Raw genomic sequence first — 49,626 nt, 5'->3', positions numbered from 1 at the left:
GCGAGTACTAGGCTCCATCATCGTCCGATGAACCCAGCACCCCGCCAGGATCCGAAGACCCACTCAGCCAGCCGACCCGCCGGAGCAGGCGGGTGATAGCGCATCATTCCAGGACAATGGCGAGATCGGTCAGCTGGGCGGGGTTGCCGATGACCTCGATGCGGCTGATCCTGTCGTCGGGAAGGTGGATGGCGTAGACCGCCCACGGCATGCCATCGGGTGCGTAGGCGGCACCAGGGAGGCCGTCGACAAGAGCGATCTGGGTTTGCTCGGCGCGGCCGGCGAACACGCGGGCGACGGCGTCGGCCCCGCGGACGTGGGCCTGCAACAGCGGTGCACCGTGATCGACAGCGGGAGCCGCGGTGGCGACCACATCGGCGTCGGCGTGCAGCTCGACCTCGGGATCGAGGAGCTGGAGCAGGGAGCCGAAGTCACCCTCGCGGGAGGCTTTCAGGAACGCCCGGACGGCTTCGCGCTTGCGGTCGCGTTCGGCGGGAACATCAACGTGCCGGATGCGGCGCCTGGCACGCGAGGCGAGTTGGCGGGCAGCGGCCGGAGAGCGTTCGACGATCGGGGCTATGTCGTCGAACGACAGGCCGAAGACGTCGTGCAGGACGAGAGCGAGCCGTTCGAGTGGGCCGAGCGTGTCCAAGACCACGAGCATCGCCGTTCCCACCTCATCGGCGCGGAGGGCGGACGTCTCCGGTCCCAACGTCGAAGGAAGCGGTTCGTTGTCCGGGAGGTCTGCCTCGATGTCCTCGTGACGGGAAGCTCTGCTACGCAATAGGTCGACGCTGACGCGCGAGATGACCACCGTGAGCCAGGCTTCGAGGTTGTCGATCTCGTCGGTCTTTGCTCGCTGGAGTCGCAGCCATGCTTCTTGGACGGCGTCATCGGCGTCCCAGTACGAGCCGAGCATCCGGTAGGCGATGCCCCGCAGCTGGGGTCGCTGCGCTGCGAACGCGGTGGCGAGGTCGCGCTCGGATGCTGCGGCCTGGGGTGGTGGCATCGTCGGTAGTTCCTTCGTTTGTCGCCGTCTTCGACCGATCCTGTCACGTTTTCGCCGGCCGAACCGACGTAGTAGATGAAGCACGCAAACGGTTCGAGACGAGACTGCGTGCGCAAACGGTCTGCTCGCTACGCCGCGTCTCCACCCTCGTGCCCGGTCAGTTCAGTCTATCTCGCAACGAAGGAGCACCTCATGACTCTGAACTCCACACTCTCTGTCTCAGCGGACCTGCCCGAAGGACTTCGGGCGGCCGTGCGCGGCCGGGTCTGGTCGCCTGGTGACGCAGATTTCGACAGCGTCCGGCGGCCTTGGAACCTGGCCGTCGAGCAGCCGGCCCTCGCGGTGGTGGAGGCGGCCGACGAAGCCGATGTCGCGGCCCTGGTCCGATACGCATCCGCCGCGAAGGTGGGCATCTCGACTCAGCCCAACGGCCATGGCGCCACGGGCAGAACCGAAGGCACCATCCTGCTCCGTACCGGCCGCCTCGATCGGATCGAGATCGACGCGGCCGCCCGGCGGGCCCGTATCGGCGCCGGGGTGCGCTCGGGCAGCCTGCAGGACGCCGCCGCCAAGCACGGGCTGACAGGATTGCCAGGAAGCTCGCCCGTGGTCAGCGTGACTGGAGTCGTCCTCGGAGGTGGGCTGAGCTGGTTCGGCAGAGCCCACGGCTGGGTCGCCGACAGCGTCACCGCCTTCGACCTCGTCGACGCTGTCGGCCGCCCACAGCGAGTGACCGCCGGGTCGGACCCGGAGCTGTTCTGGGCCCTGCGCGGAGGCGGCGGGGACTATGCCATCGTCACCGGACTCGAACTCGCGTTGCACGATGCGCCGGCCCTGTTCGGCGGCCGGATGCTGTGGAACGGGACTCACGGCAGGGCTGTCGTTGACGCGTACCGGGCGATCACCCAGCACGCACCGGTCGAGCTCACGGCCTGGCTAGAGCTACTGCACTTCCCGGGTGCGGACCCGATGATCGCGATCGACTCCACCTACCTCGGCGACGAGGACGCGGCCCGGAAGCTGCTCGCCGACCTCGACCGGCTCCCCGCGCCGCTGTCGGATACCCGTCGGCCCATGTCCGTTGCGGAGCTGGGCAGCATCACCGCCGAGCCCACCGACCCTGGCCCCGGCCAGTCGCATTCCGAGCTGCTCACCGGATTGGATGACGACACGATTGCCACACTGCTTGCTGAGCCCATCTCCCCGCTGATGATGCTGCAGATCCGGCACCTCGGCGGCGCGTTAACGCAGCCCAGTGACAGCCCGTACGGCCCGCTGACCGAGCCGTACATGGCCTACATGTTCGGCGTGCCAACAGAACCAGCCACCGCCGAGGCGATCACCGTCAAGCAGCGGTCCCTCGCTGGCGCGTTACCGGTCAGCGGCCGCAGGCCGGTGACCTTCCTCGACCCGGCTGAGACTCTCGCCGACGCCCTGCCGCCGGACTCGATCGAGCGGCTCCGCCGCATCAAGGCCGAGCGCGACCCAGCGAACCTGTTCCGAAGCAACTTCGGCGTGGCGGTCTGAGGTGACCTGCACGTGGAGACACGACACCGGCACCGGCGGCACCTGAACCGCTCGCTGCTGAGTGGGGTGACGTCGACGGGACGGCGGCGTCGGCGGTCGGCATGACCCAGCGGAGCGCGTCTCGCGTACGTTGAACTACCGCGGGTCGCTCCAGGTCTCGAGGGCTGGTGCGGCGTCAAGGGTTTGTATGAGGTGCCGGCTCCCGCTCACCTTGGTGCCACTGAGATCGTAGTCCGTCCAGACGAACCATGAGCGATCGTGTGGCCAGATGTTGGTCGGCGTGAAGCTGTAGGGACCGCCGTGGTGTTCGAGAAGGTCACCTGTGGCTCCGAGCGGTCCCCGCCAGACATGGGGATTCTCGAAGTCGCCGGCCGGCAGGGAGGCGTAGAGGAAGATGCACTCCGTCCGGGCACCCTGCGGAGAGTGCCCGGCGAGTGACTCGACGAGCGTTTCAAGGCTCTCGCCATCGAGCGAGCCCTCGGGCGGCGGGGCGATGCTCACGGGCCAGGTGCGGTGTGGAAACCACCGAAAGCACGGCGGGTACTGCCGATCGGGTTCGACGTTCACCGCGGTGAAGTAGTCATGCCACGGCAAGCGACGCCACGATTCCCCTGGTCGGGCGGCAAACCCCAAGGGAGCGCCGGTCACCGTTGTGATCTCGTCGAGATCGAGACCTCCGACGATCAGCGGCGTGGCCGTCCCGGAGCGTAGCTCCCTTTGATGGAGCTCGTCGTACGTACCCAGATCGTCGAACGCCGGGTTGTGATACATCGCGTGGAGGATCCACGTCGACGATTCCCAACCCTGCGCGTCGTAACCAGTCGCGGCTTCGTGCTCAGGTCGGGAGCTCAACCACTCCAGATCGGCGTCCGGCCGGGGCGCTCGGTATATGCGCATGATCCGAGTGTTGTGTCTCCCGCAGCGCGGGCCAAGTCCGGCCCATGCCGCGATACACCCGAGGCCCGCGCCGCGGGAGCCCTGAGGTCAGGCGTTGGTGGTGACCTTCCACAGGTAGCCGTCGGGGTCGCTGAAGTAGCCGTAGTACCCGCCCCACTGGGCGGCGGCCGCCTCCCGGACCACGGTGCCGCCGGCGGCCGCTGCGGCCTGCATCACCTCATCGACCTCCTCACGGGAGTCGCCGATGAAGTGGAACGAGCAGCCACGGAAACCAGAACCCTCCGGGGAGACGCCAGCGTCCTGCGCTGCCGCGTTCCATTCGTAGAGCGCCAGTTGTGACGACCCTTCGCCCAAGTCGCACATGACGAACGCGCCGAAGTCCTTCTCGATCTTGCACCCCAGGCCCTCGACATAGAACCTCTTGGCACGGTCCACGTCCTCGACGCCGAGCATGATTGCGCTGACTTTCAACTTGATGTTCATGGCGGTGACATTAACTGAGGGTGGGAGGTGGGCGCTTCTTGATTCCTGATTGATCTGGTCCTCAATCGGTTCGATCGGGCGAGGTATATCCGACTTGTTGGGTCTGCGGAACGTCCAGAGCCGGCTAAGCCCTCTTGGACGTTCCGCAGACCCAACAAGTGCATTCGGATCGACGGTCTACCTGTGGGGCCAGGGAAACCCCGAGGTAACGGCCGCCTGCCGGACGGTCGCGTGGAAGAGCTCATCGCGAGCATCTTCCGGGAGGAAGTCGAAGTGGCCGTAGGTTTCCAGGATGACGAAGCCGTGCAGTGACGACCAGCACTGCAGACATGCCTGGAAGGTCTCCGGTGGCAGCGGCGGGCCGTGGGGCACCGTGGCCGGATGTTCGACCTGTGCACAGGCAGCCAGCGCGTCGTCGACGTCGTCGATCAGCGGTTTGCCGAGAAGGCCGCGCTCGGAAGCATCGGAGAACAGCGCCTTGAGCTGTCCCATTGCTCGTTTGGCCGCCTCGGTGGTGGGGCCCTCTTCGGGAGCGACATAGCCCGGTACGGGTATCCCGAAGATGAGCGCGAACTGCTGTGGCTCGCGCTTGGCCCATGACCGGTAAGCCGCGGCGACGGCGAGGAACCGTCCCGGCAGGTCGTCGACCGGGAGCTCCTCCCGGGCCTCGGCCACCGTGGTTCCCAAATCGTCGTACGCATCGACGATAAGCGCGGTGAGGAGCTCGTCCCGGTCGGCGAAGTATCGGTAGAGCGCCGGGGCCGTCATCCCCATCTCCCGCGCGATGTCGGAGAAGCGCAGGTCGGTATTGCCGTGCTCGTGCATGAGACGCAGCGCGGTCTCCTTGATCTCGTCGATGGTTGCCGCGCGAGCGCGCTCCCGCCGGGACGGACGTGCTGGCGGGAGCGTCTGGTCGGGATCCTGCTGCGTGACCACGCGGTGGTTCAACTCCTTACATGAATTTCTCGTTAATCATCGTCACAGGCGTGAAGCTCCTTGACAAGACGAACCCGCCTGGCGAATAGTTATGAAGCATAACTCAAGTGACTCTTGATTATTTGAGTCACGAACCATTCCATTGCTGAAGGGTTGTTCCATGACCGAGCTTCCACCTGGGGTCGAGCGGCCGGGCGCTGAGGTTCCCCCTCGCCCCGGGATCCTCGGCTCCCTCGCCGGTGTTGCCTTTCGCTACCGTGGCCGCGTCGTCATCGCCTGGCTCATCGCCATCGCCGCGGCTGTCGGCTTGTCCTCGGCATTCGCCGGTGACTTCGCCGCCGACTACTCCGCGCCCGGATCGGATTCGCAACAGGCGCAAGAGCTGCTAAACGAACGATTTCCGGAGTTCGCTGGGGACACCGTGGATGTTGTCGTCCGGGCCGACGACGTGACCGCGCCGGACGTCCGCGCCGACGTCGGTGTCCTTCTCGACGAGCTGAGCGGTGCTCCCCACGTTGCGCGCGTCAGCGACCCCTACGACGAGCCCGGAGCCATCGCACCAGATGGCCAGACGCTGATCGCTCAGCTAGGCCTCACCTCGGACAACGGTGCCGATGTGCCGGAGGAACACAGTGAACGGCTGCTCGCCGCGGCCGAGGACGCCGAGCGCCCTGGCCTGGAGATCGCTCTCGGCGGAGAGTCGATCATGTGGGCGGAGCAAGGTGAGGTCGGTTCGGAAGGTATCGCCCTCATCGCTGCGGCGATCATCTTGCTCATCACCTTCGGCTCGGTCGTGGCCGCCGGATTGCCGCTGCTGGTAGCGCTCGGTGGTCTCGGAGTGAGCGCCATGCTCACCGGTGTCATCGCTGCGGTGATCGAGGTGCCTGAATGGTCGACCGCCCTCGCCACGATGCTGGGCATCGCCCTCGGCATCGATTACGTCTTGCTCATGGTGACCCGGTTTCGCGAATGGCGAGTGGCCGGGCTCAACACCGAGCGGGCTACCGTCGCGACCCTCGATACTGCAGGCCGGGCCGTCATCGTGGCTGGTAGCACCGTGGTGATCAGCATGCTGGGTCTGTTCGCTATGGGCCTGTCGTTCATGCGCGGCGCCGCCGTCGTGACGATCGTGGCGGTTCTGGTGGTGATGGCTGCCGCGACGACGCTGTTCCCGGCCGTCCTCGGGTATCTCGGTCACCGTATCGAGCGGCTGCGCCTCCCGCTGGGCCGTCGACGGCTCGCCAGGACCGCCGAGGGTGGTCACGTCGAGCCGTCGCGGACCTGGCTGCGCTGGGGCCAGCTGATCGAGCGGCACGGGCTTCTCGGCACGATCGCTGGCGTGGGATTGCTCCTCGCGCTCGCCGCACCGTTCCTCGGCGCGCGCTTCGGCTTCCCCGATGCGGGCAACGAGATCGAGGAGAAATCGGTGCGCCAGGCCTACGACATGACCACCGAGGCGTTCGGCGCCGGGGCGAACGGGCCGTTGTTGCTGGCCGTCGATCTGACCGGCATGCGGGACGAGCGAGGATTGTCCGCCCTCGTCGAGTCGATCGGTGAGACGCCGGGTGTGGCGGCCGTCAACCCGCCCACGCTCAACGACGCCGGGGACGCAGCAGTCGTGACCGTCATCCCGACGACGGGGCCGCAGGATGCCGAGACCGAACAGGTGGTGCAGACCCTGCGGGACGACGTGATTCCCACCGCCACCTCGGATACCGGGGTCACGGCCTATGTCGGTGGCGTGACGGCCACCGCGATCGACTCGACGGACAACATCGTCGACCGGATCCCCATCCTGATCGGCGGCGTGGTTCTCCTGTCCATGATGTTGCTGCTGGTGGCCTTCCGCAGTGTGGTCATACCGGTCACCGCGGCGGTGATGAACCTGCTCTCGGTGGCCGCCGCATACGGCGTCGTCGCGCTGGCCCTCGAAGGCGGGTGGTTCGGCCAGCTGATCGGGATCGACACCCAGACCCCGATGCCGGCGTTCATCCCCGTGCTCATCTTTGCCGTGCTCTTCGGCCTGTCCATGGATTACGAGGTTTTCCTGATCAGCCGGATGCGCGAGTCGTGGGTACGGACAGGGAACAACGGCCGGGCCATCATCGACGGGCTGGCCGGGACGGGCCGCGTGATCACCGCTGCTGCGGCGATCATGGTGGCGGTGTTCGCCGCTTTCGTCCCGAGCGACGAAGTGTTCCTCAAGGTGATCGGCGTCGGGATGGCGGCGGCCATCTTCATCGACGCGACCGTGGTGCGCATGCTTCTCGTTCCGGCCGTAATGCACCTGTTCGGCCGGGCCAACTGGTGGCTACCGGGAACGTGGGAGCGCCGCATTCCCCAGCTACACGTGGAGGGCCGCCCGGAGGTGCACCTTCCGGCACCGAAGAAGGATCTGGAGCCCGTCGGCTGAAGACCCGGAGGGAACGGGTCATTGCCGTGTCCCGGTCTGAACCGGTTCGCCTGGTCGCCAGAGCTGAATAACCAGTGCGTTCTTCTCGTCGTTCAGGCCCGTGAGCACGACGTCGTCGATCTCCAGCAGGAACATGTGAAACGACCCCGGTGCATCCACGGGCCGGTCGAGGTACTCGTCCATCCGTTCGGGCGGTACCTCGACGGCCCGGCCGGAGATCTTGGCATCGCCGCCGTCCATGGAGCCGTCACCGGGGTTGGTGTGCAGCGCGTAGCGCGGATCTCGTTGCAGGTCACGAGCCTTGACCGCGTCCAGCATCGAACCGAGTGTGAGGTGGTCGCCATGGAAGTCGACCTCGGTGCCACTGACCCTCGGCGCTCCGGATCCCCGCAGTGTCGCCAGGACGTGATGCTTGGTGAACTCGAGCCGTGCCTGGACAGCCGCGGCGAGCTTCGGTGCTTCTTCGGAGAACTGTTTCCACGTAGCCATGTGTCCAGTGTCGTCGCCGATCCCTGACATCTCCTGTCAGGTTCCGAGGTTCCGTTCGAGTTATCGAATACATTTGCACCGTGCGTGCCAGCCGATTGGTCAGTGTCATGTTCGTGCTGCAACGCAGACGTGGTGCCACGGCAACCGAGCTGGCAGACGAGCTCGGCGTGTCGGTTCGGACCATCTATCGCGACGTGTCGGCACTGCAATCCGCGGGTGTACCGATCTGGACCGAGTCCGGACCGGGCGGAGGCATCCGCCTGGTTGAGGGGTGGCGGACCCGTCTCGACGGCTTGACCGGCGACGAAGCGGCAGCCCTGTTCCTCGCAGGTGCGCCGTCGGCGGTGGCGGACCTGGGTCTCGGAGCGATCCTGACCGCTGCGGAGAGCAAGGTGATCGCGACCTTGCCCCCTGAATTGCGCGGACGTGCCTCGCGGCTGCGCGAACGGTTCCACCTCGACGCGCCCGGCTGGTTTCGGGACGGCGATGTACCGGCGCACCTGGCGACGGTGGCCGACGCCGTCTGGTCTGGGCACCGCCTGGACATCAGCTACCGCCGTTCTGACAGATCGGTGCAGCGCCGGCTCGATCCCCTCGGCCTGGTGCTGAAGGCCGGGGTCTGGTATCTGGTTGCGGCGCATCGCCAGGCCGTGCGGACATATCGGGTCGGGCGGATCGCCGAGGCAAAACGCGTTGACGAGCCGGCGAGCCGCCCACCCGGGTTCGACTTGGCTAGCTGGTGGGCCGCCTCCGCTGCGGAGTTCGACCGTTCGCTGCTGCGGTATCAATGCCGGCTCCGGCTCTCACCCCGGGCATTGCGACACCTCAAGCACCATGTCGGGCCCGCGTCAGCGGAGGACGCGCTGGCCTCTGCGGGACCGCCCGACGACGATGGCTGGCGGGAGGTGGTGTTGCCGACCGAGGGCGAGGACGTCGCGGCCGACCAGCTGACGGCACTGGCGCCAGGAGTCGAGGTGATCGATCCGCCCTCGTTGCGCGTCACCCTGCACGATGTAGGAGTGGCCCTCGCCGCCACGAACGCCCCATCCGAATGATCATGAACATCTATGTGTCCATTGGACCGAGAAAGTGTTCATGATCAGTGGATTTGTTGAGACAGGTGGATTCGATGTTCCTGCCCGTTGCATGAGGAGCGCGGCCACGGGTACATCAGGGAACGTGACCGAGAAGGAACTGAGCGACCTACGCGAGTTGGCAATGCAGCTCCGGGTCGAGTCGGTGCGTTGTACGGAGGTAGCGGGCTCGGGACACCCGACGTCATCGCTCTCCGCGGCGGACCTCATGGCAGTCCTGCTGGTCCGCTACTTGCAGTATGACTTCACCGACCCCGGCAACCCGGAGAACGATCACCTGATCTTTTCCAAGGGCCACGCCTCCCCGTTGCTCTATGCGATGCTGGAGGCTGCGGGCGCCATCAGTGATGACGAGCTGGCGACCTATCGCGCACTTGGCAGCCGTCTGGAGGGGCATCCCACTCCGTGGCTGCCCGGCGTCGACGTGGCGACGGGCTCTCTCGGGCAGGGCCTTCCGATCGGCGTCGGGCTGGCCCTGACCGGCAAGCTGCTCGACCGCTTGCCCTATCGGACCTGGGTCCTGTGCGGCGACAGCGAGCTCGCCGAGGGCTCGATGTGGGAGGCCTTCGAGCACGCCGGCTATGAAGGTCTCGACAAGTTAACCGCGATCGTCGACGTCAATCGGCTAGGCCAGCGTGGGCCGACGAGGTATGGCTGGAACACCGAGGAGTTCGTGGCGCGGATCGCGGCGCACGGATGGCACACCATCGAGATCGACGGACATGATCTCGAGCAGATCGATCACGCCTATGCAGAGGCGACCGCGGCGGACAAACCGGCCGCGATCCTGGCCCGCACCATCAAGGGTGCCGGTGTCTCCGAGGTGGCTGATCAGGAAGGCAAACACGGCAAGCCGCTGAAGGACACCGAGCGGGCGATCGCCGAGCTCGGTGGTGACGGCAAGGTGACGATCGAGGTCCGCAAGCCTTCCTACCTCGCGCCACCCCACCAGTTCGGAGAGCTTCAGACATACACGCCGCCGGAATACTCGAAGGGCGACGACGTGGCCACGAGGACGGCATTCGGAGAGGCGCTCGTGGAATTGGCCCGCGCGCGTCCGCACGTCGTCGGGCTCGATGCCGAGCTCGGCGATTCGACCCGAATGCAGTACTTCGGCAAGGAGCACCCCGCTCGCTTCTTCCAGTTCTACATCGCGGAACAGCAGATGGTGGCCGCGGCGGTCGGCATGCAGGTCCGTGGCTGGCTCCCGTACCTGGCGACGTTCGCGTCGTTCTTCAGCCGCGCATACGACTTCATCCGGATGGCGGCGATCGGCCGGGCCAACATGTGCCTCGTGGGCTCGCATGCCGGCGTGTCCATCGGCGCGGACGGGCCGTCGCAGATGGGATTGGAAGATCTCGCCGCGCTCCGGGCCGTGCACGGCAGCACCGTGTTGCATCCATGTGATGCGAACCAGACGGCGGCCCTGCTCGGCGAGATGGCCGATCGGGAAGGAATTCAATATCTCCGTACGCTCAGGGGCGAATCCCCCGTGATCTATGAATCGGGTGACGAATTCGTGATCGGGGGCAGTCGGGTGCTCCGGGCGTCGGATGACGACCAGGTCACGCTCCTTGCGGCGGGCGTAACCGTTCACGAGGCGTTGGCCGCTGCCGACGCTCTGGAGAACGACGGCATAGCCACCCGTGTCGTCGATCTGTACTCGATCAAACCGATGGACGCGTTCACGGTACGCCAGGCGGCACAGGACACCGGCTGCCTGGTCACCATCGAGGATCATTGGCCCGAGGGTGGTCTGGGTGACGCCGTGCTCGACATAGTCGCCCGGGACATGCCGGCTATGGTGCTCAAGCTGGCCGTTCGTGACATGCCCGGTTCGGCGACGCCTGCCGAGCAGCTCCAATCTGCGGGAATCGACCGGACGAGCATCGCCGCGGCGGTTCGCTCGTACATGAGCGAACGCGCCGTCTCGGGCTAGCTCCGTGCGGAGCGGTTTCGGGTTAGCTCCCGGCGGACGTGCCGTGTTCGCGTCCTCTCCCTCCGCCGGCTCCGCGTCAGTGTACGTTCTCGACGTCGGTGTCGGCGGTGTCTTCGAGTTCATAGGGGAGTGCGGCCACGCATCGTTCGTACTTGTCGATCAGCTCGTCTTCGGTCTCCGCGCCGATGTAGAGATCGGCTAGCTGGTAGCTGTAGCTGTCCTGGCGGGGGAGGGCGGACAGCAGCTGATCCTGCTGGGCGACGGGATGGATCATCGTGCCCGGCACGTCCGCCTCGACTCGGGCCACCTCCTCGGCTGTGGGTGCCCGCCGTACCCGGGCATCGCTGAACCGCCGCAGGAACCATTTCGTGGCGATCCGGTATCTCCCGTTGCCGCGGGGCAGGGCCGGATCGCGTCCGAGGGCGAGGCTCACCATCGCGTGGTGATTGGGCACGCCGTCGACCATCTGGAACAGGCGGGCGTGCGATTGTGAGTGGCGCGGGTTGATCTCCAGCAGCGTCAACGTGTCGTTCTCTTCGTTCCAGAAGAATTCGATGTTGAACGTCGAGTGGTCCAGGCCGATGTGTCCGATGACGCGGGTGGTGACCTGGGTGAGCCGTTCGGTGACGTTCGCCGGCAGGGCAGCCGGATATTGGAAACGCAGAAAGCTCTCACGTCCCGGATAGCCGACCGAACCGACGACCCCGTAGACGTGGACCGCGCCGTGTTGGACGTAGCCTTCGACGGTAACCTGAGTGCCCGAGACGGCCTCCTCGACGAGACATCCCTGGCCGCTGGCGGCGATCCCCGCGGGGGCGTGCAGATGGTCGAGGATGTACTGGAACGGCTCTCCCAGCCAGCCGACACCGTCCCGCAGCAACCGCATGGCGCGTTGGAACTCGTGCTGGTCGTGGACGTGATAGGCGAGCGTTGAACCGGCCGACTTCACCGGTTTCACCCACAGAGGGTACTCAAGGTGGGGCGGTGGAGTGGTCGCCTTCTGGGGATCGACGAGACCGAAGCCGGGGCATTCGTCGATCACTTGCCGCTGTTCGAGCCGGCTCCAGTACTTGTGTTCGCATTTCACCACTGCTTCGAGGCCGGGTCCTATGGTCCCGAACCGCTGGCACAGGATGGGAACGAGCGAACTCACCGGGAAATCCCAGTATCCGATGATCGCATCGATTGTCCCCTCGAACCGGTAGAGCTGGCGCTCGGCGGCAGCCAGCAGGTGTCGTAGCTGGATGTCCTGCGTGCGTAGCTCGTCAGGAGTGAGCAGTTGATGAAACCGGTACTCCTCGGCGTGCGGCAAGGCGTTGAGGGTCTCCGCGTTGAGTTCGTCGAGACCCAGGACGAACACGTTCTTGATGTCCACATGTTTTCCAGTACCCCATCGCGTGGGGATCGACGCGGGGCCTGGCGGGGTGAGCATGCTGCCCTAGGAGCCGGACGTGAACTGCCAGGATTCCCGGATCGGCTCGAGCGCGCGCTCCGTCTCGACGAGCAGCGCCCCGCAGTCGGTGAGGGTGCGCGAGTCTCGCGGCTGGAGCTGGTGTACGTACCGGGTCAGCTGGTCGTGAAGCCGCTGCGCGGATTCCATCGCCGCGGCGAGGTCGAGTGACGGTGGCTGATCCTCGGAGCGACGTTGGCCGAAGGCGTAGGCGACGTCGGCGACCTTCTCCAGCAGGTCCGCGTATCGCGGAAGGAAGTCGGCAAGCAGATCGTGGTCGATCTCGGGTTCGTCGTAGCGGTCGGCATAGTCGAGCGCCCGGATCATCGACTGAAGGTTTCCGGTGGTTCGCCCCAGCGCCTCCACGGCCCTGCGGTAGTCCACGAACAGGTGCCGTCCCTTGCCCAGACGTCTCGGATTGAGCCGCACGTTCTCTTCACCGAACGAGAGCTCGGAGCGGGCCCGCTCGACGGTGTTCGAGAGCCGGTCCGCGTGATCGCGCCAGTGGTCGAGGTGGCCGAAGGGGTTGTCGGAGCGCAGCCCGGCGGCTATGTCGTTCAGGAGGTCGCCGATCGACCTCGCGAGATCGTCGACGGCGCCGGCGGCGTCGTTGAACCGGATGGGCGGCGCGAGTACGACATTGACAGCAGCCCCCATCATGGCGCCACACAGGACTGTGACGAGGAGACTCGCGAGATAGTTGGGATCGTCGCCGCCGCCCACTCCGAACGTGAAGACCCCCACGATGGCCACTTGCGAGCCGAAGTCACCCAGCCTGGGCCATTGGCCGATCACGAGGGTCAGGAAGACGAGCAGAGCTAGCGCCCCCAGGCCGTGCCCGAGAGTCTGGCCAATCGCACCGGCGCACACGAGGCCGACGACGACGGCCCCGACGTACCGGACGGCGTGTAGCACGGACCGGTACACCGAGACCTGGACGACCAGCAATGCCGCGAACGGAGCGAAGCTGGGAATCTGCGAATCCAGGACATGCAGGGCCAGCGTGTACGACGCCAGGGTGGCGCTCAGTCCCTTGACGACCTGGACCAGCGAATTGCGTTCATGTCCGCGTCGCTGCCACGCGCGCTCGGCTCTCGGCCAGATCGTTCTCATGCACGCGGGGTCATGCCGGCTGTTCGGCGTTGTCGGTGGCTTCGGGGACGCCGGAGACGCGTGCGCAGTGAGCACAGCAGTACACGAACCCGCGGGCCTGGATGCCGTGACCGATGACCCGGCAGGCGCAGTGGGCACACTGGGGCGCGCAGCGGTGAATGGCGCATTCGAAACTGTCGAAGGTGAATTCCCGCCCGTCAGCGGCCCTCAGTGTGAAGGCTTGATCGTAATCGTTGCCACATACGTCGCAGACACTCATGTCGACCTCCGATATAGCTGTGTTGCGTGGTTCGCTGGCGATATTCGTCCTGATACCCACGTCCGCCGTCTCTACGCGCGGTTTGCTCGCTGCCACGGCGGGTAACGGCACGACGATGGCTAACCAGGAGCGCGTCCCCCGTGTACTGATTCTCGGAGCCGGCTATGCGGGCCTGTATGCGGCTTGCCGGTTGCAGTCGAAGCTACGGTCCGATGAGGCATCGGTGACCGTGGTCGACCCGCGGCCGTACATGACGTACCAGTCCCTCTTGCCGGAGGCGGGTGCGGGAACCGTGGAACCGCGGCATGTCGTCGCTCCGTTGCGCGCCTTGCTCCCGAAATGCCAGGTCCTCAGTGGCCATGTCATCGACATCGACCCGGAGGGTCGCTCGGTGACGGTTCGCATGCCGGACGAGAACATCGAGCACCTGGGATACGATCTCCTCGTTCTCAGCGTGGGCTCGGTGAGCAAGGTTTTCCCGGTACCGGGGCTGGCCGATCAGGCCGTGGGTTTCAGCACGCTGGAAGAGGCTGTCTATCTGCGCAATCACGTGCTCTCCCGGCTGGATCAGGCGGCGAGCACGCTGGATCCGGAGCGCCGCGCGAAGTTTCTCACCTTCATGTTCGTCGGTGGCGGGTTCGCCGGGATCGAGGCTCTGGGGGAGATCGAGGATATGGCCCGGTTCGCGGTTCGCCGCTACTATCCGGCGATCGATCCCTCGGAGATGCGGTGGGTGCTGGTCGAAGCCGCCGACCGGATCATGCCGGAAGTGAGCAGGTCGCTCGCCGATTACGCCGTCGAGGTGCTCCGCCAGCGGGGCATCGACATCCGGATGGAGACGATGGTCGACAGCCTGGAAGACGGCCATGTAGCCCTGTCGGATGGCACGGAGTTCGACGCGGGCACGGTCGTGTGGACGACGGGCGTCGAACCCGAGCCCGTCGTGTCCACGTCGGTGCTGCCACAGGACTCTCTCGGCCGCGTTGCCTGCCTGCCGTCCTTGCAGGTCGAGGGATGGCCGGCGATATTCGCCGCCGGCGACTGCGCGGCCATACCCGATCCGGCCGGCGACGAGCCGGACGCGACATGTCCTCCGACGGCCCAACATGCCGTGCGCCAGGGAAAGCTGGTGGCGGACAACATTCGTGCCGTGCTTCGGGGCAAGCGGATCCGCCGATTCACGTATCGCAGCCCGGGGTCGGTCGCGACCCTCGGCCTCCACCAGGGCGTCGCCGAAGTCTACGGCTGGCGGCTCAAGGGCTGGCCGGCGTGGGCACTGCACCGCGCCTATCACCTCTCCCAGTTGCCCACCGCGAACCGCAAGGCGCGGGTCCTGGCGGATTGGTTGCTCGATGCCGGCTTCCCCCGGCAGGCCGTGGCTTTGGGAGAACTGCACGCTCCCCGTCGTGAGTTCGTCGAGCAGGCTCGCCGCTAGGCGGTTGACTCGTTCCAGCGCAGCAGTGCTGCGACCCCGTCGGCAGAGAGCGAACGAGGCGCCATGACGGCGTCGGCGCCGGTCATCGCGGCCGCACACAAGACGGCGAGATCGGCGCGCAGCTCGTCCTCGTCCCGTGCGCTGCCGGGTAGCGGCAGCCCGGGGTAATCTCCGGGTGCGAGTTGGCGGCTCGCCGCGCGTGTCGGGGCGAGCAAGAGCGTGCCGACCTGCCCTCGAATGAGCGCCGCCGCTACGTCGTCGAGACCGATCGCGGCCGCGCCGGCGCGGCCGGCTTCTTCTTCGAGTTCGCGGATGATCCGCAGATGGTCGGTGAGAACGACGTCCTGTACGGCTTCATCGATCGCGTCGTCGAGTGACTCGCGGGAATCACCGGGATGTCGTCCGCCGGCCTGAATCTCCACGAGTAGCTCACGGGTGCTCTCGGACAACGCGTCGTGAATCTCCTTCTGCGCGCGTACGTCACCGGTGATGACGATAAGCCGTACGCCAGCGGCCACCCGCTTCTCGATTTCGGGTGCGACATGTTCGGCGTTCCGGCGCCACCGAAGCTCCGAACGCCGCAGGTATCGCTTGTGCGACCACCCACCTACCTGGACCTTGTTGATGTGCTCGGTGCCGCCTTCGACGGTTTCTTGCTCGTCTACGCGGTCCGGCCAGGTCTCGTGAAGTTCGAGATCGGCTCCTTCCCGGTCGGCCAGGACGACCAGGACCGGGCGCATCATGGCGCGATCGGTGAGCCAGGAGGTGACATCCGGTAGCTGGCCCCAGGTCAGCACCTCATCGCTGCGTGGACGCCGTACGATGTCGTCGACCAGGATGTCGTCCTCCGCCGCAACGATCATTCGGGCGACGTTGCCGCCGTGGGCAGGAGCGGAGAGGACGCGGTGGCCCACGGCGTCGAGGAGGTCTGACGGTGCCCCTCGGGCATGCAACTGCTCTCGTGCCGAGCGCCACCGGACGTCGAGTTGATGGTCGGCGTCGGTCTCGTTACGACTGACGTCAAGGTAGACGCTCAAGAACGGGCCGGACCGGGTGCACAGCTCGGCTACAGTGTGAATATCTACCATGTTGTTCCTGGTCATGGCGTCACTGTTACCCCTCGGGTCGATTTGATACACAGGGCGGCGAGTAGTTCTGTGTAAAGACTTTGGAGCAGGGGTTTATCTTTTCGTTACATAGGCGCACGATGGGTATCAAGGGGGGCACGCACAACCGCATTGCTTACGGAATGCGGAGACGCCACGCGTGTCTGACTGGGAGGTAGACGTGAATTCCCCAGAGGCTGTTGAATTCGCCGAGATGGCCCGTGATCTGACGGGCGAAGCCGGCGTCAACGAGACGTTGTCCAAGGTGATCGAGTACGCCAAGGAATTCACCGGTTCCGAGGATGGTGGGGTGGCGCTCCTCGGGGCCGAACGCAAGCTCGAAGCGGCGCGATCATCGGATGAACGCGCCGGACGAGCGGACACCTTGCAGGATGCACTGCGTGAGGGGCCAGTGGTGAACGCGGCCCGGACGCACAAGACATACCTCGTTCGCGATATTGCCAGTGATGGTCGCTGGCCGCGGTGGGGGCCGCTCGTCGTCGATCTCGGTTTGCACAGCGTGGTCAGTACGTGCCTCTACACCGAACGGCACACCATCGGCACGCTCAACGTCTACTCCTCCGAGCCGGGCGCGCTCAGCGAGGAAGACGCGGAGAACATTCAGGTTTTCGCTAGCCACGCCGCCGTAGCGATCGAGTCGGCCCAGGAGGGCGACGGCCTGCGCCGGGCGATCGAGACGCGAAACGTTATCGGTCAGGCGCAAGGCTTGCTCATGGAGAGATACGGGCTGGACGCGCGCCGCGCGTTCGACGTCCTGCGCCGCTACTCGCAGGAGACCAACACCAAGCTGCGTACCGTGGCGGAGCGGTTGGTGTACGAACGCAGGCTTCCGGACGGCGAGTGAGCCAATAGATATGCCGGCGCACCGTGGTGCGCCGGCATATCTGCGTGCCTTCCTTGTACGTTCAGCGGCACGGCACCTGCTGCCGGGGTACCCGGGGCCGTTGAGCGTGCGGCTGCGACGGGTGGGAATGCTGATTACGAGTCCGGGACAGCCCGGGCGAGGACGGTTCCATGCTGCCCATCTCGGTGCGCAGCCGGTCGAGGATGCGGCCGAGCAGCCGTGATACCTGCATCTGCGTGACGCCGAGCTCCTGGGCGATCTCTTGCTGCGTCCAGCCACAGAAGAAACGAAGGAACAGGATCCGCTGATCTCTGTGGGGAAGCTCGCGGCACAGCGGGCCGAGCGCGGTGGTCGCTTCCGAACGGGAGAAGTTGCCGTCACTCTCTCCAAGGAGATCCGATAGGGGAGCGCCTTCCTCATTCCGCGTTGGCGTGTCGATGGACACCGGTGTGTAGCAGCTTCGGCAGCCGAGCGCCTCGTTCACGCTGTCGACGTCTTCGCCCAGATGGTCGGCGAGTTCGTGCGGGGTCGGCGTGCGCCCGAGCGTCTGGGAAAGCTCCGAGGTGGCCGCCGTGGTCTGCCGGTGCAGATCCTGGATGCGACGCGGCGGGCGTATCGTCCACCCCTGGTCGCGGAAGAAGCGCTTGATCTCCCCGGTGATCGTTGGCATGGCGAACGAGATGAAGTCGACACCCTTGTCCGGGTCGTATCGACGCACGGCATTGACCAGGCCGACGTAGGCGACCTGCAGGATGTCCGCGTATTCTTCGGAGCGGCCCGTGTACTTCCGGGCGACCGATTCCGCTAGCCCGGTGTTCAGCAGGATGACTTCGTCTTGAAGTCGTTGACTTTCCGCAGGCTCGGCTGCCGCAGCATCACGGAGGAGCCGGCGGGTGAGCTCGGCACGCTCTCCATCGGGCCGGCGAGTGGATTTCCTGGCGACGTCTCGATGTGCAGGCACAACCAACACCTACTCAGATCTTCGTGAGTGGGAGTGGCTGTCTGCTCAACCACGTCGTGATACTACCGAAACACGTCCGAGACCACCTGTCAACAGGCTGGCGAGGCTATTGCGGGATGAGCGGCAGTGTGTCAATGGGACACGCCGTGTCTCACGAACCGTTATATCCCGCCCGGCGGAAGGCATCGGCGATGGCACCGCGAGGAGCGCCCGTCCCCTCTGCTGGCCCGGAGCGGCCGGGTTTGTCCTTCCGACCGGGTGCCCGGGACTGTTGCTTGCCAGATGCGCTGGCGGTGACGTCGTCGTCGAGCCGGAGAGTCAGCGAGATCCGATGACGTTCGGTGTCGACGTCGAGAACCTTGACGGTGACGACATCGCCGGGCTTGACGACGTCGCGCGGATTCTCGACGAACTCGTGTGACATGGCCGAGATGTGCACCAGGCCGTCCTGGTGTACGCCGATGTCGACGAACGCGCCGAACGCGGCCACGTTGGTGACGACCCCTTCCAGGCGCATGCCTCGTTTGACATCCGCGATCGTTTCCACCCCTTCGGCGAACGACGCCGTGGTGAAGGACGGCCGCGGGTCCCGGCCGGGCTTCTCGAGCTCGGCCAGGACGTCGGTCACCGTGGGCAGGCCGAAGGAGTCGTCGGCGAAGTCAGCGGGCTTCAACCGACGCAGGGCGTTTCCGTCGCCCAGGATGGATTTCACGTCGCCACCGGCAGCTCGTGCGATCTTGCGGGCCAGCGGGTACGACTCGGGATGCACGCTCGACGCGTCGAGGGGCTCGTCGCCACCGCTGATCCGGAGGAAACCAGCGCTCTGCTCGAATGCCTTGGGACCCAGGCGGGGGACGTCCCGTAGCTGGTCACGCGAGCGGAACGGGCCGTGACTCTCGCGATGCGTGACGATATTCGTGGCCAGGCCGGTGCCGATGCCCGAGACACGGGCGAGCAGTGGCGTGGAGGCCGTGTTGAGGTCGACGCCGACGGCATTCACGCAATCTTCGACAACGGCGTCGAGCGACCGGGAGAGGGCGACCTCGGAGAGATCGTGCTGGTATTGGCCGACGCCGATGGATTTGGGATCGATCTTGACCAGCTCCGCGAGTGGATCTTGCAGTCGCCGGGCGATGGAGACCGCGCCACGCAGCGAGACGTCGAGATCAGGCAATTCACGTGTCGCGAACGACGAAGCAGAGTACACCGATGCGCCGGCCTCGGAGACCACGAGTTTGGACAGGCGGCGATCGTTACAGCGCTTGATCAGCTCGATGGCGAGCCGGTCTGTCTCCCGCGACGCGGTTCCGTTGCCGATAGCGATGAGCTCCACGGCGTGGTCGCGGACCAGCTTCTCCAGAGCGTCGAGTGCATCGTTCCACCGCGCCTGGGGTTTGTGCGGGTAGATGGTCGCCGTAGTGGCGACTTTCCCCGTGCCGTCGACCACGGCGACCTTCACACCGGTCCGGTAGGCGGGGTCGAGGCCGAGAGTTGGCCGCGGCCCGGCGGGAGCGGCCAGGAGAAGGTCGCGGAGGTTGCCGGCGAAGACCCGGATCGCTTCCTCCTCGGCCGCCTGCCGGGCACGAGTCCGCAGATCGAAGCCGAGATTGACGAGAATGCGGGTGCGCCACGCCCAGCGGACCGTGTCAGCAAGCCATCGGTCCGCGGGACGGCCGCGGTCTTCGATGCCGAACCGGCTGGCGATGGTGGTCTCGTAGTCGGTGGGACCGCTCGGCGGTTCCTCGTCAGCGCGGAAGGGATCCACGGTGACGTCGAGGATCTCTTCCTTCTCGCCGCGTAGCAGCGCGAGCACGCGGTGCGAGCGGGCTGTGGCCAGCGGTTCGGAGAAGTCGAAGTAGTCGGCGTACTTGGTGTGGTCCGCTTTGGCTTGCTCGGCGCCCTCGCGGAGCTGCGAGACGAGACGCCCGCGGGACCACATCCGCTCCCGCAGCTCGCCGATGAGATCGGCATCCTCGGCGAAGCGCTCCACCAGGATCGATCGGGCACCGTTGAGTGCGGCCGACGTATCGGGAACGGTGTCGTTGATGAACGAGGCGGCTGCGGTGTCGGGATCGTGATCCGGATCGCCAAGCAGCATGTCGGCCAGCGGTTCCAGGCCCGCTTCGCGGGCGATCTGAGCCTTGGTGCGGCGCTTGGGCTTGTAGGGAAGGTAGATGTCCTCGAGACGGGCCTTGGTCTCGGCTCCCATGATCTGCGCGTGCAGCTCGTCGGTGAGCTTGCCCTGCTCGCGGATCGACTCGAGGATGGTGTCCCGCCGCTCGTCGAGTTCCCGGAGGTAGCGCAGGCGCTCCTCGAGTGCCCGCAGCTGGGCGTCGTCGAGCGTGCCGGTCGCCTCCTTGCGATACCGGGCGATGAACGGCACGGTTGCGCCACTGTCGAGAAGGGCCACCGCGGCGCGGACCTGGTGCTCGTCGATGCCCAGTTCCGTGGCGATCGTCTGATACACCCACGGGCGCGTCGTGACCCCGGCGTCGTCGTTGGCCGTGGCCTGCGTGGAAGTGGAAGTCGTCACGTCTCCAACCGATCTTTCGTTCCGGACTCGCCGGCCCATTGTGCATGGTTCGATACCTGGGCCGGCGCCTGGCCCGCGCGGCGCGCTTCGGAGTGAGAAGTCTCCGGAGTTCGGGGTATACCGTTCCGTGTCCCCCGGGCGGGAGTGCTAGCTTTGACCCGTTTGCGGACGCGGGACGGCTCCCGTCCCAGTTGTCATCACAGGAGGGCGGCCGGGTGCAAGGCACACCGCAGCACGTCATCGTCATGGGCGTTTCGGGCGTGGGTAAAACCACGGTCGCGAAGCGGCTCGCGCAGCGGCTGGCGTGGCCGTATGCGGAAGGAGACGATTTCCACCCGGAGGAGAACGTCGAGAAGATGGCGAACGGCACGCCGTTGACCGACGACGATCGGTGGCCGTGGCTACGGTTGATCAACGAATGGTTGTCGGCCCAGGCAGGAGACGGGTGGAATACGATCGTGGCGTGCTCGGCGCTTCGCCGTGCCTACCGTGACGTCTTGCGGGAAGCGGATGGCCGCGTGCATTTCGCCTATCTGTCCGGCCAGCAGGAACTCGTCGATGAGCGGATTGGCCTGCGCGACGCGCACTTCATGCCGCCGTCGTTGTTGTCCTCGCAATACGAGGCCCTCGAACCACTCGAGCCAGACGAGGACGGCATCGAGGTTGACGCGGCCAGGGCACCCGACGAGATCGCCGGTGACGTGATCGAAGGATTGCAGCTGAGCCGCTGACCACGTGCCGCTGGTCACGTGGTCGATCGGTCGGCGACCCATTCGAGGCGGGAGGAGCGCAGAGTATGGCAGACGAGCAGCTGGCGGACGTGGCCGTCACGGGACTGGGCACTATGGGCGGCAACCTCGCCCGCAATCTGGCGCGCAACGGATACCGTGTCGCGGCGCACAACCGCAGCCGGCACCGTACGGACGAGCTGATCGGCGAGTTCGGGCACGAAGGTGACTTCGTGCCGGTGAGCGATCTGGCCGAGCTGGCCGGAACATTGCGGCGGCCGCGTCGCGTGATCCTCATGGTGCCGGCCGGGGCTCCCACGGATGCGGTGATCGACAAGCTGCGCGGCGTGCTCGAGTCCGGCGACATCGTCGTCGATGCCGGCAACGCGCACTTCGAAGACACGCGGCGGCGCGAGGCGACGTTACGCGAGGACGGCATTCACTTCGTGGGGACCGGGGTCTCCGGCGGAGAGGAGGGTGCGCTGCACGGCCCGAGCATCATGCCCGGTGGCTCCGCGGAGGCCTACGCCGCACTCGAGCCGATGCTGACCAGCATCGCGGCCGAGGTCGACGGGACGCCGTGCTGCACCCACGTCGGCCCGGACGGCGCGGGCCACTTCGTCAAGATGCTGCACAACGGCATCGAATACGCCGACATGCAGCTGATCGCGGAGTCGTACGACCTGTTGCGCCGCGGGCTGGGGATGGAACCGGCCGAGATCGCCGAGGTGTTCGCCACCTGGAACAGCGGGGATCTCGAGTCGTTCCTCGTCGAGATCACGGCGGATGTGCTGGGTCATACCGACCACGCCACGGGTGAGCCGTTCATCGACGTCGTGCTTGATCAGGCCGGGCAGAAAGGCACGGGGCGGTGGACCGTGATCTCCGCCCTCGAACTGGGAGTGCCGGTGAGCGGTATGGCCGAGGCCGTGTTCGCCCGGGGACTGTCTGGCGACGTGGATCGCCGCAGCGCGGCTCGGGGCGTACTACGAGGCCCCTCGGAAACGCCGGCGGTGGGCGATCGCCAGTGGTTCGTGGACGACGTGCGGGACGCCCTCTACGCGTCCAAACTGGTCGCATACGCACAGGGCTTCGACGTCATCCGGGAAGCCAGCGACGAGTACGGCTGGGGAGTCGATCTCGGTCAGATGGCCACGATCTGGCGAGGTGGCTGCATCATCCGGGCCCGTTTCCTCGATCGGATCCGCGAAGCCTACGATCGCGATCCGGGTCTTTCCTCGCTACTCGTGGACAGCTACTTCCGCGATGCGGTGATCGCCGGACAGGCGGGATGGCGCCGGGTGGTGGCGACCGCTGCCCAACTCGGCATCCCGGTACCCGGTTTCAGCAGTGCGCTCGCGTATTACGACGGCCTGCGTTCGGAGCGCCTGCCTGCCGCGCTCATCCAGGGTCAGCGCGACCTGTTCGGCGCGCACACCTACCAGCGGGTGGACCGTCCAGGTACGTTTCACGTCGACTGGGCCGGTGACCGCGCCGAGGAAGAGCGCTAGATCTGGGCAGCTACGAGATGGGCGTGGCGCGTAGGATGAGCGGCCCGTGAAACGTCGGCGGCAGGAGGACGGCCAGGTGTCCGGGCGGGGCGAGCACTACTTCTCCGCGCGGCCGCGGGCCGCCAGCCGCACGTCGACGGTGCGTCTCGAGCTCACCGATCTCGACATCCAGCTTCAGACGGACTCCGGGATCTTCTCGCACGGCAGGCTCGATCCCGGCACGAAAATCCTGCTCGAACGGGCACCCTTGCCCCGGGTACGGGGGGACATCCTCGATCTCGGATGCGGCTACGGGCCGATCGCCCTCGCCCTGGCGTCCCGGCGCAAACGAGCCCGGGTGTGGGCGGTCGACGTCAACGAGCGCGCCGTGGTCCTGACTCGTCAGAATGCCGAGGCGCTCGGCAGGGGAAACGTGTTTTCCCGCATGCCCGATGAGGTTCCGGGCGACGTGCGTTTCGCCGCGATTTACTCGAACCCTCCGATCCGCATCGGCAAGAAGGCGTTGCACGAACTGTTGCTGAGCTGGCTGGCCCGGCTGCTTCCCGGTGGCTCGGCCGTGCTCGTGGTGCACAAGCATCTCGGCTCCGACTCGCTGGCCCGCTGGTTGGACGGCCAGGGCTTCCCGACCACGCGTCTGCTTTCGGAACGGGGCTATCGTCTACTGGAGGTCCGGCCGGCGGATGAGGGACCGGCTACCTAGTGCATGTTCAGAAAGGTGGCGACGGGCCGGCAGGCCGCGTCGCGCCCGTGATTCGAGGAGTGCTCGCTGGTGGCGCAGTTACGAGGTACCGACCTGAAGCGCCTGCATCGCTCGTGGAAGCGGCGCAGCACGCTGCGGCTCGGATTGCTGCTGGAAGGGGTGCAGTCGCCGTTCAACGTCGGCGCGATCGTGCGCACGGCTGCGGCGTTCGGCGTGGCGGACTTCTACCTGGTCGGGCGTACCGCGTCGCCGGGAGATGCCAAGGCGCAGAAGCTGGCGATGGGTACCGACCGGTATTTGCGCACGCAGTCCTTCACCGACGCCGCGGCAGCGATCGAACGGGCGCGGGATGACGGATATCACACCGTGGCACTCGAGCTGACCGACGACGCGCGTCCGTTGCACGATCTGGAACTCGATGGGGACGTGTGTGTCGCCGTCGGCGCCGAAGACCACGGACTGTCCGCGCGGTGCCTCCGGGCATGCGACGACGTAGGCTACATTCCTCAAGTAGGCCGGATCGGTTCGCTCAACGTGGCCGCGGCTGCCGCCGTCGTCTGCTATGAAGTGCGCCGGCAAGATTGGACGTCTCCGGGCGTGTCGTAACCCGGCAATCCCGGACTTTTCATAGTGCAATGGTGATCATGGCTCCCACGCGTGTGCTGCACGACGCGGGCAGGCTGCTGCTCCGGGCAGCCCTGGCCGTGGTGTTCGTGGCGCACGGCTGGCAGAAGGTCTACGACTGGACCATCGAGGGCACCACCGAGCGATTCGTCGATATGGAGATCCCGTTCCCCGAGGTGTCGGCGCCGACCGTCGCGGTGCTCGAGCTGGTCGGAGGGGGCCTGCTCGGCCTGGGCGTGCTCACCCGTCTGGTTGCCGTGGCACTGGGGTCCAGCATGATCGGTGCGCTCGTTCTCGTGCACGCCGAGAACGGCCCGTTCGTCGAAGACGGAGGGTGGGAACTTGTCCTGGTGCTGGCGGCCGGATGCATGACCATCGCCTTGGTTGGACCGGGTCGGGTGCGCATGGACCGCGTGCTCGTGCGCTGGTTCGAAAAGGAGGATGACGAGCTCGCGGAGCCACCACCCAGGGGCCGGAAATGACGTTGTAGCGTGACGTCGGCTACATCTATCTGGCATTCGGGCCACGTTTGCGCGCCAACGCGCATACGATCGAATCGTCATGAGTGAGCCAGATGCCACACTTGAGGGCCGAAACGATGCGGGTCCTCGATATCGCGCTAACCAGCCTCAGAAGAAGGGCTGGCGACGGCTGTTCACCTGGAAAGCCCTTGCCCTGTACGTCCTGGGATTCTTCCTGCTCGTAGCCGGTGCGGTGGCCGTGGCGTTCGCCACCATCGATGTTCCCGAGCCCAACGACTTCTCCACGTCGGAGACGAGCATCGTCTATTACGACGACGGCGAGACCGAGCTCGGCCGGCTCGGTGCCGAGAACCGGGAGATCGTCAACTCCGAGCAGATTCCGGACACCCTCAAGCAGGCGGTCATCGCCGCGGAGGATCGCTCCTTCTACGACAACCCCGGTTTCTCGGTGACCGGTATCGCGCGTGCCGCCTGGGACCAGGTACGAGGAACGGCGAGCGCGGGTGGTGGATCGACCATCACCCAGCAGTACGTCAAGAACTACTACCTCACGCAGGAGCAGACGCTGAGCCGCAAGCTCCAGGAGTTCGTCATCGCGGTGAAGATCGATCAGAGCATCGATAAGGACCAGATCCTCACCGACTACCTCAACACGATCTGGTTCGGCCGCGGAACGTATGGCGTCCAGACCGCGTCACAAGCGTATTTCGGCGTCGAAGTCGAAGAGCTCGATCTCGCGCAGAGCGCGGCGCTGGCGGCGATCTTGCGGTCTCCCGCGAGCTACGATCCGACCCAGGGTGAGGAGAACGAGGCACGGTTCGAGGAGCGCTTCCGCTACGTTCTGAACGGCATGGTGACGACCGGAGCGATCGATCGGTCGACTGCCGAGAACACCGAGCCGCCGGAGGTCCGGCCCGAGGAGCGGGAGAATCGATTCGGCGGAACCGACGGCTACTTGCTGTTGATGGTGCGTGATGAGCTGCGCGAGCGGGGCTTCGACGATTCCGAGATCGAGGCGGGCGGGCTCCGCGTCACAACATCGTTCAACGAGCAAGCGCAAGAAGCCGCGGTGCGCGCCGTCTCCGAGGAGCGCCCCACCGAGAACGCCGAGCGCGTGCACGTGGGATTGAGCGCCGTTCGTCCCGGCGACGGCGGGATCGTCGCACTGTACGGCGGGGAAGATGCCGTGGAGCAGGGCTTCAACAACGCCGTCGACGCCCGGGTCCAGCCCGGTTCGATCATCAAGCCCTTCACCCTTGCTGCTGCGCTGGAGAACGGCCATTCGCTGTACAGCCGGTTCGCGGGGAACTCGCCCTACGCGCGGGAAGGTCTCGGATCTCCGGTGGAAAACCAGGGAAATCGCTCGTGGGGAGCCTCAGTCGACCTGTTGCAGGCCACCGAGCGGTCGGTCAACACCGCGTTCGTCGACCTCGTGTACTCGCTCAGCCCGCAGACCGTCATCGATGCGCTCGCGCGGGCGGGCATCCCCGAGGATGCGCCGGGGCTCGAACCGAACGCGCGCGTAACCCTTGGCATCGCCTCGCTCACCTCGCTGGAGATGAGCGAGGCTTACGCGACGCTTGCGGCCCAAGGTGTGCACACCGATACGTACACCGTCTCCGAGGTACGTAACTCGGCTGGTGACACCCTCTACGAACGCGAGATCGTGCCGGAGCAGGCTTTCGAACCGGACGTGACGGCCGACGTCACGTACGCGCTGAGGCAGGTCGTCGAGAGCTGGCGAGGTACCGGTCAGGTGGCCCGCAGTCTGGAACGGCCGGTCGCGGGCAAGACCGGTACTCACGAGGAGCTGACGTCGTGGTTCGCCGGCTATACACCACAGCTGGCCACATCGGTGACGTACTTCCGTGGAGATGGTTCCGAGGCGGGAACCGAGTCGCTCAACGGCGTCGGCGGGATGGACAATTTCGCCGGTGGCGCCTATCCGGCGCGAACGTGGACGGCCTTCATGCGTGCGGCGCTGGAGGGAGAGCCGGCCGAAGAGTTCCCCGAGCGCGCCAACGTCAACATGTACTCCCCCGCGCAGCCACCGTCGAACGGGGGTGGCTCTGGTGACGGCGGCGGCGACGGCTCTGGCGGCGATGAGTCGGGCCAGGACGAGTCCGGTGATGAGAACGGTGGTGATGAGTCGGGCCAGGACGAGTCCGGTCAGGATGAGTCCGGTCAGGATGAGTCCGGCAACGATGAGAACGGCGGGGACGAGTCCGGTGACGAGAACGGTGGCGATGAGTCGGGCCAGGACGAGTCCGGTGATGAGAACGGTGGTGATGAGTCGGGCCAGGACGAGTCGGGCCAGGATGAGTCCGGTCAGGATGAGTCCGGCAACGATGAGAACGGTGGCGATGAGTCCGGCAACGAGAACGGCGGGGGCGAGTCCGGCAACGAGAACGGCGGGGACGACGGCACGGAGTGGGGCGATGACGGCTCCGGGGATAACGGCGAAGGCAACGACACGGGCGCCGAAACGTCGACCACGGTGAACCGGCGGGTAGCCGCTGCGGTGCGAACGTCAGTCTGACCGGCTGGATTCGTTGATGACTCGTAAGACCGTCTCGACGTCGTCCACGACGATTGGCTCGCCGCCGTGCGGCTGGCCGAGCTGCCTCTCGTAGGCGTCCAGGCGGTTCCAGTCGTCCCAGCTGATACGCGACGAGCTGCGCGCGTCCAAGTGTTCCTCGAGCCGTTCCGGCGTTCCGTCGGGCGCCGGTAGCCGAGCAAGATCCTCGAAGATCGACGCGGCGACCTCACCGGCGTCCGGACGGTTGGTTCCGATGACGCCACTCGGGCCTCGTCTGAGCCAGCCCGAAACATAGACCCCGGATATTACGTCGTCGTCGCCGTCATGACCGATCACCCGACCGTTCGCTGAGGGCACGGTCCCGGTGGCATCGTCGAACGGGAGCCCCGGGATCGGCGAACCGCGATATCCGATGGCACGAACCAGCATCTGGGCGGGAATCTCCATCGATTCGGTCGCGGCACCGGTCCCGGGCTGCGAACGGGTCGGTTCGATCAGCACGCCGCGCATGGCGGTCTCGCCGAGGAGCCGCACCGGCCGGCGCCAGAAGTGGAAATGTATTCGCCGGGGTGCGCCCGTCGGTTCCCGCTCGGCCCATTCGTTCATGACCTTGACGGTCGTCTTCGCCTGTCGCCGCTGATCGACCTCTGCCTGGTCGTCGTCGCTGAGTACCAGGTCCTCCGGGTGGACGATTATGTCGACACCGTCGAGTTTGCCGATCTCGCGCAGCTCGGGCGAGGTGAACTTGGCCTGTGCCGGGCCGCGCCGAGCGACGATGTGGACATCGGTGAGCGCGCTCTTCTGGAATGTCTCGACCGCCGCGCGAGGCATGCTCGTGGCGATCAGGCTCGCCGGATCGCGGGCCAGGAGCCGAGCGACGTCCAGTGCGACGTTCCCTGCGCCGATAACGACGGCAGTCTCGAGATCCTCCGGGAAAGTGATCTTCGGCGCCTCGGGATGCCCGGTGTACCAGGCGACCAGTTCCGACGCTCCGATGGACCCGGGAAGCTCCTCACCCGGAATGCCCAGGCTGCGATCACCGCGCATGCCGGTCGCAAAGACGACGACGTCGTAGTTGTCACGTAGCTGATCGAGCGACACGTCCCGGCCGATCGCGACGTTTCCGAAATAGTGCGCCTCGGTGTAATCGAACCCGGCCGCGAGTACCTTCGAGATCGCACGCGTCTTCGGATGATCGGGTGCGACGCCGTACCGCACGAGGCCGAATGGTGCGGGCACTGCCTCGAAGACGTCGACCCTGCGGAACACGTCGGCTTCGAGGAGGTTGGCCAGCAGGTATAGACCGGCTGGACCCGCGCCGACGATGGCGGCGGTTCTCCGGCCGTCACCGTTCTGCGGCTCGTGGATCACCGTGCCGGTCTCGCTGGTCGCCTGTGGCTCCATCTCCTTCATCCAACCAGATGCATCCGGGTGATCCATAATGGCGGCGACGACCTCGCTACCGGCGACGTCGAACATGGTGGATGACGCCGGATTTCACCTGATCAATGGGATGCGCGGGGATCGTTCGCGATGTTTACCCGGCAGTCACCATTCCGTCTCCGCAATGTCCAGGGATGCATTCCACCTGTTCATGACTCGTTCACCGTCGACGGGGAACGTCGTCACTTCGGACATCTAGTTTCGAAGTCGACATAGAAGACGGTCCACATTCGGAAGGACATCCGACGTGAAGATCAGCACTGCTCGCCGGCGGCTGGCGCCGTTCGCGGTCGCCAGCGCCGCGGCGCTCCTCCTCGTTGCCTGTGGCAGCGACGACAATGACGACAACGGGGACGACACCAGTACGTCTAGTGACGACTCGAACAGCGATGACTCCGGCGACGGGGCTGAGAACGCATCCGACGAAGGTGAAGAGCTCTCGGGGAACATCGAAATCGACGGCTCGAGCACGGTGGCGCCGCTCTCCGAAGCGGCAGCCGAGCTCTTCATGCAGCAGCACCCGGATGTGCAGGTCTCGGTCGGCACGTCGGGAACGGGTGGCGGCTTCGAACTGTTCTGCAACGGTGAGACGGACGGTTCGGATGCCTCGCGGGAGATCTCGGAAGAGGAGATCGCCCAGTGCGAGGAGAACGGCATCTCGTTCGAGGGGATTCAGGTCGCGAACGACGCCATGGCCGTCGTCGTGCACCCGGACAACCCCGTGCAGTGCCTGACGACCGACCAGCTCAACCAGATCTGGGGCCCGGATTCGACGCTGAGCAACTGGAACGAGATCGACGGCCTGGAAGAAGACTTCGACGAGTCGCTCGATCTCTACGGTCCGGGTACGGACTCCGGGACGTTCGACTACTTCACCGAGGCGATCAACGGCGAGGCAGGTGCCCAGCGCACCGACTACAACAACATCGGTGAGGACGACAACAGCGGGATCCTCGGTGTCGAGGGTTCGGTTGGCGGCATGTTCTACGTCGGGTACTCCTACTACGTGGAGAACCAGGATCGCGTCCGGGCACTGGAGATCGACGGTGGCGAAGGCTGCACGGCCCCGTCGCCGGAGACGGTCGAGAGCTACGTGCCCCTGACGCGTCCGCTCTTCGTCTACATGTCCGACGTCGCGCTCGAACGGCCCGAGGTGCAGGCCTTTGCCGACTTCTACGTGAACCAGGAGAACGAGACCATTGCCGAGCAGGCCGGCTTCATCGGCATGACCGAGGAGCAGGCTGCCGCGGCATCCGAGAAGGTCGACAGCCTGATCGGTAACTGACGAGGTCGTCCGGCACAGGCCGGCGATTCGAGGGAAGTCCTTCATGGCAAGTAGGGAAACCGTGGTCTCCGGGACCGGCGCTGACCCCGTGCGCCGGTCCCTGGAGGCCACCGGTCCGCGTTATGGCGAGAAGGTGATCAAAGCCCTGCTCGCCCTGTGCGGTGTGCTGTCCGTACTGATCACGACCGCCATCGTGCTGTCCCTGCTGACCCCTACGCTGGAGTTCTTCCGCGAGGTCTCGCTGACAGAATTCCTCTTCGGTACGGAGTGGGCGCCGTCGTTCGCCGACGCCCACTTCGGAGTGTTGCCGATCGTGGTCGGGACGCTCAACGTCGTCTTCTGGGCGATGGTGGTCGCCGTTCCCGTCGGGCTGGGCTCGGCGATATATCTGGCCGAGTACGCCCCGCCTCGCGTGCGCAAGGTCGTCAAGCCGATGCTTGAGGTGCTGGAGGGCATACCGACAGTCACCATCGGCCTGTTCACGCTGCTCTTCCTGATCCCACTGGCGGCCGATGTCTTCCCGTTCCTGGACTGGAGCACCTTCTCCATCGGGGTCGCCGGCATCGCGGTGGGCCTGCTGACCGTGCCGCTGGTGGCCTCGGTCGCAGACGACGCTTTGCGGGCCGTTCCCGGTGGCCTACGCGATGGTGCCTACGCGCTGGGTGCCGGGAAGCTGCGAGTCTCCCTGCGGGTGATCCTCCCGGCAGCGATCTCGGGTATCGTGGCCGGATTCGTCCTCGCGATCTCGCGAGCCATCGGGGAGACCATGGTGGTGCTGATGGCGGCGGGCAACCGGCCACAGCTGAGCATCGATCCCACCGAATCGGTGCAGACCATGACGGGTCACATCGGTTCGGCCGCTACCGGCGACCTTTCCACGGGGACGATCGACTACTACACGGTGTTCTCCGTGGCGGCGCTGTTGTTCGTGATGACCCTGCTCATGAACGTGCTCGCGATGCGCCTGGTCCGGCGATTCCGTGAGGTGTACGAGTAGATGAGTGTCAATCAGGACGAGCATCGCCTGGCCGGGCGGGCCAGGATCGCCGTCGCCGGGGCGCGAGCTGCCACCGGCGACGTCTTCGGCCGGTCGTCGCGCCGCGAGCGGCTCGGCAACGTCGTGTTTCCGGCCCTGCTGTTACTGGCGCTGAGCGTGGCGCTCGCCGGGCTCTTGGCGATCATCGTGTGGGCCGTCGTCGAGGGCGGCTCGCGCGCGAACGTCGATCTGATCACGAACGGGACGTCGCGGCTGGACGCGGCTAGTGCGGGCTACCGGGAGGCCATTCTGGGCTCGCTCTACGTGATCGGCGGTGTGATCTTGCTGATCGTGCCGCTCGGCGTCGGGGCGGCGATCTACCTTGAGGAGTACGCCGACAAGACGCGGTGGTGGAACCGCCTGATCGAGCTCAACATCCAGAACCTCGCGGGGGTGCCGTCGATCGTCTTCGGCATCCTCGGGCTGGCGTTCGTGGTCCGCGGCCCGCTGAGTCTGGGCTTCGTCGCAGCAGCGGGTGCGATCACGGTGGCGATGCTCGTCTTGCCGACCGTCATCATCGCGGCGCGGGAGGCGATCCGGGCGGTGCCCCCGTCGATCCGGGAAGGATCGCTGGCATTGGGAGCCACCCAGTGGCAGACCATCCGCCGGCAGGTGCTGCCGGCCGCGTTCTCCGGCATCTTGACCGGCACCATCCTGGCGGTTGCCCGCGCCTTCGGGGAGGCAGCGCCCCTATTGCTGGTCGGCGCGACGACGTTCGTCACGTTCGATCCGAGCTTGTTCGAGAACAGGTTCACGACGCTGCCGGTACAGATATTCAACTACTCGAAACAGCCACAGGAGGAGTTCCAGGTCCTCGCCGCGGGCGGTGCCCTGGTGATGATCACCCTGCTCGTCGTCGTCAATTCGTTCGCGATCGGGCTGCGGAACAAGTTCGAGCGGAGATGGTAGGTGGCCGTGACATGATGGAGAAGACGATCGACGTGATGCGGCAGGCGAAGCGGAACACCGCAATCGATGCGGATGACCATGGGTTGTCGTTGCCGACCGGTGAATTCGCCCAACCCGAGTATCACGAGCAGCGGGAACGGGCATTCGAGCTGCGGAACGTATCGGTGCATTACGGTGATACGCCGGCTGTCAAAGATGTGACGATGGACATCTTCCGTAACAACATCACCGCCTTGATCGGGCCGTCCGGATGTGGGAAGAGCACGCTGTTGCGATGCATGAACCGGATGAACGATCTCATCCCGAGCGCAACGGTCGAGGGGACGCTGCGCTATCACGGGGAGGACATCTACGGTCCGAAGGTCGATCCGGTGCAGGTGCGCAAGATCATCGGGATGGTGTTCCAGAAGCCGAACCCCTTCCCGAAGTCCATCTACGACAACGTCGCCTTCGGGCCACGGACCCTCGGCATGAAGGGGAACGAGCGTGAGATCGTCAAAGACGCGCTCGTCCGAGCTGGTCTGTGGGACGAGGTGAAAGATCGTCTCGACGACAACGCCTACGGCATGTCCGGTGGTCAGCAGCAGCGCCTGTGTATCGCCCGGTGCATCGCGGTCGAACCCGACGTGATCTTGATGGACGAGCCCTGCTCCGCGCTCGATCCGATCTCGACTGCGCGGATCGAAGATCTCATGCTGGAGCTGAAAGAGCGCTACTCGATTGTCATCGTCACGCACAACATGCAGCAGGCCGCTCGGGTTTCGGACATGACCGGGTTCCTGATGGTCCAGCTCACGGAGGACGAGAAGAGCCGGTGGGGGGAACTGGTCGAGTACGACGAAACCGCCAAGATCTTCACCAACCCGGCGGACGCTCGGACCGAGGATTACATCGCCGGCAAGGTCGGCTAACCCCATTTCCGAATGATCATGTTTGGTACGTTTCCTCGGGCCGTGACACGTCTGTAGACGTAGTACGGCCCGAGGAAACGTGTTGGGGCCAGCATTCTCATGGATTGAACCGGCCGTAGCACCCGGCATGTGGTACCGGGAGTGTGCGCGGGCCGCATCGTCGTCGATGTCTCAACCGCCGTCAGGAGAACCGCCGTCAAGGGCTACCGGACGTGATTATCATCCGTGCTGCAGGAGCGAGATAGCTGCGGGAGCGACGTAAAGCGCGGCTCAGTTGGAGGAGGACTCGTGACGACGCGGCTACGGCTATACCAAGCCACGCCGTAACAGGTGTTCTCAGGCCGTGACACGTCTACAGACGTGGTACGGCCCGAGGAAACGTACCAAACATGATCATTCGGAAATGTTAGGTGCGGCTGCCGCGGGCGCGGTGCCGCACCCGGCGCTCCCAGCGGTCCATCTCCGAGCGCAGCGGGGTGGCCATGAACTCACCGAGCGTGACCCCTGCGGCCAGTGCCAATCCGACACCGAGCGCGCTGAACAGCATCGTGACGCCGGGCACGAAGTCGTTGGCGTCGACCATGCTGAACATCGCTTGGTAGATCAGCAGGCCGGGAAGGAGCGGCGTGATGCCGCAGACCGAGATGGCCAGCGCAGGCGTGCCGAGCCGTTCGGCGGCGCTGCCGGCGACGAGGCCGACCACCAGGGCCGCCAGGAATGACGAGCCGACCGGCCCGAGCCCGAGTTTGCCGACGAGCAGGAACGATCCCGCCGAGAGCACGCCGACGCCGGCGGCCACGGCGACCGTCCGGGGGCGGCTGTATGACGCGAGCCCCCACGCTCCGGCGATCACACCACCGGCGACGAGCTGCACCGCGAACGGGGTGGCCAGCATGGAGTGGTCGGTGACGTGGAGCGGGATCCCCATGCGCCCACCGAGATCGAGGACGAAACCGACGCCGACGACGATGCCGATGGTATAGAGGAGCACCTCGTAGGAACGTGCCGCCGCCGTGAGCGGGAAACCGGAGATCGCGTCCTCGGCGGCACCGACGAGGGAGAGGCCCGCCAGGAGGACGACGATACCGGCCGCGACCACGAGCGACGGCGTGACGAATTCGAAGGACCACCCGAACTGATCTCGTCCCCAGTTGAGGAACAGCGCCACACCAGTCGCGATGCCTGCCCCGATGGCCTGCTGGAACATGTATGGCAAGCCCTTGTTACGCAGCCAGCGCAGCGTGCGGTCGACGAGCATCGTGGTGACCGCGGCGATCAACGCGACGAGCCACGATCCGTTCAGCAGGATGGCCACGCCCGCAGCCATGCCGCCCAGCGCCAGGGTCACCACCCAGCGACGGTAGGGATGCGGCTTGGCGACGATCTTGTCGAGCCGCCGGTGCGCTTGCGAGAGGTCGATCTGGCCCTTGTGCGCGGAGTCGACGAGCTCGAAGAGATCGGACAGGCGGCTGTAGTCGGCCGTGCGCATGTTGATGACGCGCACCTTGGTGATCGGGTCGTCGTCGCGGTCGATGGATGCCGTGATCGACGTGAACGTGATGTCGATCTGGCACGAGGTCACGCCGAAGCCAGCGGCCATGCGCAGCAATGCTGCGGTCGTGTCGGCGACGGGCGTGCCTGTGGTGATCATGGCTTCGCCGGCACGAAGGACGAGATCGAGTACGGAGCGCTCGACTTCGGCCGTCAGCCCGCTCTGGGTGCGCGGTACCGCGAACGGGACGGAGGGGGGTGAGGTATCCACGACCGCGCGTCGAGCGCGGTCACGTAGCGGCCGACCGTTCCGGTCGACCGGTTTGCGGCTACTGCCCATGGGGTGGCGGGCGCGGCCGGACTCGGGCGGGGTCACTTCTTCCACATCTGATAACAGTATGCGCCCGAGGCCAGGGAATTCATGGAATTTTTCACCAACGTGCGGTGTCGAGATGGTGGCCTCGCTCACAGCGTTCCCACAGCGTCGTGAGTATGGCTTGACACCGACGCGTCATGCACGTCATCGGAGCGTAATGCGGCCTTTCTAGCGTCGTCGCCATGATGCGTACTCTCGCCGAGGAACGGCCGGCCGTCGCGCGGCGGCGGGGGCGGCGCTGGATCGAGCACTGGGAACCCGAGGACGACGAATTCTGGGAACGGGCGGGCAGGCGGATCGCGCGCCGGAATTTGCTCGTGTCGATTCTCGTCGAGCACCTCGGGTTCTCGGTGTGGCTGCTGTGGAGCATCTGCGCGACGCTACTCGTGGTCCATCACGACGTGGGTTTCACCTCGGCTCAGCTCTTCTTCTTGGTGGCCGTCCCGAACGCCGTCGGTTCAGTGCTCCGAGTTCCGTACACGTTCGCGGTGCCGAAGTTCGGTGGCCGCAACTTCACGGTGATCAGCGCCTTGCTCTTGTTGATTCCGGCGCTGTTGCTAGTGGCTGCCGTCAGCAATCCGGCGACACCGTACTGGGCATATCTGCTCATCGCGGCCACGGCAGGCGTCGGGGGCGGCAATTTCGCGTCCAGCATGACCAACATCAGCTTCTTCTATCCGGACCGTACAAAGGGTCTGGCGCTGGGCCTGAACGCGGCTGGTGGCAACCTGGGCGCCAGCACCGTCCAGCTCGGCGTGCCGGCGATCGTCGGTGCTGGCGGCTTGTTCGGCCTGGTCGGTGCGAGTGCGGGTGGGGTGGATCTCGCCCGGGCGGGTTACGCGTGGGCGGCGCTCGCGATCGTCGGTGCGTTGTGCGCGTGGCGGTTCATGGACAACCTCTCGGTCTCGCTCGCGCCGCTCCGCCAGCAGATCAAGGTGGTGCGGCGCAAGCACACCTGGATCGTGTCCTGGCTCTACATCGGTACCTTCGGATCGTTCATCGGCTACTCTGCCGCGTTCCCGTTGCTGATCAGCTTGCAGTTTCCCGACGTGAACATCGCGAGCTTCGCCTTCCTCGGTGCGCTGATCGGTTCTGCTGCGCGCCCGTTTGGTGGGTGGCTGTCGGACAGGCTGGGCGGCGCGCGGGTGACGTTCTGGAGCTTCATCGCGATGACGGCCGGGACTGTCGTGGTGATCGCGGCGGTAAACGCGGCCTCGTGGCCCCTGTTTCTCGGTTCCTTCCTGTTCTTGTTCGTGATCACGGGGCTCGGTAACGGCTCGACGTTCCGGATGATTCCGATGATCTTTCAGCGACAGGCGTTGCTCGAGATGGCGGGTGCTGGTGGCATGGACATCGAGGCGGCGCGGGCGCGCGGGCGTACCGAGGCTGCCGCCGTCATCGGGCTGACATCTGCGCTCGGCGCGCTCGGCGGTTTCGGCGTGGTCGCCACGTTCGGCGTCCTCGAGTTGCTCAACGACGGCGCGGTTCCGGCCGGTGCCATCGCCACGGCCTTCATGCTCTTCCTGGCCTTCTACGTCTCGTGCATCGCGATGACGTGGTGGCACTACACCCGGGACACCTTCATGATCCAGCGTGCGCCGAACCTATCCACGGCTGGCATCTGACATTCATCTCACAACGGATCGTGATCATCGTGCAGCTCATTTATCGCGCTGGCAACACGGCCGACGTTCGTGGGAAACGCGTGCCGCACACCATCGCAACCATGCCTGTCGAGACAGTCGAGACGCACTGCCCGTACTGCGCGCTCCAATGTGGCATGGCCCTGGATTCGCAGTCGCAGATCACGCCCCTGGACTTCCCGACCAACAGGGGCGGACTGTGCCAGAAGGGCTGGACCGCTGCGGAGCTGCTCGGTTCCGGCCAGCGCCTCACCACACCGCTCGTGCGTGAACGCCGGTCAGCATCGTTTCGTCCGGTCGATTGGGACACGGCGCTGGAGGTCGTTTCCCGGGGTATGCGCGCGGCCCAGAACGATCACGGGCCGGACGCCGTGGCCGTCTTCGGTGGCGGCGGTCTCACTAACGAGAAGGCATACCAGCTCGGCAAGTTCGCCCGTACGGTGCTTCGGACGTCGAGCATCGACTACAACGGGCGGTACTGCATGTCGTCGGCGGCCGCCGCCGCGAACCGGGCGTTCGGGATCGATCGTGGCTTGCCATTTCCGGTAATCGATCTGGCTGCGACCGGCGCGGTTCTCCTCATGGGCGGCAACGTCGCGGAGACGATGCCGCCGTTCATGCAGCATCTGCTCGCGGTACGAGACCGTGGCGGTGCACTGATCGTGGCCGATCCGCGGCGCACCGCGACCGTCGAGGCGGCGACCTCGCACCTCGCGCTGACCCCGGGCACGGACCTGGAACTGGCGCTGGGGCTGTTGCACATCGCCGTCGTCGACGGGTACGTGGATCACCGCTATGTCGCGGACCGGACGGCCGGCTTCGACGACGTGTGGCGCGTGGCCACGCAGTGGTGGCCAGAGCGCGTCGAGCGCGTCACCGGCGTTCCCGTGGCCTCGCAGCGCGCCGCGGTGCGCGCTCTCGCGGCGGGCCGGGAGGGCCGCGGCGCCGTCGTCCTCACCGCACGTGGAGCCGAACAGCACGGCAACGGCACCGATACCGTCACAGGGCTGATCAACCTCAGCCTGGCGCTCGGCTTGCCCGGCCGCCCGCGCAGCGGGTACGGGTGCCTTACCGGGCAGGGTAACGGGCAGGGTGGTCGCGAGCACGGGCAGAAGGCCGATCAGCTTCCGGGTTACCGGAAGATCGACGACCCGCTGGCCCGCGAGCACGTGGCGGCGGTCTGGGGCGTGCACCCGTCGGCGCTTCCCGGGCCTGGCCCGTCGGCGTACGAGCTGATCGAGCGGATCGGCACCGGCGACGGCCCGCGGTCGCTGCTGGTGCACGGGTCCAATCTGGCGGTCTCGTCGCCGCGTAGCGGCCGGGTCGTCGAGCGGCTCGGGTCGCTCGACCAGCTGGTGGTCTGCGATCCCTTCATGTCCGAGACGGCCGCCCTCGCGGACGTGGTGCTCCCGGTCACGCAGTGGGCCGAGGAGGAAGGGACCGTCACGAATCTGGAGGGACGCGTGTTGCGTCGTCGCCGCGCAGCGTCACCTCCGCCCGGAGTGCGTACCGATCTGGAGGTTCTGTCCGGACTCGCCGCACGCCTGGGACACGAGACCGGGTTCCCGAGTGATCCCCGCGCGATCTTCGACGAATTGCGACGAGCCAGTGCGGGCGGGGTGGCCGACTATTCGGGCATCACGTGGGAGCGGATCGACACCGAAGGCGGGGTCTTCTGGCCGTGCCGTTCGGAGCACGGCCCAGGGCAGGCTCGCCTGTTCGCCGATGGGTTCCCGACGCCGGACGGCCGTGCCCGGTTCGTGGCTGTGGATGCGGGGCCGGCCGCCGAGGACGTCGACGACGAGTATCCCGTGTACCTCACCACGGGCCGGATCGCGCAGCACTACCAGAGCGGCACGCAGACCCGCCGCGTTCCCGTGCTGGCGGCGGCGGCCAGCGAGCCACGGGTGGAGATGCATCCGGATCTGGCAACGAGCAGTGGTGTGCGTGACGGCGAGCGAGTCCGGCTGGTTAGCCGGCGGGGATCCGCCTCTGGAACGGCGCGCGTGACGGCGTCGATCCGGCCGGACACCGTCTTCATGCCGTTTCACTGGGGTGGCGAGCAGGCCGTCAACCGGGTCACCAATCCGGCGCTGGACCCCACGTCGAGGATGCCGGAGTTCAAGGTGTGTGCAGTGCGGATCGAGCGGGAGAGCGTCGACGTCCGTCCGCACGACGTCCGAGCGGAGTTCGCGTGGGAAGGAGAGATGTCGTGACACGCATTCTCGTGGCCGGGCACGGCATGGCCGGAAGCCGATTTGTCCAGGAGCTGCGAGCCCGGGATCCGGAACAGCAGCTGGACGTGACGGTGTTCGGTGCCGAACGTGATGGGGCGTACAACCGGGTGTTGCTCTCCTCCGTGTTGGCCGGTTCGTTGGCTCCGGCAGACGTGGAGATGATCCCGTCCGCCTGGTACGCGGCCGAAGACGTGGACCTGCGGCTCGGAGTCTCCGTGGAGAGCATCGATCGTGGACGCCAGCGGGTGTGGACCAGCCAGGGGGAGTACATCGGCTACGACCACCTGGTCCTGGCCACCGGTAGCCAGCCGGTGGTGCCGGACATCGACGGGATACTCGCTGGCGACGAGCTCGCGTCCGGCGTCGCCGTCTTCCGGACGTTGCAGGACTGCCGCGACATCCTGGATTGCCTCGACGGCGTGCACCGGGCCGTCGTGCTCGGTGGGGGCCTGCTCGGCGTGGAGGCGGCACGGGGCCTCGCCGGGCGGGGTGTCGAGGTGGAGGTGATGCACGCGGTCGATCGGTTGATGGAGCGCCAGCTCGACGCGGAAGCGGGCCAGATCCTGGCCGGCACGCTCCGCTCGCGTCACGTCCAGGTACGTCTCGATGCCCGGGCGCGGTCGGTCGGCGAGGTCGCGGGACAGCGCGTGGTGGTGCTCGACGACGGGACGTACGTGGCCGCCGACCTGCTCATCATCGCTTGTGGGGTGCGGCCGGACACCGGGCTGGCCCGGGCGGCGGGGCTGGACGTCGACCGGGGCGTCGTCGTCGACGATCAGCTGACCTCCGTCACTGACCGGCGTGTCCACGCCATCGGTGAATGCGCCCAGTATGGCGGTGAGACGTATGGCCTGGTCGCACCCGCATGGGAGCAGGCCACGGTGCTTGCCGATGTCCTCACCGGGGGTGGCGCCTCGTATGACGGCTCGCGGCTCGTCACCCGGCTCAAGGCGGCCGACGTCGATCTGGCCGCCATGGGTGAGACTGACCCCGAAGACGCGGTCGACGCGCCGGCGGATGCCAGACAGGGCGGCGGTGCGGAGGTGCTCCGCTTCGCCGATCCGGCGCGGGGTGTGTACCAGAAGATCGTTATCCGGGATCAGCGGATCACCGGCGCGATCATGCTGGGCGGAGCCGAGACGGTCGGAACCGTGACGCAACTGTTCGATCGTGCCGGGACGGTGCCGGCCGATCGCCGGGCATTGATCTTTCCCGGCATCGTCGACGCCGTCTCCGCCGTGGACCCGGCCGAGCTTGGGGACACGGAGCTGGTGTGCCGCTGCAATGGTGTCTCGGCCGGAGACGTCCGCCACGCGTGCGCGTCGGGCGCGGCCACGGTTGCCGATGTGGCCGGGTGCACGCGGGCGACAACCGGATGCGGCAGTTGCCGCGAGACCGTGGCGGCGCTGGTGGCCACGGCCGCATCCGAACAGCCCGACGATCCAGGACTCGAACTCGTGGAGGTGCCCGCATGAGCGACCACGATGCTCACCTCGATATCCATGTCGATACCCATCTCGCCGACCACCGGGACGATCACGTCGCGGATCCCAGCGCCGGGACAGCCGGCGCAGGCAGGCGGCGCCGGCTCGTCGTGGTGGGTCACGGGATGGTGGGCCAGCGGCTCGTCGAGGCGATCCGGGAACGCGACCGTGAGGGGCGGTGGGCCGTCACCGTGCTCGGCGAGGAACCACGGCCGGCGTATGACCGGGTCGCGTTGACGTCGTATCTCACCGGAACGACGGCCGACGAGCTCAGCCTGGTGCCGGACGAGCACGATGGCGAGGGTGATGACGATTGTGTCGTCCGTACCGGCGATCCGGTGGTGGCGATCGACCGGTCGGCGCGGTGCGTGACCACGGCGTCCGGGGTCGTCGTCGAGTACGACGCGCTGGTTCTGGCCACCGGTTCGGCACCGTTCGTCCCGCCGATTCCCGGTGCCGATCTCGACGGGTGCTTCGTCTACCGCACGATTGACGATCTCGATGCGATTCGTGACCGCGCGGCCACGGCGCGCACCGGAGCCGTCGTCGGCGGTGGCCTGCTCGGGCTGGAGGCAGCCAACGCGCTGCGCTCGCTCGGCCTGGACACGCACGTCGTCGAGTTCGCTCCCCGGTTGATGCCGGCGCAGGTCGACGCGGGCGGCGGCGAGATGCTGCGCCGGCGGATCGAGCAGCTCGGGCTGACCGTGCACGCGGATACGGCGACCGAACGCATCGAGGCGTCCGGGTCCGATCCGCACGATCCATCCGGCCCGGGTCTGCGGATGGTGTTCTCCGACGGTGCAGCCATCGAGGTCGGCATGGTCGTCTTCTCGGCAGGCATCCGGGCCCGCGACGAGCTGGCCCGCGCGTGCGATCTGGACGTGGGCGAGCGTGGCGGCGTCGTCGTCGATGAATCGTGCCGGACGTCGGACCCGCACATCTGGGCGATCGGGGAGTGCGCCCGCGTCGACGGCACGATCTACGGCCTGGTGGCGCCCGGGTATGACATGGCCGAAGTGGTGGCCGACCAGTTGCTCGGCGGTGCCGCGGTGTTCTCCGGAGCGGATACCTCCACCAAGCTCAAACTGCTCGGCGTCGACGTGGCCAGTTTTGGCGACGCGCACGCCACGACACCCGGCTCGCTGGAGGTGGTCTACGCCGATCCCGTGGCCGGCGTGTACAAGAAACTGGTCGTCACCGACGACGCCTCCACCATGCTGGGCGGCCTGCTGGTGGGCGACGCGTCGTCGTTCGCCGCCCTGCGCACCATGGTGGGCGAACCGCTGCCGGACACCCCGGAGCAGGTACTGATGGTCGGCCCCGCGCCGTCCGGGCTCGACGACGCGGCCCAGGTGTGCTCGTGCCAGAACGTCAGTGCCGGGACCATCCGCTCGGCCATCGGTGACGACGGCTGCTGCGACGTGGCGTCCGTGAAGGCCTGCACGAAGGCCGGCACGGTGTGCGGGAGCTGCGTGCCTCTGATCAAGACCCTGCTGGCCCAATCCGGCGTGGAAACCAGCAAGGCGCTGTGCGAGCACTTCGATCTCAGCCGGGCCGAACTGTTCGACGTGATCCGGGTGACGGGGCAACGGACGTTCACCGAGATCATCTCCAGTCATGGCCAGGGCCGCGGCTGCGACATCTGCAAGCCCGCAGTCGCGTCGATCCTGGCCAGCCTGGGTTCCGGGCACATCCTCGACGGCGAGCAGGCGGCACTGCAGGACACCAATGATCACTTTCTCGCCAACCTGCAACGCAACGGGACGTACTCCGTGGTGCCCCGGGTGCCGGGCGGCGAGCTGACGCCCGAGAAGCTCATCGTCATCGGCGAGGTGGCGCGGGACTTCGGCCTGTACATGAAGATCACCGGTGGCCAGCGGATCGACATGTTCGGCGCGCGGGTGGAACAACTCCCGGCGATATGGCGCCGGCTGGTGGACGCCGGGTTCGAATCGGGGCACGCGTACGGCAAGGCGCTGCGCACCGTGAAGTCCTGCGTCGGATCCACCTGGTGCCGGTACGGCGTGCAGGATTCCACGTCGCTGGCCATCATGCTGGAGCTGCGCTACCGCGGCTTGCGCTCGCCGCACAAGATCAAGGCGGGGGTCTCTGGCTGCGCCCGCGAGTGTGCTGAGGCGCGCAGCAAGGACTTCGGCATCATCGCCAGCGAACAGGGCTGGAACCTGTACGTAGGAGGAAACGGCGGGTTCAACCCACGCCATGCCCAGCTGTTCGCGTCGAACCTGGACACCGACGAGCTGGTGCGGCTGATCGACCGTTTCCTCATGTTCTACATCCGCACCGCCGACCGGTTGCAGCGCACGTCGGCGTGGCTGGAAGGGCTGGACGACGAGCACGGCGACGGGCTGGCGTACCTGCACCGGGTGATCGTCGACGACGATCTCGGAATCTGCGCCGATCTCGACGCCGCCGTGGCGACGCACGTCGCGTCGTACACCGACGAGTGGGCGGCCGTGCTGGAGGACGAGGAGAAGCTGAGCCGGTTCGTGTCGTTCGTCAACGCCCCTGACGTCCCGGACCCCAGCATCCAATTCGTCACCGAACGTGATCAGATCCGTCCGGCCGGCGGCACCGAATCCGGCAGCCTTCCCGAGGGGGTTCTCGGTGGTGTCGCTGACGGCGTTCCTGATGGGGTTGCCGGAGGGCCGGGTCCCGTGCCGGTGTCCGGACCCACGTTGGAGGTGGTGCGGCGATGACAGTGACCGCGGAAACCGGGGAGGGCCCGCGTACCAGGAACGGTGCGCGCCACGATGAGTCCGGGACCGGCCGGCGCGTGTGGCACCCGGGCTGGGTGGACGTGTGCGCGTACGATGCGCTACTGCCCGAGCGGGGTGCGGTCGCACTCGTCAGCGGCGTACAGGTGGCGCTGTTTCGCATGTACGACGGTCACGTCCACGCGATCTCCAACCGGGACCCGTTCTCCGGGGCCTACGTGCTGTCGCGCGGGATCGTCGGGACTCGTGGCGAACGTCCCATCGTGGCCTCACCCATGCACAAGCAGGCCTTTGACCTGCTCAGCGGCGAATGTGGCGACGATCCCGCGGTTCGGGTCGACGTCTTCGACGTCAGGGTTCGTGCCGGCCGCGTGGAGGTGTACATCCCACGAGGAGAGCTTGCCGGAAGCGGCGAGATCTCCGAGCCGGTTACGGAGCCAGGAGCCAACGTGGGCACGGCGCCAGGAGCCGACGTGGGCACGGAGCCGGCGTGACTGTCGTGCCGGACTCGCCGGGCCGGGCATCGCAGCGGGCCGACGTGCCGTTGCGCGGTTTCACCGTCGCGCTCACCGCCGCGCGCCGCCGAGAAGAGCTCGGCTCGCTCCTGGAACGGCGAGGAGCACGCGTCGTGCATGCACCGGCGATCCGCCTGGCTCCGCTCGAGGATGACGGCGAGCTGCTGGCGGCGACCCGGGCCTGCGTCGACCTGCCACCGGACGTCGTGGTCGCGACCACCGGTATCGGGTTCCGGGCATGGATGGAGGCGGCCGACGGCTGGGATCTCGGCGAGCCGCTGCGCGAGCGCCTCGGTTCGGCGATACTGCTGGCCCGCGGGCCGAAGGCACGGGGCGCGATCCGGGCTGCGGGGCTCATGGATCATTGGTCTCCGGAGTCCGAATCGCTGGCAGAGACCCTCGACTACTTGCTGAGCACGGAGCTGAAGGGGACCCGAATCGCCATCCAGTTACATGGCGAGCCGTTGCCCGATATCACCGGTGCCCTGCAGGGAGCAGGTGCCGACGTCGTATCCGTGCCCGTCTATCGCTGGACGCTGCCCGAGGACGCGAGCCCGCTCGAACGGCTGGTCGAGTCGATCGTGGCGCGAACCGTGGACTGCGTGGTATTCACCAGCGCTCCTGCCGTTGCCGGCCTCCTGTCGCTCGCCGCCGAGGCGAACGTGGAAGAGCACGTGCTGGACGCCTTCCGGGGTGACGTCATGGCGGCGTGTGTCGGTCCGGTGACGGCCGAGCGCCTCGAACGGGCCGGGATCGCGACGACGCAACCGTCGCGGGCGAGGCTCGGGGCACTGGTCCGCGAGATCGCCGCCGAACTGCCCGCACGGTATCCCACCCTGCGGGTGGCCGGGCACGTGATCCACGTGCGCGGGCACGCCGTCGTCGTCGATGGGGAGGAACGGGACTTGCCGCCGGGGCCGATGGCGATCCTGCGGGTGCTGGCCGCGCGGCCCGGTGTCGTGGTGCCCCGGGCAGATTTGCTGGGGGCGTTACCGGGTGGTGGTTCGGACGAGCACGCGGTGGAGATGGCGGTCGCCCGGTTGCGTAGCGTGCTCGGATCCGGGGTGATCCAGACCGTCGTCAAGCGGGGGTATCGCCTGGCCTGCGAAGCGGGCCCGAACGACGACCAGGTGCACGAGCGGGTGCGAGAGCGTGACCTGCGCCAGTAGCGGCGAATGCGAGACTGGACCGGTGAGCGATGCCGTTCCCCTCGTTGCCGTCGCGCACGGTACGCGTGATCCTCAAGGCCCGGAAGTTCTCGAAGGCCTGCTTGGCGAGGTCCGGAACCAGTTGCCGGACGTCCCCGTACGAATCGCGTATGTCGACGTCATCGGCCCGATGCTGGACGAGGTGCTGGCTGAGGTTCGGGACGGTGCCGTCATCGTTCCGATGTTCCTCGCGTCGGGCTATCACGTCCGTGTGGACGTGCCGCAGTCTGTCGAGTCGACGGGCGCCCGGGCGACGGTGACGCCCGCGCTGGGCCCGGATGAGGCGGTGGTGGAGGCGGTAGCGGATCGGTTGCGTGCGGCCGGTCCGCTACCGGATGCGGTGGTCATGGCGGCCGCCGGGTCGTCCGATCACCGTGCGCTCGGCGAGGTGGAGGTGGCTGCGGCCCGGCTGGCCGAGGTGCTGGACCGCGAGGTGGTCGCTGCGTATGTGACGACGGCGACGCCTACCGTGCCCGAGGCAGTGGCGTCGTTGCGGCGTGCCGGCCGGGATCGCGTCGGGATCGCGTCGTACCTGCTGGCGCCGGGGCTCTTCGTGCGACGGCTGCACGAGGCGGGTGCGGATGTCGTCGCGGCGCCGATCGGCGTGCATACCCGCGTCGTCGATCTGGTGGTCGAGCGTTATCGCGCCGCGCTCTCGCCGCCCCGCTGATCCCGTTGCCCCGCTGATCCCGTTGCCCTGATCGTGAACATTAGCCGGGCAGATATGTCGGGCTAATGTTCACGATCAGGGGGTTGGGGGTGGCGCGGAAAGCTTCATCCGCTCTCCGTGTGGGAGTGGCTCATTGTGTACGACGACGTCGAACTCGCCACGAATCTCTATCCGTCGACCATCTCCGTCAGCGAGTTCGAGAGCCTGCGCCCATACGGTCGGATTCACCTGAAATACCGCGACGTCTCGTTTCGTATTCTTCGCCACATTGACACGGTACTCGGAATCTGCCTATCGCGTCATCTTTCTCGCTTCAATACGGGGTTGTCGGAGAGCGGGTTGTCGGAGAATGCGATTGTCGGCGAGCGGATTGTCGGAGAGTGGGTTGTTGGCGAGAGGTTTGGCGAGGGGTTCGGCATGGGCTGTCGTTGAGCAGGGCTGAGCGCGGTGCACGGTGAATACACCCGAGAAAGCGCTTTCCATGATCGATTTGGGGGTATTCGGCGTGCATGGAAGGCGATTCGGCGTGCACGGCAGAGCGTTCGAGCGGGCATGGCACGGGTATTCGGCGTGCACGGCGGAGCGTTCGAGCGGGCGTGGCGCGGGGGACGCGGCGTGCATGGCGGGTGATGTGCGGGTGACGGCCGTGCCTCGTGCCCGAGACGGAGCACCCCCGTAGGGTGTCGGGTATGGGCGAGAAGCGGTACCTGACCGAACGGATGCAGCCGTTCACGTCGACCATATTCGCCGAGATCACGGCGCTGGCGACCCGGACGGGATCGATCAACCTGGGCCAGGGATTTCCCGACACTGACGGCCCTCGGGAACTTCTGGATGCGGCGAGCACCGCCCTCTACAGCGGGGCCAACCAGTATCCGCCCGGACCGGGCATTCCCGAGCTGCGCACTGCCGTGGCAGAACATCAGCAGCGGTTCTACGATCTCGACGTCGATCCGGATACCGAGGTGCTGATCACCACCGGGGCGACGGAGGCGATCGCATCCAGCATTCTCGCGTTGTGCGAGCCCGGTGACGAGGTCGTGACGTTCGAGCCCTACTACGATTCGTATGTCGCGTCGATCGCGCTTGCCGGTGCCGAGCGGCGAACCGTCCGGTTGCGGCACCCGCGGTTCGACATCGACGGTGACGAGTTGCGGGCGGCGTTCAGCGACCGTACCCGGATCGTGCTGCTGAACACGCCGCACAATCCCACCGGCAAGGTGTTCACCCGCGCCGAGCTCGAACACATCGCCGAACTCGCCGTCGAACACGACGCCGTCGTGGTGACCGACGAGGTCTATGAGCATCTCGTCTTCGACGGCCTCTCGCACGTTCCGATCGCCACGCTGCCCCAGATGGCGGACCGGACCCTCACGATCTCCTCGGCCGGCAAGACGTTCTCCGTCACGGGATGGAAGATCGGCTGGATGCATGGCCGGGCCGAGCTCGTCGCCGCGGCGCGTGCGGTCAAACAGTTCCTCACGTTCGTGAGCGGTGGACCCTTGCAGCCAGCCGTGGCAGCCGGGCTCCGCCTGGGTGACGAGGTGTTTCACGATCTCGGGCGGAACCTGCAGCGTAAGCGGGATCTGCTGGTCGCGGGGTTGCAGCGCGCCGGGTTCGACGTGTTCCCCACGTCGGGCACCTACTTCGTCATCGTCGATGCCGCACCACTGGGTTTCGACGACGGCGTGGAGCTGTGCCAGCGGCTCCCCGAACTGGCCGGTGTCGCGGCGGTGCCCGTGTCGGTGTTCTGCGACGACAAGGAGTCGACACGCTCGCTGGTGCGATTCGCGTTCTGCAAGCGTGACGAGGTGCTGCACGCTGCTGCCGACCGCCTGAGCAGGCTGGGGGCCGGGTGAGAGGACCACGCGTGATGAACGAACGGCCCATACGCCGGAAGGGGTTCGCGCGGCCTATCATGGGAGTCACCGGTCATGTCACGTGTGAGGAACATCTTCCATGGAGTCCAGGCAGCATGAGGTCCCCGACAAATTCGCGCCCATCGGGCTGACCTTCGACGACGTTCTCCTGCAGCCGGGCGAGTCCGAGGTCGTCCCGAGCGAGGCGGATACGCGATCGCGGCTGACCCGGAACGTCGAGGTGCGCATCCCGCTGGTTTCCAGTGCGATGGACACTGTCACGGAATCGCGGATGGCGGTCGCCATGGCGCGGCAGGGAGGCGTGGGTGTCCTGCATCGCAGCGTGTCCGTCGACGAGCAGGCTCGCCAGGTTGACCAGGTGAAGCGCTCTGAATCCGGCATGATTACGGATCCGGTGACCACCGGTCCGGACGCCACTCTTGCCGAGGTGGACGCGCTGTGCGCGCACTACCGCATTTCCGGGCTTCCCGTCGTCGCCAATGACGGTGAGCTGCTGGGTATCGTCACCAACCGCGACCTGAGGTTCGTCCCATCCGCCGAGCACGATATCCGCCTGGCGCGCGAGACGATGACGCCGATGCCGCTGGTCACCGCTCCCGTGGGGATCAAACCCGACGACGCCATGGCATTGCTGGCCCGGCACAAGGTCGAGAAGCTGCCACTGGTCGACGACCGCAATCGACTCCGAGGATTGATCACGGTCAAGGACTTCGCCAAGTCCGAACAGTTCCCGCACGCGACGAAAGACGCCGAGGGCAGGCTCGTCGTCGGTGCAGCCATCGGCTTCTTCGGTGACGCCTGGGAGCGCGCGATGGCCCTCGTGGAGTCGGGCGCGGACATCCTCGTCGTGGACACCGCCCACGGCCATACCAGCGCGCTGCTTGACATGATCGGCAAGCTCAAGGCCGAACCGGCGGCTGCCGGTGTGGAGATCGTCGGGGGCAACGTCGCCACCCGCGCCGGGGCGCAGGCGTTGATCGACGCGGGCGCCGATGCCGTCAAGGTGGGTATCGGGCCGGGTTCGATATGCACCACGAGGGTGGTCGCCGGGATCGGCGTTCCACAGGTCACCGCCATCTATGAGGCATCGCTGGCGGCGGCTCCGGCGGGCGTACCGGTGATCGGCGATGGCGGCCTGCAGTACTCGGGCGACATCGCCAAGGCGATCGTGGCGGGAGCGGACACCGTGATGCTCGGTTCACTGCTGGCCGGTTGTGAGGAGAGCCCGGGTGAGCTGATTTTCGTCAACGGCAAGCAGTACAAGGCCTACCGCGGCATGGGCTCGCTCGGCGCGATGCGCAAGCGTGGACCGGAGGCGGCCAGCGCGCGGGATCGGTACTTCCAGGCCGACGTCGATTCCAGCGACAAGCTGATTCCCGAGGGCATCGAGGGTCAGGTTCCGTACCGCGGGCCACTGTCCAGCGTCATTCACCAGCTCGTCGGCGGGCTGCGGCAAGCGATGTTCTACACCGGTTCGCCGAGCGTGCCCGAGCTCAAGGAGCGCGGACGCTTCGTTCGCATCACCTCGGCTGGGCTCAAGGAGTCACATCCCCATGACATCCAGATGACCGTCGAAGCGCCGAACTACACCTCCCGATAGCCTGGTTCCGTGGCAGAAGTAGAGATCGGCCGGGGAAAGCGCGGCCGCCAGGCATACGCATTCGACGACGTCGCGATCGTTCCGTCCCGCCGCACCCGGGATCCGGAAGAAGTCTCGACCCATTGGCAGATCGACGCCTACCGGTTCGACACACCGGTGGTCGCCGCGCCGATGGACTCGGTCATGTCACCCGCGACCGCTATCGCGCTGGGCCATGCTGGTGGTCTGGGTGTGCTGGACCTCGAAGGGTTGTGGACCCGCTATGACGATCCTGAACCCTTGCTGGATGAGATTGCCGGCCTGGAGGAAGGCAAGGCGCTCAACCGGCTTCAGGAGATCTACGATCAGCCCGTCCGCGAGGATCTGATTGCCCAGCGGCTGAGCGAGATCCGGGACGCTGGGGTCACCGTGGCAGGCTCGCTCTCCCCGCAGCGGGTCAAGCGCCACTACCAGGCGGTCGTGGACGCCGGTGTCGACCTGTTCGTCATCCGCGGAACCACGGTGTCGGCCGAACACGTATCGGGCCAGGCCGAGCCGCTGAACCTCAAACAGTTCATCTACGAGCTCGACGTGCCGGTGCTGGTCGGCGGCTGTGCCACGTATCAGGCAGCGCTGCACCTCATGCGCACCGGTGCTGCGGGTGTGCTGGTGGGCTTCGGAGGCGGGGCCTCGCACACGACACGCACCGTCCTCGGGGTGACGGTGCCGATGGCCAGCGCCGTCGCCGACGTCGCCGCCGCCCGCAGGGATTATCTCGACGAGTCCGGTGGCCGCTACGTCCACGTCGTCGCCGACGGCTCGATCGGCCGCTCGGGCGACATCGCCAAGGCCGTGGCGTGTGGCGCGGACGCCGTCATGGTGGGCTCGCCACTGGCGCGGGCTGTCGAGGCGCCGGGCCGGGGCTGGCATTGGGGGTCGGAGGCACACCACCCGTCGCTGCCGCGGGGTGAGCGGATGTGGACCGGTACGGTGGCACCGCTCGAACAGATCCTGCACGGGCCGTCGTTCTACGCCGACGGCTCCATGAATCTGGTTGGCGCGCTGCGCAGAGCCATGGCGACGACGGGCTACACCGAGCTCAAGGAGTTCCAACGGGTCGAGGTCACGGTG

The 49,626-nt window shown here is 66.7% G+C and carries 40 protein-coding genes (1 of these 40 running past the window's edge); 27 read left to right on the top strand and 13 right to left on the bottom strand.

Features of this window, described 5'->3' with window-relative positions:
• Positions 1 to 103 precede the first annotated feature (103 nt).
• On the bottom strand, positions 104 to 1,009 hold the full coding sequence (locus DPM12_RS02485) for a sigma-70 family RNA polymerase sigma factor (RefSeq protein ID WP_112256635.1): 906 nt from the start codon (positions 1,007 to 1,009) through the stop codon (positions 104 to 106).
• Between the two features lie 192 nt (positions 1,010 to 1,201).
• Between DPM12_RS02485 and DPM12_RS02480 the strand changes: the two genes are divergently transcribed.
• Positions 1,202 to 2,536 (top strand): FAD-binding oxidoreductase, encoded by a 1,335-nt coding sequence (locus DPM12_RS02480; protein ID WP_112256634.1) that lies wholly within the window; start codon positions 1,202 to 1,204, stop codon positions 2,534 to 2,536.
• A gap of 135 nt (positions 2,537 to 2,671) precedes the next feature.
• Here the strand turns inward: DPM12_RS02480 and DPM12_RS02475 are convergent, their stop codons facing one another.
• The 3 genes from DPM12_RS02475 to DPM12_RS02465 all read right to left on the bottom strand — a co-directional run bounded on the left by DPM12_RS02475 (position 2,672) and on the right by DPM12_RS02465 (position 4,852).
• Positions 2,672 to 3,433, bottom strand: coding sequence for a hypothetical protein (locus DPM12_RS02475; RefSeq protein ID WP_112256633.1), 762 nt, complete (start codon positions 3,431 to 3,433; stop codon positions 2,672 to 2,674).
• A gap of 87 nt (positions 3,434 to 3,520) precedes the next feature.
• A complete protein-coding gene (locus tag DPM12_RS02470; RefSeq protein WP_170313657.1) occupies positions 3,521 to 3,916 on the bottom strand; it encodes a VOC family protein in 396 nt (131 codons plus the stop codon).
• Between the two features lie 177 nt (positions 3,917 to 4,093).
• On the bottom strand, positions 4,094 to 4,852 hold the full coding sequence (locus DPM12_RS02465; protein ID WP_112256632.1) for a TetR/AcrR family transcriptional regulator: 759 nt from the start codon (positions 4,850 to 4,852) through the stop codon (positions 4,094 to 4,096).
• A 160-nt stretch (positions 4,853 to 5,012) separates the two neighbouring features.
• On the opposite strand from DPM12_RS02465, the gene DPM12_RS02460 reads away from it, so the two are divergent.
• Positions 5,013 to 7,265: an MMPL family transporter gene (locus tag DPM12_RS02460; protein WP_112256631.1), complete on the top strand. Its 2,253-nt coding sequence runs from the start codon at positions 5,013 to 5,015 to the stop codon at positions 7,263 to 7,265.
• An 18-nt stretch (positions 7,266 to 7,283) separates the two neighbouring features.
• Here DPM12_RS02460 and DPM12_RS02455 read toward each other — a convergent pair whose 3' ends face one another.
• Positions 7,284 to 7,754: a pyridoxamine 5'-phosphate oxidase family protein gene (locus DPM12_RS02455; RefSeq protein WP_112256717.1), complete on the bottom strand. Its 471-nt coding sequence runs from the start codon at positions 7,752 to 7,754 to the stop codon at positions 7,284 to 7,286.
• 80 nt (positions 7,755 to 7,834) lie between these two features.
• Here DPM12_RS02455 and DPM12_RS02450 point away from each other — a divergent pair, with 80 nt between their 5' ends.
• A complete protein-coding gene (locus DPM12_RS02450) occupies positions 7,835 to 8,809 on the top strand; it encodes a helix-turn-helix transcriptional regulator (RefSeq protein ID WP_112256630.1) in 975 nt (324 codons plus the stop codon).
• Positions 8,810 to 8,900: 91 nt separating this feature from the next.
• Positions 8,901 to 10,787 carry a transketolase gene (locus DPM12_RS02445; protein ID WP_112256629.1) on the top strand — a complete coding sequence of 629 codons (1,887 nt, stop codon included), beginning with the start codon at positions 8,901 to 8,903 and terminating at the stop codon, positions 10,785 to 10,787.
• Positions 10,788 to 10,863: 76 nt separating this feature from the next.
• Here the strand turns inward: DPM12_RS02445 and DPM12_RS02440 are convergent, their stop codons facing one another.
• The 3 genes from DPM12_RS02440 to DPM12_RS24215 all read right to left on the bottom strand — a co-directional run bounded on the left by DPM12_RS02440 (position 10,864) and on the right by DPM12_RS24215 (position 13,609).
• Positions 10,864 to 12,162: an ATP-grasp domain-containing protein gene (locus tag DPM12_RS02440; RefSeq protein WP_211658251.1), complete on the bottom strand. Its 1,299-nt coding sequence runs from the start codon at positions 12,160 to 12,162 to the stop codon at positions 10,864 to 10,866.
• Positions 12,163 to 12,225: 63 nt separating this feature from the next.
• Positions 12,226 to 13,350 carry an FUSC family protein gene (locus DPM12_RS02435; protein WP_112256627.1) on the bottom strand — a complete coding sequence of 375 codons (1,125 nt, stop codon included), beginning with the start codon at positions 13,348 to 13,350 and terminating at the stop codon, positions 12,226 to 12,228.
• A gap of 10 nt (positions 13,351 to 13,360) precedes the next feature.
• Complete coding sequence (locus DPM12_RS24215) at positions 13,361 to 13,609, bottom strand: hypothetical protein (RefSeq protein WP_112256626.1); 249 nt, start codon at positions 13,607 to 13,609, stop codon at positions 13,361 to 13,363.
• On the opposite strand from DPM12_RS24215, the gene DPM12_RS02425 reads away from it, so the two are divergent.
• On the top strand, positions 13,608 to 15,044 hold the full coding sequence (locus DPM12_RS02425; RefSeq protein ID WP_211658250.1) for an NAD(P)/FAD-dependent oxidoreductase: 1,437 nt from the start codon (positions 13,608 to 13,610) through the stop codon (positions 15,042 to 15,044). The two genes, DPM12_RS24215 and DPM12_RS02425, sit on opposite strands and share 2 nt — an antisense overlap.
• Here the strand turns inward: DPM12_RS02425 and DPM12_RS02420 are convergent.
• Positions 15,041 to 16,147 carry a baeRF2 domain-containing protein gene (locus DPM12_RS02420; protein WP_112256625.1) on the bottom strand — a complete coding sequence of 369 codons (1,107 nt, stop codon included), beginning with the start codon at positions 16,145 to 16,147 and terminating at the stop codon, positions 15,041 to 15,043. The genes DPM12_RS02425 and DPM12_RS02420 overlap by 4 nt on opposite strands.
• 184 nt (positions 16,148 to 16,331) lie before the next feature.
• Between DPM12_RS02420 and DPM12_RS02415 the strand changes: the two genes are divergently transcribed.
• Positions 16,332 to 17,015, top strand: a complete 684-nt coding sequence (locus tag DPM12_RS02415) for a GAF and ANTAR domain-containing protein (RefSeq protein WP_123788339.1) — start codon at positions 16,332 to 16,334, stop codon at positions 17,013 to 17,015.
• A 61-nt stretch (positions 17,016 to 17,076) separates the two neighbouring features.
• On the opposite strand, the gene DPM12_RS02410 is transcribed toward DPM12_RS02415, so the two are convergent.
• Together DPM12_RS02410 and DPM12_RS02405 are read right to left on the bottom strand one after the other, a co-directional pair.
• On the bottom strand, positions 17,077 to 17,976 hold the full coding sequence (locus DPM12_RS02410) for a SigB/SigF/SigG family RNA polymerase sigma factor (protein ID WP_158542682.1): 900 nt from the start codon (positions 17,974 to 17,976) through the stop codon (positions 17,077 to 17,079).
• A gap of 151 nt (positions 17,977 to 18,127) precedes the next feature.
• Complete coding sequence (locus tag DPM12_RS02405; RefSeq protein ID WP_245951187.1) at positions 18,128 to 20,443, bottom strand: Tex family protein; 2,316 nt, start codon at positions 20,441 to 20,443, stop codon at positions 18,128 to 18,130.
• Between the two features lie 311 nt (positions 20,444 to 20,754).
• Between DPM12_RS02405 and DPM12_RS02400 the strand changes: the two genes are divergently transcribed.
• The 6 genes from DPM12_RS02400 to DPM12_RS23025 all read left to right on the top strand — a co-directional run bounded on the left by DPM12_RS02400 (position 20,755) and on the right by DPM12_RS23025 (position 27,093).
• The gene (locus DPM12_RS02400) at positions 20,755 to 21,240 is read left to right on the top strand and encodes a gluconokinase (protein ID WP_112256715.1); all 486 of its coding nucleotides are present in this window, start codon (positions 20,755 to 20,757) and stop codon (positions 21,238 to 21,240) included.
• A 65-nt stretch (positions 21,241 to 21,305) separates the two neighbouring features.
• Complete coding sequence (gndA, locus tag DPM12_RS02395) at positions 21,306 to 22,748, top strand: NADP-dependent phosphogluconate dehydrogenase (RefSeq protein WP_112256621.1); 1,443 nt, start codon at positions 21,306 to 21,308, stop codon at positions 22,746 to 22,748.
• 46 nt (positions 22,749 to 22,794) lie between these two features.
• Entirely contained in the window at positions 22,795 to 23,448 is a 654-nt protein-coding gene (locus DPM12_RS02390) for a class I SAM-dependent methyltransferase (protein WP_211658248.1), read from the top strand.
• Positions 23,449 to 23,517: 69 nt separating this feature from the next.
• Positions 23,518 to 24,054, top strand: a complete 537-nt coding sequence (locus tag DPM12_RS02385) for a TrmH family RNA methyltransferase (protein ID WP_112256620.1) — start codon at positions 23,518 to 23,520, stop codon at positions 24,052 to 24,054.
• A gap of 38 nt (positions 24,055 to 24,092) precedes the next feature.
• Entirely contained in the window at positions 24,093 to 24,554 is a 462-nt protein-coding gene (locus DPM12_RS02380) for a DoxX family protein (RefSeq protein ID WP_112256713.1), read from the top strand.
• 79 nt (positions 24,555 to 24,633) lie between these two features.
• A complete protein-coding gene (locus tag DPM12_RS23025; RefSeq protein WP_112256619.1) occupies positions 24,634 to 27,093 on the top strand; it encodes a transglycosylase domain-containing protein in 2,460 nt (819 codons plus the stop codon).
• Here the strand turns inward: DPM12_RS23025 and DPM12_RS02370 are convergent.
• The gene (locus DPM12_RS02370) at positions 27,085 to 28,572 is read right to left on the bottom strand and encodes an FAD-dependent oxidoreductase (protein WP_112256618.1); all 1,488 of its coding nucleotides are present in this window, start codon (positions 28,570 to 28,572) and stop codon (positions 27,085 to 27,087) included. The genes DPM12_RS23025 and DPM12_RS02370 overlap by 9 nt on opposite strands.
• Before the next feature lie 211 nt (positions 28,573 to 28,783).
• Here DPM12_RS02370 and DPM12_RS02365 point away from each other — a divergent pair, with 211 nt between their 5' ends.
• The 4 genes from DPM12_RS02365 to pstB are packed head-to-tail and all read left to right on the top strand — an operon-like array spanning position 28,784 to position 32,677.
• Positions 28,784 to 29,821 (top strand): PstS family phosphate ABC transporter substrate-binding protein, encoded by a 1,038-nt coding sequence (locus DPM12_RS02365; RefSeq protein WP_112256617.1) that lies wholly within the window; start codon positions 28,784 to 28,786, stop codon positions 29,819 to 29,821.
• Positions 29,822 to 29,864: 43 nt separating this feature from the next.
• Positions 29,865 to 30,818, top strand: coding sequence for a phosphate ABC transporter permease subunit PstC (gene pstC / locus DPM12_RS02360; protein WP_112256616.1), 954 nt, complete (start codon positions 29,865 to 29,867; stop codon positions 30,816 to 30,818).
• Complete coding sequence (pstA, locus tag DPM12_RS02355; protein WP_112256615.1) at positions 30,819 to 31,766, top strand: phosphate ABC transporter permease PstA; 948 nt, start codon at positions 30,819 to 30,821, stop codon at positions 31,764 to 31,766.
• 35 nt (positions 31,767 to 31,801) lie between these two features.
• Positions 31,802 to 32,677 (top strand): phosphate ABC transporter ATP-binding protein PstB, encoded by an 876-nt coding sequence (pstB, locus tag DPM12_RS02350; RefSeq protein WP_112256712.1) that lies wholly within the window; start codon positions 31,802 to 31,804, stop codon positions 32,675 to 32,677.
• A 406-nt stretch (positions 32,678 to 33,083) separates the two neighbouring features.
• Here the strand turns inward: pstB and DPM12_RS02345 are convergent, their stop codons facing one another.
• The gene (locus DPM12_RS02345; protein WP_211658246.1) at positions 33,084 to 34,553 is read right to left on the bottom strand and encodes a threonine/serine exporter family protein; all 1,470 of its coding nucleotides are present in this window, start codon (positions 34,551 to 34,553) and stop codon (positions 33,084 to 33,086) included.
• Between the two features lie 173 nt (positions 34,554 to 34,726).
• On the opposite strand from DPM12_RS02345, the gene DPM12_RS02340 reads away from it, so the two are divergent.
• The 11 genes from DPM12_RS02340 to DPM12_RS02290 all read left to right on the top strand — a co-directional run.
• A complete protein-coding gene (locus DPM12_RS02340; protein WP_245951176.1) occupies positions 34,727 to 36,169 on the top strand; it encodes an MFS transporter in 1,443 nt (480 codons plus the stop codon).
• 101 nt (positions 36,170 to 36,270) lie between these two features.
• Complete coding sequence (locus tag DPM12_RS02335; RefSeq protein WP_112256709.1) at positions 36,271 to 38,403, top strand: molybdopterin oxidoreductase family protein; 2,133 nt, start codon at positions 36,271 to 36,273, stop codon at positions 38,401 to 38,403.
• On the top strand, positions 38,400 to 39,899 hold the full coding sequence (locus DPM12_RS02330) for an FAD-dependent oxidoreductase (RefSeq protein WP_211658243.1): 1,500 nt from the start codon (positions 38,400 to 38,402) through the stop codon (positions 39,897 to 39,899). The genes DPM12_RS02335 and DPM12_RS02330 overlap by 4 nt, the downstream gene beginning before the upstream one ends.
• Positions 39,896 to 42,625, top strand: a complete 2,730-nt coding sequence (nirB, locus tag DPM12_RS02325; protein ID WP_112256614.1) for a nitrite reductase large subunit NirB — start codon at positions 39,896 to 39,898, stop codon at positions 42,623 to 42,625. Before DPM12_RS02330 ends, nirB begins: the two co-directional genes overlap by 4 nt.
• The gene (gene nirD, locus DPM12_RS02320) at positions 42,622 to 43,137 is read left to right on the top strand and encodes a nitrite reductase small subunit NirD (RefSeq protein WP_112256613.1); all 516 of its coding nucleotides are present in this window, start codon (positions 42,622 to 42,624) and stop codon (positions 43,135 to 43,137) included. Before nirB ends, nirD begins: the two co-directional genes overlap by 4 nt.
• Entirely contained in the window at positions 43,134 to 44,327 is a 1,194-nt protein-coding gene (locus DPM12_RS02315; protein ID WP_170313648.1) for a uroporphyrinogen-III synthase, read from the top strand. Before nirD ends, DPM12_RS02315 begins: the two co-directional genes overlap by 4 nt.
• A gap of 22 nt (positions 44,328 to 44,349) precedes the next feature.
• On the top strand, positions 44,350 to 45,036 hold the full coding sequence (locus tag DPM12_RS02310; RefSeq protein WP_112256611.1) for a sirohydrochlorin chelatase: 687 nt from the start codon (positions 44,350 to 44,352) through the stop codon (positions 45,034 to 45,036).
• 135 nt (positions 45,037 to 45,171) lie between these two features.
• A complete protein-coding gene (locus DPM12_RS02305; RefSeq protein ID WP_123788341.1) occupies positions 45,172 to 45,468 on the top strand; it encodes a hypothetical protein in 297 nt (98 codons plus the stop codon).
• Between the two features lie 257 nt (positions 45,469 to 45,725).
• Positions 45,726 to 46,895: a pyridoxal phosphate-dependent aminotransferase gene (locus tag DPM12_RS02300; protein WP_112256609.1), complete on the top strand. Its 1,170-nt coding sequence runs from the start codon at positions 45,726 to 45,728 to the stop codon at positions 46,893 to 46,895.
• Positions 46,896 to 46,995: 100 nt separating this feature from the next.
• Positions 46,996 to 48,516 (top strand): IMP dehydrogenase, encoded by a 1,521-nt coding sequence (guaB, locus tag DPM12_RS02295; RefSeq protein WP_112256608.1) that lies wholly within the window; start codon positions 46,996 to 46,998, stop codon positions 48,514 to 48,516.
• A gap of 9 nt (positions 48,517 to 48,525) precedes the next feature.
• On the top strand, positions 48,526 to 49,626 hold the 5' portion of the coding sequence (locus DPM12_RS02290) for a GuaB3 family IMP dehydrogenase-related protein (protein ID WP_112256607.1). Its footprint extends 9 nt past the window's final position; the window shows 1,101 of its 1,110 coding nt (coding positions 1-1,101); it begins with the start codon at positions 48,526 to 48,528; its stop codon lies beyond the right edge, outside the window.

Origin of the sequence: Phytoactinopolyspora halophila (genome assembly GCF_003287285.1) — a bacterium.
Classification (GTDB): Bacteria; Actinomycetota; Actinomycetes; order Jiangellales; family Jiangellaceae; genus Phytoactinopolyspora_A; species Phytoactinopolyspora_A halophila.
This window is presented reverse-complemented; position numbering and strand designations above follow the sequence as displayed.

Excerpts from the sequence above, each read along its gene's own strand:
- DPM12_RS24215 (WP_112256626.1), bottom strand. The coding sequence starts at position 13,609 with ATGAGTGTCTGCGACGTATGTGGCAACGATTACGATCAAGCCTTCACA.
- DPM12_RS02420 (WP_112256625.1), bottom strand. The coding sequence starts at position 16,147 with ATGACCAGGAACAACATGGTAGATATTCACACTGTAGCCGAGCTGTGC.
- DPM12_RS02485 (WP_112256635.1), bottom strand. The coding sequence starts at position 1,009 with ATGCCACCACCCCAGGCCGCAGCATCCGAGCGCGACCTCGCCACCGCG.
- pstB (WP_112256712.1), top strand. The coding sequence starts at position 31,802 with ATGCGGCAGGCGAAGCGGAACACCGCAATCGATGCGGATGACCATGGG.
- DPM12_RS02335 (WP_112256709.1), top strand. The coding sequence starts at position 36,271 with ATGCCTGTCGAGACAGTCGAGACGCACTGCCCGTACTGCGCGCTCCAA.
- guaB (WP_112256608.1), top strand. The coding sequence starts at position 46,996 with ATGGAGTCCAGGCAGCATGAGGTCCCCGACAAATTCGCGCCCATCGGG.
- nirB (WP_112256614.1), top strand. The coding sequence starts at position 39,896 with ATGAGCGACCACGATGCTCACCTCGATATCCATGTCGATACCCATCTC.
- DPM12_RS02480 (WP_112256634.1), top strand. The coding sequence starts at position 1,202 with ATGACTCTGAACTCCACACTCTCTGTCTCAGCGGACCTGCCCGAAGGA.
- pstC (WP_112256616.1), top strand. The coding sequence starts at position 29,865 with ATGGCAAGTAGGGAAACCGTGGTCTCCGGGACCGGCGCTGACCCCGTG.
- DPM12_RS02425 (WP_211658250.1), top strand. The coding sequence starts at position 13,608 with ATGTCGACCTCCGATATAGCTGTGTTGCGTGGTTCGCTGGCGATATTC.
- gndA (WP_112256621.1), top strand. The coding sequence starts at position 21,306 with ATGGCAGACGAGCAGCTGGCGGACGTGGCCGTCACGGGACTGGGCACT.
- pstA (WP_112256615.1), top strand. The coding sequence starts at position 30,819 with ATGAGTGTCAATCAGGACGAGCATCGCCTGGCCGGGCGGGCCAGGATC.
- DPM12_RS02340 (WP_245951176.1), top strand. The coding sequence starts at position 34,727 with ATGATGCGTACTCTCGCCGAGGAACGGCCGGCCGTCGCGCGGCGGCGG.
- DPM12_RS02300 (WP_112256609.1), top strand. The coding sequence starts at position 45,726 with ATGGGCGAGAAGCGGTACCTGACCGAACGGATGCAGCCGTTCACGTCG.
- DPM12_RS02445 (WP_112256629.1), top strand. The coding sequence starts at position 8,901 with ATGAGGAGCGCGGCCACGGGTACATCAGGGAACGTGACCGAGAAGGAA.
- nirD (WP_112256613.1), top strand. The coding sequence starts at position 42,622 with ATGACAGTGACCGCGGAAACCGGGGAGGGCCCGCGTACCAGGAACGGT.
- DPM12_RS02470 (WP_170313657.1), bottom strand. The coding sequence starts at position 3,916 with ATGAACATCAAGTTGAAAGTCAGCGCAATCATGCTCGGCGTCGAGGAC.
- DPM12_RS02400 (WP_112256715.1), top strand. The coding sequence starts at position 20,755 with ATGGGCGTTTCGGGCGTGGGTAAAACCACGGTCGCGAAGCGGCTCGCG.
- DPM12_RS02435 (WP_112256627.1), bottom strand. The coding sequence starts at position 13,350 with ATGAGAACGATCTGGCCGAGAGCCGAGCGCGCGTGGCAGCGACGCGGA.
- DPM12_RS02460 (WP_112256631.1), top strand. The coding sequence starts at position 5,013 with ATGACCGAGCTTCCACCTGGGGTCGAGCGGCCGGGCGCTGAGGTTCCC.
- DPM12_RS02380 (WP_112256713.1), top strand. The coding sequence starts at position 24,093 with ATGGCTCCCACGCGTGTGCTGCACGACGCGGGCAGGCTGCTGCTCCGG.
- DPM12_RS23025 (WP_112256619.1), top strand. The coding sequence starts at position 24,634 with ATGAGTGAGCCAGATGCCACACTTGAGGGCCGAAACGATGCGGGTCCT.
- DPM12_RS02455 (WP_112256717.1), bottom strand. The coding sequence starts at position 7,754 with ATGGCTACGTGGAAACAGTTCTCCGAAGAAGCACCGAAGCTCGCCGCG.
- DPM12_RS02475 (WP_112256633.1), bottom strand. The coding sequence starts at position 3,433 with ATGCGCATATACCGAGCGCCCCGGCCGGACGCCGATCTGGAGTGGTTG.
- DPM12_RS02370 (WP_112256618.1), bottom strand. The coding sequence starts at position 28,572 with ATGTTCGACGTCGCCGGTAGCGAGGTCGTCGCCGCCATTATGGATCAC.